Annotated in this window: 52 protein-coding genes and 1 pseudogene (1 of these 53 cut by a window edge); 19 read left to right on the top strand and 34 right to left on the bottom strand. The window is 62.8% G+C overall.

Annotated features, from left to right (window positions below; all coding sequences use genetic code 11):
- Positions 1-134: 134 nt before the first annotated feature.
- The gene (locus tag IM725_RS03610) at positions 135-494 is read right to left on the bottom strand and encodes a hypothetical protein (protein WP_193779210.1); all 360 of its coding nucleotides are present in this window, start codon (positions 492-494) and stop codon (positions 135-137) included.
- Positions 495-789: 295 nt separating this feature from the next.
- Between IM725_RS03610 and IM725_RS03615 the strand changes: the two genes are divergently transcribed.
- The gene (locus tag IM725_RS03615; RefSeq protein ID WP_193779211.1) at positions 790-1773 is read left to right on the top strand and encodes an integron integrase; all 984 of its coding nucleotides are present in this window, start codon (positions 790-792) and stop codon (positions 1771-1773) included.
- Positions 1774-1839: 66 nt separating this feature from the next.
- Here IM725_RS03615 and IM725_RS20300 read toward each other — a convergent pair whose 3' ends face one another.
- The gene (locus IM725_RS20300; protein ID WP_227753555.1) at positions 1840-2022 is read right to left on the bottom strand and encodes a hypothetical protein; all 183 of its coding nucleotides are present in this window, start codon (positions 2020-2022) and stop codon (positions 1840-1842) included.
- Positions 2023-2032: 10 nt separating this feature from the next.
- Between IM725_RS20300 and IM725_RS03620 the strand changes: the two genes are divergently transcribed.
- Positions 2033-2608, top strand: a complete 576-nt coding sequence (locus IM725_RS03620; RefSeq protein WP_265334983.1) for a DUF3800 domain-containing protein — start codon at positions 2033-2035, stop codon at positions 2606-2608.
- Between the two features lie 322 nt (positions 2609-2930).
- On the opposite strand, the gene IM725_RS03625 is transcribed toward IM725_RS03620, so the two are convergent.
- From IM725_RS03625 to IM725_RS03635, 3 genes are all read right to left on the bottom strand, one after another.
- A complete protein-coding gene (locus IM725_RS03625) occupies positions 2931-3620 on the bottom strand; it encodes an Abi-alpha family protein (RefSeq protein WP_193779213.1) in 690 nt (229 codons plus the stop codon).
- Between the two features lie 9 nt (positions 3621-3629).
- A complete protein-coding gene (locus IM725_RS03630) occupies positions 3630-3962 on the bottom strand; it encodes a hypothetical protein (RefSeq protein ID WP_193779214.1) in 333 nt (110 codons plus the stop codon).
- 757 nt (positions 3963-4719) lie between these two features.
- A complete protein-coding gene (locus tag IM725_RS03635; RefSeq protein ID WP_193779215.1) occupies positions 4720-4938 on the bottom strand; it encodes a helix-turn-helix domain-containing protein in 219 nt (72 codons plus the stop codon).
- 150 nt (positions 4939-5088) lie between these two features.
- Between IM725_RS03635 and IM725_RS03640 the strand changes: the two genes are divergently transcribed.
- The 7 genes from IM725_RS03640 to IM725_RS03670 all read left to right on the top strand — a co-directional run bounded on the left by IM725_RS03640 (position 5089) and on the right by IM725_RS03670 (position 9223).
- Positions 5089-5328 carry a hypothetical protein gene (locus tag IM725_RS03640; RefSeq protein ID WP_193779216.1) on the top strand — a complete coding sequence of 80 codons (240 nt, stop codon included), beginning with the start codon at positions 5089-5091 and terminating at the stop codon, positions 5326-5328.
- The gene (locus IM725_RS03645; RefSeq protein WP_193779217.1) at positions 5321-6655 is read left to right on the top strand and encodes an Arm DNA-binding domain-containing protein; all 1335 of its coding nucleotides are present in this window, start codon (positions 5321-5323) and stop codon (positions 6653-6655) included. The genes IM725_RS03640 and IM725_RS03645 overlap by 8 nt, the downstream gene beginning before the upstream one ends.
- Before the next feature lie 75 nt (positions 6656-6730).
- Positions 6731-7018: a hypothetical protein gene (locus IM725_RS03650; RefSeq protein WP_193779218.1), complete on the top strand. Its 288-nt coding sequence runs from the start codon at positions 6731-6733 to the stop codon at positions 7016-7018.
- 17 nt (positions 7019-7035) lie between these two features.
- The gene (locus IM725_RS03655; RefSeq protein WP_193779219.1) at positions 7036-7803 is read left to right on the top strand and encodes a hypothetical protein; all 768 of its coding nucleotides are present in this window, start codon (positions 7036-7038) and stop codon (positions 7801-7803) included.
- Between the two features lie 477 nt (positions 7804-8280).
- Positions 8281-8433 (top strand): hypothetical protein, encoded by a 153-nt coding sequence (locus IM725_RS03660; RefSeq protein ID WP_193779220.1) that lies wholly within the window; start codon positions 8281-8283, stop codon positions 8431-8433.
- Positions 8434-8486: 53 nt separating this feature from the next.
- Positions 8487-8870, top strand: coding sequence for a hypothetical protein (locus IM725_RS03665; RefSeq protein ID WP_193779221.1), 384 nt, complete (start codon positions 8487-8489; stop codon positions 8868-8870).
- 71 nt (positions 8871-8941) lie between these two features.
- Complete coding sequence (locus tag IM725_RS03670; protein ID WP_193779222.1) at positions 8942-9223, top strand: hypothetical protein; 282 nt, start codon at positions 8942-8944, stop codon at positions 9221-9223.
- Positions 9224-9414: 191 nt separating this feature from the next.
- Here the strand turns inward: IM725_RS03670 and IM725_RS03675 are convergent, their stop codons facing one another.
- Positions 9415-9861, bottom strand: a complete 447-nt coding sequence (locus IM725_RS03675) for a helix-turn-helix domain-containing protein (protein ID WP_193779223.1) — start codon at positions 9859-9861, stop codon at positions 9415-9417.
- 1375 nt (positions 9862-11236) lie between these two features.
- Complete coding sequence (locus tag IM725_RS03680; RefSeq protein WP_193779224.1) at positions 11237-11425, bottom strand: hypothetical protein; 189 nt, start codon at positions 11423-11425, stop codon at positions 11237-11239.
- Positions 11426-11883: 458 nt separating this feature from the next.
- On the opposite strand from IM725_RS03680, the gene IM725_RS03685 reads away from it, so the two are divergent.
- The 3 genes from IM725_RS03685 to IM725_RS03695 all read left to right on the top strand — a co-directional run bounded on the left by IM725_RS03685 (position 11884) and on the right by IM725_RS03695 (position 16130).
- Positions 11884-13254, top strand: coding sequence for a PsiF family protein (locus IM725_RS03685; RefSeq protein WP_193779225.1), 1371 nt, complete (start codon positions 11884-11886; stop codon positions 13252-13254).
- Between the two features lie 608 nt (positions 13255-13862).
- Positions 13863-14240, top strand: coding sequence for a hypothetical protein (locus tag IM725_RS03690; protein ID WP_193779226.1), 378 nt, complete (start codon positions 13863-13865; stop codon positions 14238-14240).
- 1194 nt (positions 14241-15434) lie between these two features.
- Entirely contained in the window at positions 15435-16130 is a 696-nt protein-coding gene (locus IM725_RS03695) for an aldolase (protein ID WP_193779227.1), read from the top strand.
- Positions 16131-16332: 202 nt separating this feature from the next.
- Here IM725_RS03695 and IM725_RS03700 read toward each other — a convergent pair whose 3' ends face one another.
- The 5 genes from IM725_RS03700 to IM725_RS03720 all read right to left on the bottom strand — a co-directional run bounded on the left by IM725_RS03700 (position 16333) and on the right by IM725_RS03720 (position 22539).
- Positions 16333-17304 (bottom strand): YncE family protein, encoded by a 972-nt coding sequence (locus tag IM725_RS03700; protein WP_193779228.1) that lies wholly within the window; start codon positions 17302-17304, stop codon positions 16333-16335.
- Between the two features lie 94 nt (positions 17305-17398).
- Complete coding sequence (locus IM725_RS03705; RefSeq protein WP_193779229.1) at positions 17399-19999, bottom strand: TonB-dependent receptor; 2601 nt, start codon at positions 19997-19999, stop codon at positions 17399-17401.
- A gap of 146 nt (positions 20000-20145) precedes the next feature.
- Positions 20146-20808: a transporter gene (locus IM725_RS03710; RefSeq protein WP_193779230.1), complete on the bottom strand. Its 663-nt coding sequence runs from the start codon at positions 20806-20808 to the stop codon at positions 20146-20148.
- Positions 20809-21070: 262 nt separating this feature from the next.
- Positions 21071-21877 carry a COG4705 family protein gene (locus IM725_RS03715; protein ID WP_193779231.1) on the bottom strand — a complete coding sequence of 269 codons (807 nt, stop codon included), beginning with the start codon at positions 21875-21877 and terminating at the stop codon, positions 21071-21073.
- Positions 21878-22218: 341 nt separating this feature from the next.
- Positions 22219-22539 carry a hypothetical protein gene (locus IM725_RS03720; RefSeq protein ID WP_193779232.1) on the bottom strand — a complete coding sequence of 107 codons (321 nt, stop codon included), beginning with the start codon at positions 22537-22539 and terminating at the stop codon, positions 22219-22221.
- A gap of 550 nt (positions 22540-23089) precedes the next feature.
- Between IM725_RS03720 and IM725_RS03725 the strand changes: the two genes are divergently transcribed.
- Complete coding sequence (locus tag IM725_RS03725; protein WP_193779233.1) at positions 23090-23320, top strand: hypothetical protein; 231 nt, start codon at positions 23090-23092, stop codon at positions 23318-23320.
- 162 nt (positions 23321-23482) lie between these two features.
- Positions 23483-23713, top strand: a pseudogene (locus IM725_RS03730) (tyrosine-type recombinase/integrase); the annotation flags it as partial.
- Between the two features lie 224 nt (positions 23714-23937).
- Here the strand turns inward: IM725_RS03730 and IM725_RS03735 are convergent.
- From IM725_RS03735 to IM725_RS03775, 9 genes are all read right to left on the bottom strand, one after another.
- Positions 23938-24630 (bottom strand): response regulator, encoded by a 693-nt coding sequence (locus tag IM725_RS03735; RefSeq protein ID WP_193779234.1) that lies wholly within the window; start codon positions 24628-24630, stop codon positions 23938-23940.
- Positions 24631-24633: 3 nt separating this feature from the next.
- Positions 24634-27330 carry a DUF4118 domain-containing protein gene (locus IM725_RS03740; RefSeq protein ID WP_193779235.1) on the bottom strand — a complete coding sequence of 899 codons (2697 nt, stop codon included), beginning with the start codon at positions 27328-27330 and terminating at the stop codon, positions 24634-24636.
- Positions 27327-27908: a potassium-transporting ATPase subunit KdpC gene (gene kdpC / locus IM725_RS03745; RefSeq protein WP_193779236.1), complete on the bottom strand. Its 582-nt coding sequence runs from the start codon at positions 27906-27908 to the stop codon at positions 27327-27329. Before kdpC ends, IM725_RS03740 begins: the two co-directional genes overlap by 4 nt.
- 11 nt (positions 27909-27919) lie before the next feature.
- Entirely contained in the window at positions 27920-29980 is a 2061-nt protein-coding gene (kdpB, locus tag IM725_RS03750) for a potassium-transporting ATPase subunit KdpB (protein ID WP_227753551.1), read from the bottom strand.
- 112 nt (positions 29981-30092) lie between these two features.
- Positions 30093-31889, bottom strand: coding sequence for a potassium-transporting ATPase subunit KdpA (kdpA, locus tag IM725_RS03755; protein WP_193779238.1), 1797 nt, complete (start codon positions 31887-31889; stop codon positions 30093-30095).
- Complete coding sequence (locus tag IM725_RS03760; protein ID WP_193779239.1) at positions 31886-31984, bottom strand: potassium-transporting ATPase subunit F; 99 nt, start codon at positions 31982-31984, stop codon at positions 31886-31888. Before IM725_RS03760 ends, kdpA begins: the two co-directional genes overlap by 4 nt.
- Positions 31981-32220: a hypothetical protein gene (locus IM725_RS03765; RefSeq protein WP_193779240.1), complete on the bottom strand. Its 240-nt coding sequence runs from the start codon at positions 32218-32220 to the stop codon at positions 31981-31983. Before IM725_RS03765 ends, IM725_RS03760 begins: the two co-directional genes overlap by 4 nt.
- 1075 nt (positions 32221-33295) lie before the next feature.
- Positions 33296-34465, bottom strand: coding sequence for an OmpA family protein (locus IM725_RS03770; RefSeq protein WP_193779241.1), 1170 nt, complete (start codon positions 34463-34465; stop codon positions 33296-33298).
- A gap of 33 nt (positions 34466-34498) precedes the next feature.
- Complete coding sequence (locus IM725_RS03775) at positions 34499-35443, bottom strand: ice-binding family protein (RefSeq protein WP_193779242.1); 945 nt, start codon at positions 35441-35443, stop codon at positions 34499-34501.
- Between the two features lie 483 nt (positions 35444-35926).
- On the opposite strand from IM725_RS03775, the gene IM725_RS03780 reads away from it, so the two are divergent.
- Positions 35927-36412 carry a hypothetical protein gene (locus IM725_RS03780; RefSeq protein WP_193779243.1) on the top strand — a complete coding sequence of 162 codons (486 nt, stop codon included), beginning with the start codon at positions 35927-35929 and terminating at the stop codon, positions 36410-36412.
- On the opposite strand, the gene IM725_RS03785 is transcribed toward IM725_RS03780, so the two are convergent.
- The 5 genes from IM725_RS03785 to IM725_RS03805 all read right to left on the bottom strand — a co-directional run bounded on the left by IM725_RS03785 (position 36409) and on the right by IM725_RS03805 (position 41181).
- Positions 36409-38742 (bottom strand): fimbria/pilus outer membrane usher protein, encoded by a 2334-nt coding sequence (locus IM725_RS03785; RefSeq protein ID WP_193779244.1) that lies wholly within the window; start codon positions 38740-38742, stop codon positions 36409-36411. The genes IM725_RS03780 and IM725_RS03785 overlap by 4 nt on opposite strands.
- Positions 38743-38845: 103 nt before the next feature.
- Positions 38846-39607: a fimbrial biogenesis chaperone gene (locus tag IM725_RS03790; RefSeq protein ID WP_193779245.1), complete on the bottom strand. Its 762-nt coding sequence runs from the start codon at positions 39605-39607 to the stop codon at positions 38846-38848.
- A 45-nt stretch (positions 39608-39652) separates the two neighbouring features.
- Positions 39653-40153: a spore coat protein U domain-containing protein gene (locus IM725_RS03795; RefSeq protein ID WP_193779246.1), complete on the bottom strand. Its 501-nt coding sequence runs from the start codon at positions 40151-40153 to the stop codon at positions 39653-39655.
- 31 nt (positions 40154-40184) lie between these two features.
- Complete coding sequence (locus IM725_RS03800; protein ID WP_193779247.1) at positions 40185-40652, bottom strand: spore coat protein U domain-containing protein; 468 nt, start codon at positions 40650-40652, stop codon at positions 40185-40187.
- A 61-nt stretch (positions 40653-40713) separates the two neighbouring features.
- Positions 40714-41181: a spore coat protein U domain-containing protein gene (locus tag IM725_RS03805; RefSeq protein WP_193779248.1), complete on the bottom strand. Its 468-nt coding sequence runs from the start codon at positions 41179-41181 to the stop codon at positions 40714-40716.
- A gap of 175 nt (positions 41182-41356) precedes the next feature.
- Here IM725_RS03805 and IM725_RS03810 point away from each other — a divergent pair, with 175 nt between their 5' ends.
- Together IM725_RS03810 and IM725_RS03815 are read left to right on the top strand one after the other, a co-directional pair.
- Positions 41357-41962: a YdeI/OmpD-associated family protein gene (locus IM725_RS03810; protein WP_193779249.1), complete on the top strand. Its 606-nt coding sequence runs from the start codon at positions 41357-41359 to the stop codon at positions 41960-41962.
- Between the two features lie 418 nt (positions 41963-42380).
- Complete coding sequence (locus IM725_RS03815; protein ID WP_407692499.1) at positions 42381-42776, top strand: tyrosine-type recombinase/integrase; 396 nt, start codon at positions 42381-42383, stop codon at positions 42774-42776.
- Here the strand turns inward: IM725_RS03815 and istB are convergent.
- A complete protein-coding gene (gene istB, locus IM725_RS03820) occupies positions 42762-43568 on the bottom strand; it encodes an IS21-like element helper ATPase IstB (RefSeq protein ID WP_193779250.1) in 807 nt (268 codons plus the stop codon). The two genes, IM725_RS03815 and istB, sit on opposite strands and share 15 nt — an antisense overlap.
- Positions 43558-45123 carry an IS21 family transposase gene (gene istA, locus IM725_RS03825; protein WP_193779251.1) on the bottom strand — a complete coding sequence of 522 codons (1566 nt, stop codon included), beginning with the start codon at positions 45121-45123 and terminating at the stop codon, positions 43558-43560. Before istA ends, istB begins: the two co-directional genes overlap by 11 nt.
- Positions 45124-45253: 130 nt before the next feature.
- Here istA and IM725_RS03830 point away from each other — a divergent pair, with 130 nt between their 5' ends.
- Together IM725_RS03830 and IM725_RS03835 are read left to right on the top strand one after the other, a co-directional pair.
- The gene (locus tag IM725_RS03830) at positions 45254-49012 is read left to right on the top strand and encodes a hypothetical protein (RefSeq protein WP_193779252.1); all 3759 of its coding nucleotides are present in this window, start codon (positions 45254-45256) and stop codon (positions 49010-49012) included.
- Positions 49013-49026: 14 nt separating this feature from the next.
- A complete protein-coding gene (locus tag IM725_RS03835; RefSeq protein ID WP_193779253.1) occupies positions 49027-49908 on the top strand; it encodes a hypothetical protein in 882 nt (293 codons plus the stop codon).
- Positions 49909-50132: 224 nt separating this feature from the next.
- Here IM725_RS03835 and IM725_RS03840 read toward each other — a convergent pair whose 3' ends face one another.
- The 6 genes from IM725_RS03840 to IM725_RS03865 all read right to left on the bottom strand — a co-directional run.
- Positions 50133-51650, bottom strand: a complete 1518-nt coding sequence (locus IM725_RS03840; protein WP_193779254.1) for a sugar ABC transporter ATP-binding protein — start codon at positions 51648-51650, stop codon at positions 50133-50135.
- Positions 51647-52738 (bottom strand): SMP-30/gluconolactonase/LRE family protein, encoded by a 1092-nt coding sequence (locus IM725_RS03845; RefSeq protein WP_193779255.1) that lies wholly within the window; start codon positions 52736-52738, stop codon positions 51647-51649. Before IM725_RS03845 ends, IM725_RS03840 begins: the two co-directional genes overlap by 4 nt.
- Entirely contained in the window at positions 52738-54942 is a 2205-nt protein-coding gene (locus IM725_RS03850; protein ID WP_193779256.1) for an ABC transporter permease, read from the bottom strand. Before IM725_RS03850 ends, IM725_RS03845 begins: the two co-directional genes overlap by 1 nt.
- A gap of 64 nt (positions 54943-55006) precedes the next feature.
- The gene (locus IM725_RS03855; RefSeq protein ID WP_193779257.1) at positions 55007-56020 is read right to left on the bottom strand and encodes a sugar ABC transporter substrate-binding protein; all 1014 of its coding nucleotides are present in this window, start codon (positions 56018-56020) and stop codon (positions 55007-55009) included.
- Positions 56021-56107: 87 nt separating this feature from the next.
- On the bottom strand, positions 56108-57088 hold the full coding sequence (locus IM725_RS03860) for an ABC transporter permease (RefSeq protein WP_227753545.1): 981 nt from the start codon (positions 57086-57088) through the stop codon (positions 56108-56110).
- Between the two features lie 20 nt (positions 57089-57108).
- Positions 57109-57469, bottom strand: partial view of an AMP-binding protein gene (locus IM725_RS03865; RefSeq protein ID WP_193779258.1) — the 3' portion only. 1931 nt of this gene lie beyond the right edge of the window; the window shows 361 of its 2292 coding nt (coding positions 1932-2292); the start codon falls outside the window, past its right edge; its stop codon occupies positions 57109-57111.

The raw sequence follows: 57469 nt of genomic DNA on the forward strand, positions 1-57469 counted from the left end.
CACGCGGAACCCATGACGGCACGGGCTCAAGCAGCCCACCACTGATGCCGGATATACGACCGCAGGCGTTTACCTCAAAGGCCAACTACAGTGATCAGAACCTTGTCGTTGGGGAGGAGTCCATATAGGACCTGTTAGGGCTCATTGCGCGCTCGCCTCACCTTGCGGACTCCTGTGAACAATATCAGCGCCCCGAGCATCGTTGCAGCAGAGCCGAAGCCCTCGATTGACCAAAAGAAATTTGGGCTGCTAACTCTGAGCACCACCACCGCCCCGCGTTTGGTGACGAACCAGGCCTGATCTTCGATGAAACCACGGATGGTCGGGTATCCAAACATACATGTCAGGAAGGCTCCGAAGAACGCCTCAAACATGGCGTCGAGAACCGCCTTTCGTGACGGCGCACGGCAGAACGGTGTCGCGGCTGCATACGCCAGAAACGCGACGCAAACTGCGACGATCAGGCCTAGTGTGAACGGCGACAAACTTTCCAAAATGAGCTCTAACGTAATTTAGACCGCAGGCGCGAACCAGTTATCCCGCAGCTGCGGGATAACCTGGAAGTCTCGTTGCACGTAAGTGCTTGATGCGATGGCATTTCTCTGCCTCCCCTGTCGGCGCGAGGTCTTACTATTCCACAGCTGTTATCCCGCATCCAGCGTTTTCGACAGGCGGCGGATAACCGTGCGGGATAACCACATCGAATCGGCCTCTGAGCGCCCTGCTCGATCTCTGCTGCAGAGGGGAAACCATGCCTTATACTGTACGCACATACAGTATAAACGCAGCATGGAAACCCGCACTGCTCAAGGCGCCCCTCGACTGCTCGACCAGGTCCGGGAGCGAGCACGGTATCTGCACTACAGCCTGAGCACCGAGAAGGCTTACGTGTACTGGATCCGCATGTTCGTGCGCTGGAGCGGCATGCGCCACCCAAGGGAGATTGGCTCCAAGGAGGTGGAAGCGTTCCTGACCATGCTCAGCAACCAGCGGCGCGTGTCCTCGTCAACGCACAAGCAGGCGCTCAGTGCCATCGTCTTTCTCTACAAGGAGGTCATGGGCATGGAACTGGGGTGGCTACAGGATCTGCAGCGACCGGCCTATACGAGGCGCATCCCCACTGTGCTGACGAGGGACGAGGTTCGAGCCCTCCTGGACGCCATGGACGGGCCCATCGGCCTAGTTGCGCGGCTGCTTTACGGCATCGGCATGCGGCTGATGGAAGGCATGCGCCTGCGCGTCAAGGACGTTGACTTTGACAGGAACGTGATCATCGTGCGGGAAGCGAAGGGCAACAAGGACCGGGTGGTCATGCTGCCAAAGTCCCTCGCGCAGGCGCTGCAAGACCAGATCACTTCGGCGCGGCGCGTCTGGGAGGCGGATCGCAAGGCAAACAGTCCAGGCGTGGAGGTCCCCCACGCACTCGAAGCCAAGTACCCCAAGGTGGGGCAGACCTGGGGCTGGTTCTGGGTTTTCCCGTCCCCGACGCTCGCCACCGATCTCCGAACTGGAATCGTTCGGCGTCACCACCTGTACGAGGAGCGCCTGCAGCGCGCGCTCAAAGCCGCCGTGGTCAAGGCGAACATTCACAAGCAGGTGTCAGCTCACACGCTTAGGCACAGCTTTGCGACTCACCTGCTGCAGGCAGGCACGGATATTCGGACGGTGCAGGAGCTACTTGGCCACAGCGACGTGAGCACGACCATGATCTACACACATGTCTTGAAGGTAGCCGCCGGCGGAACGAGCAGCCCGCTTGATGCGCTCTGCTGAGTTCCGCGGTAAACGCGTGAACGGCGGCAATGGTACCGCGGGCGTTCATGTCGCCGATCACGCTGTTCAACATTTTCCGGTCTGGGTGTTCAGCTCACACCGGAATCGCCGTTCAAGAGCGGCCGAAAAATGCAGCGCAAGCGCGTCGGCTGCCGCAAGTCGAGGTGCTAGATGCGTCGCTTCGTGTTCGCAGACGAGGCTGGTGATTTCAAATTTTTCTCGCAAGAGAAACGCCAGCAGGTACTTCATCGTCTGTGCGATGAAGATGGACAACTGCGAACTCGGCCACGACCTCTTGCGGTTGCGACGAGATTTGCTCTGGGACAACGTCCCGATCCCAGATTATTTCCACGCCACCAAAGACACGCCGTATGTCCGCGACCGGGTGTACGAGGTTCTAAATCAGCACGACTTCGAAATCTATGCGCAGATATTAGAGAAGTCCAAGGCTCAAAGACAGATCAGAGAATCTCAGCACCGCTTTTACAAGCACGCCTGGTATTACCTGTTTCGGCACACCATGCGCCGCATCATACCGAGGCTGGATGACCAGCTGATGGTCACTACGGCCTCCATCGGGGTGAAGAAAGGGCAGGCTGACTTTTCGGACGCGATCCGGGATGTCTTGGAGCAGACCCAGAAAATCGACGCTGGCTCATGGAGGGCATCGTTTTGCTCGTCTGCTTCTGACCCACTTCTTCAGGCAGCGGACTATTGCACCTGGGCAATTCAACGTAAGTGGGAACGGGGCGATGAGCGGGCGTACGACCGTGTTCGCCAGAAGATCAAGTACGAGTTCGACCTCTGGGGACGAGGCGACAAGCACTACTACTAGACGAAGGTGGGTGCGGCCCCGTAACCGTCAGCTATCTAGAGGAAGCGCCCCGGGGCTTTTATCACCGACCGGGACCGCACCAACACGGGGTAGAGCATGCCACACGCTTGCTAAGCGTCAAGCGGTACCGGCCCTACGAGCGCCAGAGCATCGGATTCCACACAGCGAGCTGGCACACAACCCCGATGCCCAGAAAGATCTAGCGCAGCTGCACGATGCGAAATAAACCTTCGGCCGAGCCTGCTTCGTCTTAAGCGCTCAGCGCCCGAAGAGTTTCGCAATCTGCTGGACATCGCTCAAACGGAAGCAATCGCCAACAGCTTCATGTCGCTTGGCGTAGCGTGCACGCCCGCACGAAGGATCGGCCCAGCATCGTCGGCAGAACCTTGTAGAAATGCTCGCCGCCGCCCCAAGATGTACTCAGACGCAGACAGCCAAGGCGAGCCAAATTTCCGAGGGCGACACAGATTTCCTCACTGGGAGTAACGCCCCTCTCTTCCCTTGTCGCATCAGGCACGACGGCCTCTGCGGAATTGGGTAGACCCGCAGTGTAAGCGCCGTTGTGCTGGGTCGCCTCAAACGGGAGTGCATAGATCACTTCTAAGATCCGCGCCTCTACGGGGGTGAGCTGGCTCAGAATCTCAATGTGCGCTCTCTGCACGTCCGGGCCCAAAGCATCGGCGGCGTTCACAAGAAGTTTCGCCCACTCGTCCTGAAGGTAGTCGTCCTCCTCCAAAACCGCAGCTTGGATCAGCGGCAACGCATTCTTAAGAGGTATGACTCGAGTCGGTTCGTTCGACCCTATTTCTTTCAAAAAGTCTTTTGCCCTGGCAATGAAGCGTTGTTGGCGCTCCCATCGCATGTACTTAAGCCGGTCAGTCCAGATTGCCGAAGCAACCTCCAGCGGGGCATGCAGGTACTGCGCTAGGAATCCGCCAGCCTCCCTCGCTGCATCGATTCCTTTAGCGGCCGCCTTTGCGATCTCTTGTACTGCCTTCGCCTCATCTGTCATGCCCGAACCTCAGTTGTGCATGTCGTACACGTCACTGTCGACGATCATCTTGAATGACCCGCCTCGGCTGAGAACCAGGGCTTTCGGCCTGTAGCCGTAGTGGTAGCCATAGCCTGTGCAAGTGAGAGCCTCGTTCCCCTCAAAGATGATCACCCGGCCGTACTCACATCCCTCAAAGCTGTCCCCATGCTTGCCGTTGCTGTCCTGATAACCAACGATGTCGAGGACCGCGACGATTGTGTACCCAACATACTGCTGGAGTTGGCTCGCGACGTCTGCGCTGACAAGCGTGGATGTGATGCAAAGAGCGCCGCCGATAGCGAGCGCAGCGAGTTTTCTCATGGGCTTTCCCTTTTCCGCTCGCATCATGGGAGAAGGCCGACCGAGATGTCAAACCCATTGCCCTGGCACTAGCCCTAGTTCCTACCCTGCGCCTTCGATGGGCACCTTCAATGCCGCGCTGATCCTTTCCGCTCCTGGCGCACCGTGCGATCGCGCAGCGCCCGCGGGCGTGACGGGCGTGAGCTGACGACAGGTGCGAGGCACGCTCTCGCACGGCTTCCGAGGCGAGTACGCACCCGTGCTTCTCGCGGGACCTACAGGAGGGCTGAGCGGATGACAGCAATTGCCTTTGGAGCGATCTGTGCGCTCATTGCATGTTCCACGCACGCCAGCGAGCAGACCACCGTGTGCTCCAAAGAAGGCAACGGCAAAGCCTACAGGTGCAGGCGAAACTGATGTCTGGCTAGGAGCTCAACACAGCGACGCACTCACTCCAGTACACCGGCTTCGCGAAGTACGTGGTGATGTTCTGGCAACCACACGAGCCGTCAATCATCGAACTGGACTACCCAGTGCTTTCCGTGTTCGGCGCAGAAGGGAACCTTCCATGGCGACCATGAAACCGGCGATGGCAAGGAACATGCTCACCAATCCCGCCGCGCTCCCCTGACGCGCCAAGAATTCTTAGAGAGATCAGCCAGACCAAGGTGTCCGGCGCTTGCTCTCTGATCTTCCGCAGCGTCTCTTCTGCAGAATCAGCTGAGACTCGCCGCGACTGTGGAAATCAAACCCCGCACGCGGCGGAACAGGGGCTTGTTCAAGGACTAGAAGTCGTCCCGTCGAGCCATTCAAACAGGTCTCCTACCCCCACCCCAAAGTACCTGCACAGCGCATCGACAGCCTCTAGGTCCACTCTATTCGCCGTCTCTTGGTACAGCAGCGTAATCGTGTTCCGGTGCAGGCCGGTGTCGCGCGCCACATCGCTGATCTTCAGCTTTCTCTCCCCCATGAGGCGGGACAAGTGGCACTTGATCACAACATGCTCCGTGTCTTTTTTTCACTCAAGATGACAAAAAGCACTTGACGATGCTATTTATCACTCCATAATGTCATTCAAGATGACAAAAAAGCCCGCTGCGTGAGCTTTTTGAATCCTGATTGTCCCACCAACGCAAAGGAGTGACCAGTGGCGTCCTGCACCTATCTGACGACCGACGAGCTCTCGGCTCGAATCAAGTACGACAGCCGGACCATCCGGGAGCGCATGAAAGATAGCGTCCTGATCGAGGGGCGCCACTACATCCGCCCCTTCGGCGGCCGCAAAACCCTCTATATCTGGGAGCACATCGAGGTGGACATGGCCCTCGCTTCCGCGGCGGGTCCAGATGCAATTCCGATGGCCGGAGGAGGGGCGCTCCATGGGTAGTATTCGCGCTCTCTCGAGCAAGGGGACTCTGTTCATGGACTTTCGGTTCCAAGGACAACGTCTCCGGGAGTACACCCTCCTCGCCGACACCCCCGCGAATCGCAAGCGCCTGCAGAAGGTGCTCGATCGCGTCGAGACCGAGATCGCGCTTGGTGCCTTCGACTACGCCAAGACCTTCGGCAAACCCCTGCCCCAACGCGAAACCGACGAAGACCGAACCGAACCGGCTCCGTCCCAACCGGCGAGTGCGACAGCCGGCCGCCCTACCCCGCCCATGGCCGAATTCGCCAACCTGTGGTTCGCAGAGAACGAGATCCAGTGGCGCCGCAGCTATCGCATCACCCAGCGCGGCGCACTGGACAAGTATGTGATCCCCTTTTTCGGCAACCGGCCGGTGGGCGAGATCACGAGGGCGGACGTGCTAGCCTTCCGAGGCTATCTCGCCAAGGCGCCCGCGCGCGGCGAGGACTCGACGCTGTCCAATCGCCGCATCAACGCGGTGATGAAGCCGCTGCGCCAGATCCTCAACGAGGCGGCTGACCGCTTCGAGTTCCAGACCGCCTTTCGCAACATCAAGCCGCTCAAGAACAAGCGCAGCGACGTCCAGCCGTTCAGCCTGGCGGAGGTACAGCTCATCCTGGCCCGGGCGCGAGAGGACTACCGGGCGTACTTCACCGTGCGGTTCTTCACCGGCATGCGCACGGGAGAGGTCCATGGCCTCAAGTGGAAATACATCGACTTCGAGCGGCGCCTGATCCTGGTTCGCGAATCCATCGTTCTGGGCGAAGAGGACGAACTCAAGACCGAGGACAGCCAGCGCGACATCCAGATGACCCAGGTGGTCTACGAGGCGCTTCGCCTGCAGGCCAAGAGCACCCGCAAGATTTCCGACTACGTGTTCTGCAACCAGGCAGGGAACCCCCTGGACAACAAGAACTTCAACAACCGGGTCTGGCGGCCGCTCCTGCGCCACCTGGGGCTGGCCCATCGCCGGCCGTACCAGATGCGGCACACCACGGCGACGCTGTGGCTCGCCTCCGGCGAGGCGCCGGAGTGGATCGCCCGTCAGTTGGGCCACACGACGACCGAGATGCTCTTTCGCACCTACAGCCGCTTCGTGCCCAACCTCACCCGCCAGGACGGATCCGCATTCGACCGGCTTCTCACGCAGAGCTTTGCAGGCCGTCTGCCCGAGGCCCCGGTGCTCCTGCCGGACGAGGCACCGTCGACCACGGATTCGGTTGACGACTGCGATGACGGCGCGCCTGCCACTCCTCCCGGCCAGCCCCCGCCCTGGCACCCATACGCTGCGATCAGCCTGAACTGATCTTCTCCTCGCCCCGCGAAATTCGCCGGTTTTGACCGGTGCGGGGTTCTGTCGCCCAAATTTTCAGGAAACCCCATGACCAGCAAGAAAGCTCCCAACACCAAGACGCCGTCCAACGCCTCGAAGCCCCGCTCCCGTTCGACCAAGCCGGCACAGCTCGCGCCGCAGCCCGAAACCGTGCAGCGCTACAGCTGCACCTTCATCTGCGTCATGGGCTTTCCCGAAGCCACCAAAGACGCCCTTGGTCCTGAAATTCTCAAGAAGATGACCGAGGAGCTCAACAAGCTCGACCTGCATATGACGCTGCAGGACGAAGCCTGGGTCATCAATCTGTCGAGCCAAATCCTCGCAACGTCGTTCTGACTCGCTGGAGCAAGCACATGAAACCGCATTCCCAACCGTCCCAGGGCACTTCCTCGAATTTTGGAACACCCCACCCGCTTCATCGCGCTATCCAAACGGTCGCCTCGCCGGACGCGCTCACGCCTGATTTCTTCCAGAGCAAGCCGTCAGCAACGAACCAAGCAGCGCCCGTGCCGCGACCTGATTGGCGTCACGCCCCGCGGGGTACGACTCCCTCTCCGCTGCAACGGCTTCTCGGCCGGCCAGTCGTCCTGCGTTCAGAACTGACCCAGCGCGACTACGACCGACTGCGCACGCATGCCATGCGCATGGTTCCCCAGATCGGCTGCGAAGACCTGGACGCGCTATTCATGGACCTGATTGCCGATGAAGACGTGCTGTGGGCACTATTCCGCCCCACGCCAAAGACAGTGTTCTCAATGGGGCGCACGGAGATCGTGCAGTACCTGCCATTCGACCGAGCGATCAAGGCAGCAGGGCGTGCACAGAAGTCAGGTGTTCTCCACCCTCATGAGCGCGCCGCAGCTTGGGTGGTGGGCTTCGCGTGGGCTATCGGTGCCTTTGCCGCTGCGTGCCCCTGCCTGAAGGAATCCAGGACGTCCGCTACGCTACGGGCGGCGCTGCTCGCAGAACCGCTCAAACAGCCGCGGCGGCGCAACTCGCCACTGGCGAGCACTCTGGGCGCTGCTCTCGGCTGCGAAGGCGGCGACGAGTGCGATCCCGGCCAAGTCTCCCGCATTGCCGCTGCGGCCAGGACGGCAAACCTCGACTCCCGTATGCGCTGAGCGCTGACCGAAAAGCGTCGCAGAAGATATGGCAGGGCTCGACGAGGTCCCAAACGGCACTTCCATGCCGTTTGGCGCCACGCGTGTACGGGCATGAGCGTCATAGGATGCCACAGCACCAGCAAAGTCTTGAGACGAAACAAGCAACCCCACGAGGGAGAGGTCCATGAACCAGACACTATTTACTGCATGGCACTCACATGTCAGCCCAGAGGGCGGCCACATCCTGTTCGCCTATGTGACCTGGGCAGCGAACGACGTTCACATGCCTGAGAAGTCGCACTCGAACGTTCACATGGGCTGGGCCGAAGTGGCCCGGATAGCCCCGGGGGTGCCTCGAAATTAGGAACCGAGCAGCTATGGGGCACCCCTTTGTTGGAGCGCATTGAGCAATGCTAACGCGATGGAAGCTACATCTCCGCTACTGCGAAGCTCCTGCTCAATCTCGGCTCGCTGGACAGCACTCCAGAGCCGGAAATGAACTTCGAGAGGCTTTATCAGCAGCGACGTCAACGCGAGGTGGAGGAAATGCTGAAGAAAGGCATCGCCCTGAGTGTTGCAGTGGGACTGCTCGTCGGCCTCATCGCCGTTCTCTGGGACTCATTCCTGCGCACGACGCTACTTCGGTGAATTGGCGCCACGTGGGCGCCCTTACTTCTCACCCAACTGAATTGGAGGACCACATGAACCAAAAGCGGATATCTGAGCCCGGCCGCCCGCTCGACACGCCGCGCGGCAACCTCTTCGATCGGGTCATGACGGTAACCTTGATGGTGTTGGTCGCCATCTTGCTGGCGGAGCTTGTTCTCTCTGGCTTGGTCGCGAAGCGCATTTCGGCCGGGCATGTGCGCAGCGTGACGCTTGGGGGATACGCGCCCAAGGCTTTGGTGGAGACGGAGACTGGGTTTTACCCGCTCTACGGCGCCCCTCGCTTTGAGCGCGGAGCACCTGTTGTTCTCGAGTTGCGTCGCAACGGCGACTGGATGCTCTGCGGGCCAGACGAGAGCAGTTGTTTCCCCACCAGCGACACCGAGTGGAAGCAGGCATCAGCTGGAAGTGGCAGTTGAATGGCCAGGAAGCGCGTAGCGCGTGCAGAAGCCCTACGCCTTCAAATCAAAACCATGGACAACATATGACCATGAAAATTCACACGGCCTCGTGCTACTACGCGGCCACGGGCGAAGGCGCCACTCTTTTCGCCTATATCGCGTGGGCGTCGGACGAGCAGGAGATGCGCGAGAAGTTGAAGTCAGACGTACACGAGTTTTGGGCTATGACTTCTGAAGTCCAGGAGGGAGTGGTACGCAACGAGGTCACACGCATGCTGTGGCCCGAAGAAATGCTCAGGAGGATCGAGGACTTCGCACAAGACTGCGCGATGGTAGTTGCGCGCAATGAAGTTCACTTCAATATGAGCTGAGTCGATCTGATATGACTCTGATGTTGTCTGACGAGCGCGCAGGGAACCGGCATAGAGCTTCTGTCATATTCGGACCTGGCAGCGATACCGATCTGGTGAATTAGTGCATGGGCGACTTGCTCGCAGTAACCGATCACATCGAAGATTACCGGACACTTACTGTCGAGAATCCGGATCAAACTGAAACGCTTTTATGCGGAGGCGGCTTCGAGCGCCGCAACCACCTCGCGCCGTCCCATTTTGCGTAGCTTGTCGATAGCGGGCATGTGTGAAGCGCGCGGCCTTGTGCTTCCCGCCTCCCATTTGTAAATCGTCAGAGGACTCACTCCGATGAGTGTGGCCGCATTTGCAGCTGACAATCCCAGGCGTTTGCGGTGTGAGACCAGTCCGGACGGTCGGAAGCGCAGCGGCTGTCCTTTTTGCTCGCGCTCTGCCGACGCTACTGCAGCTCCGCTACGCCCCAATGCGCGTGCCTGTTGGGCGAGTTGGCGTTTGAGCGTTGCCACGTCTTGATTTAACTCCCGAACTCGCGATTTGTATGTGGCCAGTGCTTTTCTAAGAGGTTCAACTTCTTGGCGCGCCTCCTTGCGCGCAAGGCGCCGGATCTCGGAATGAATTGTTGCCGTAAGTGTGCTCATAGAGGACATTGTTGCACGAGCACGTGTAACGCGAAGGTGACGTGGGAGCATGTCGTAATAAGTCAGCTCCTTTCCATCAAATGCCGAAGTGCATAAGCGGACGACAAAACGGCAGTGCGAGGGCTTTCCGCAAGCGGGCCCAGCGACTCATTCAAGCGCGGGCAGCACCGCCACCGGCGGTTTTTCTACTCTAGACTTTACGCGTGTCTTCCTCATTAGAGCGCCGAGAGGCATCAGGGAAACGGATTCCTTCCTACTCATCTATCCTTGTGAATAAAATTCAAAAATGCAGGCGAGGTGGGCAGCAACTTATGACGACCAAGCTCGATGGCGTCTATGCTGTTTTGAGTTCGTCCCTGAGGCTGAGCATCGAATGGCGATCGTAGACTTTATCCATGGAGCGTACACAACAGCAAACCTACACAATGTCAGATTTGAAGTTCTTCGACCTGAGATCGCTAAGCGTCAATATGACACCCAAACATTTATTCACGTATGGTCGCTATCGACTCGATTGTGATGCAATCGCTCAAGGCGACCACTTTCATGCACGATGCGCGGTCTTCGATCAGCGCGGGACACACTTGGCCGAGCGCGAGTTCATTGGCGAGCCCTGCAAAACTGAATCTGAGGCCGTCGAACGCGCAAGAGCCTTTGGAATAAGGTGGGTGGAGGCTCACACCTAACCAGTGCTCGGACGGCATAGACATGCCGACTCAGTTTGATGCTTGAGGCGGACTATCGGCGCCTCGTTTGGCCTATGAAGCTTACAGGCAACGCAAACTCTCAAAGTACCGACGCGTCGGGGCCGGAAGGGCCGAGGCGGCGGTTTGGTCGCACAGGCCTTACACAGTGAAGACCCGGGAGTCCTCGCCCCGGGCCTGTTATCGTCACCCAGCCACCTTAAATTTATTTGCGCGCTCAGCCGCCAGCGTTTCGGCACCCGCCTTAGAACCCGCCTGGCGGGTTCCTGTAGGACGCACGCCCCTTGCAGAGTTTAAAGACAAAGGTTTGGATGGGGCATCCGGATGAGCTCGCACGGCCGCGCGGACCAGCGCCCCCCCCTACTTTCAAGGGCGCGACACTCGTATCTGACAGTAACACTGCACACGCAGGGCTCTTGTGGTGCACCATCAGCCGCAATGCCTGATTTGCTGCCGCCGCGATCACTTCATTCAAAACGGATTTTCTCAGCTGGTCTCTGCCGAAAAGTGAATACAGGGCTTTCTGATCGAGAAAAACTGCCTGTTGCGTGTGAGCATCAGCCAAGTGCCTCATACGCTGAACTATGACTTTGGTACTTGGGTACGATGAGGGGTTTTTATGGGGCATCCATCCAGAGGCCAAGAGAGGTATGAGCGAAGATTCGAAGGATTCAGCGCAATCGAAGCGTGGCAATTATCGCGACCAACGCAGCCGCAGCAACGATGATCCATGCCCAAGACTGAAGGCGTGCATTGCGCTCCTGGAGATCCTCGTGGTCGTCAAGGATCAAAGGCACTGGACCTGTTGGCTGAGGGAATGTCGATTTAAACTGGATTGAATCTTCGCTTTCTTTCTGCATGGTCGTGATGTTCCCGATACTTCGATTGCCAACGGTCTAACTCTGTACCAGAAGGTGGCCCCCTTCCTCGCCTGGGCCTGCCCTGGCAGTTACCAGCGGATGGCCTGGGCACAGAGCCCATCTCTGCGGCATGTCTCAGAAGTTTCACTCAGAAATGCGAGTGTTGCAACCGAATGCTTCGCGCACTGGCATGTGGCACCCAAGGTAATGAGGGCACCACGTTCATCCGCGACAATTCATATGTAAATTTAGCGCACATTGCATGCGCTAAATATGGCCCGCTACCGCGACAGAAAGCACGGCAGCTCGCGCCCAAGCGAGCAAATTAACCCCTTCCGCGGTAATGCGTATCGCGGTCTGTGAGTTGTCACGCGGCGCTTACCAACCCGACCGAATCCCGCCCATCAATCGGCCTAACCTTCCTTAGTCGCGCCGCTCCGGGCGGCTGGAGGTTCCAGATGCTCAAGCTCGAATGGATCGCCTTGTCGACGGCCGCTCTCTCATCGTGTGGCGGAGGCGATGGGGCTGGCGTACCTCAGGTTGCCGAAGGCGCATTGCAGGCGACGGAATCGGTCGCCCACGCGCCCGCGGCGCAGACCGCCGCCGGTGCCCCAACCACGCCAACCCTTCAGGAGGGGCCTGTCACGGTCGCCAATTCGACCCGCGCTGGTGATCAGGCGCTGCGCGGCGTCGGTGCAACGGCAGACGGCGGTTACGTCCTGGTGTGGCTCTCCGACGCGGGGCCGCTGATGATGCAGGCCTACAACGACAAAGGCACGAAGACAGGTGCCGAAACCGCGATCGTGATCGATGTGTCAGCACGGGCACCCGATGCCGCCGCGCAGGCCATTCAGCAGGCATCCGCCGCCGTTTTGGATGACGGCTCGGTGGTTGTCCTTTACCGGGTGTCCCGCGACGTCGACGCCGGAACGGGCCAGACCAGGAGCGCAACCGGAGCGTATGTTCAGCATGTCGATCGTCACGGCATGTCATTGGGAGCGGCTCAACAGGTCGACGTCATCGCGGACCTCGGGGGTAAGAGTCCCTTCCTGGGTCGACCGTCGGTGCTCGCCCTGACGTCGGATGGTGGCTTTGTTGTGGCATGGACTGTCACGCACTACTCGAGCATCTTCAGCTCGCTGTCGACGCTGTACCTTCGCTGGTTCGACAAGAACGCACGCCCCGTAGGTGCGCCCGCGCAAGTTGGCGACTTCCCTGAACTCGCTTTCAGCCTCCAGCCGGACGAGCGCGGCGGCTTCGCGCTCACGATCGTGCGCACGGACAACTTCTACCGACGTGAAGCCGAAGTGGAGGCCTGGAGCGCGGCGCATTCCTTTGTCGAGATCGTCCCTCCCACGCTGCGCTCCATCGTCCTCATGCCCTTGGCCGGCGGCTACGTACTCTTCGAAGGCGACAGCACTGGCGCATCCGGGCAGCTGCTCAACGCCCAGGGCACCGCAACGATGGCGGCGACGCCGCTTCCGTCGCTGCCGGCGGCAGCGACCGAACTCGCGGACGGCACTTACCTCACCTTGCGACGCGCGGGGAACGGCGCTTTTGCCGTCGAATGGTTCGCATCAGACATGTCGGCCATCGGTACACCGGCAATGCTGGACAGCCGCGGCGTCTTGCCCCAGCTCGCCACTCTTTCCGAGCCGGAGATCGTCTCCGCATGGACAGGCCAGAGTGCCAAGACCGGAACGGACATCTACACCCAGCGCTTCGATGCGATCGCGACGACGATTAGAAAGGCCTGCTTGGCGAGTGCCCGACAGCAACATCTCACCGGGGAGGTGCGCAAGGCGTTCATGACGGCGTGCGATCGTTGAGAAGGCGCGTTCCATTGTGCCAGCCATACGGTTCAGGCCGCGACGGCGGGCATCGAGGAGGTCGAACGGTTTTTTCCGCTGGCTTCCTTTCCCCTCTTCCCGGACGGCAGGGAGCGGCTGCCGAGCTGGCATATATGAGCGCTGCGCAGGCGCCCGACACAGCAAAAGCTGCGGGTAAAGCTGGCTTAAGTGATCAGCTGTGCCCTTGCCTTACCGACCTAGTCAGCCCGCGCCGCCACAGTCCTAGATAGTGAGGGAGATCAAGCTGTACTGGTGGTGGATGCCGCCGCTTTTCCCGGGCGGGCGACACCGACTATCAACCTGGCACATGACAGAGGAGGAAGGCGCCGAATACGGCCTCACCGAAAGGGATGAGAGCAGTCTCAGGGTCGACCTCAAGGATGAGCAAGCCGAGCCCAACCGGCAAGTGGTAAAGCCAAGTTGATCTGTCACAGGACTTGAAGCACCAGCAGAAAGAGCCTCCTGGCGGGTTTGCGTAGGGGCACGAACTGACGCCGTGCGAATGGCCATCTGCACAGGTCTGGTTTGGATACTCGCCTTTAGCTCTACACTACTCCTAGCTTTCGATCCCTGGCTATCAGTGAGCCATGATTTTCAACCTCTCAATCCATCACGGACCTCGGTACCCGATCGTTATTGGGACGGGGCCTGGGTCGCTTGCGGATCTTTGCGCGGCCTGCAACTTCGCAGCTGAAGCTGGGCTGCGCACTGGCCGCAACTATCTGGTTGTGGACTTCCTCGCGGTGGACATTTCGTTGAGCGACGTGGAGAGAAAGACACTTGGCCAGCACTCGGCCCAGCAGTTCGTCCATCTTTCAAAGGTTGCACTGGTCATGCAGCCCGAGTTCTGGAATGGGGTTGCTGAAGCCACCGCTCGAGAGGCAGGCTTGGATATACGCATCTTCCATACCCTTGAAACTGCTACGACCTGGTTGAATGCGGACCCAGGCGCAACTTCGCGGTGAGCGTCGACCGCGCAAGAGAAGCTTCCGACCGAGGCCGGGCTCTCCAAAAGAGGGCGCACAGCCTGGTGACCTGAGGCTGAGCAGTTGGAATCACACCAGGTGAGCGAGCGAGTTCACAAAATGCTGACACCCGAAATGTGGCTCAGCAGATAAAGTGGCTTGCATTCATGACAAGTCGACCAACAAATGCACCTGCCGCAGGTGCTCTGGCCTCCCAGGGACACACGGGAGAAGGGGCGGACAGCGCACTCGAACGACTGGTTCAGTTAAGAGAAGCAGCGGACCTCGAGCAGAGGCCCAACGCACCTGACTCACCCGATGCTCGGGATCATCCCGACCCAGATTGAGTCGAAAGGACCAGATATGACCGTCCCATCCAAGGTCTCGCAGCCGCGTCGGCTGCTGCGGCCGTACTCTTACCCTATGGAGGGGTAGTGCCGAGGTGGATCACGCCTCGACAATGAGGGGCCACAACTCTCGGACTCGGCCTGCTGATCGACACCGGGCTCTTCTTCAGAATAAGGTCGCGCATCGAGATTCAACCGCGTCCACTAGAACGTAGCATCCAGGCTCAGCCGTCACGAAGTGCGTGAAGATGCGCAGTGTTCAGTCGGCTCCAGATAGCGCGACAAGGCCCGGTGAATGCATCGTGGAGTTCACTTTACCGAATCAATGGCGGTAGCTGAGCGACCCATTCCTCAATCATTTCGACCACAGTGAGCCCCCGCAAGGCAGCGTGCGCCTTAAGCGTGCGATGTAGCTCCTCGCGTATGTCAGCGTCGGACACGTGAACCAGCGCGTTTCCCAGTTATGCGTGAAGACGGAGGATCAGGGATTGCACTCGTGGGCGTCGCGGAAGCCTTGCTCATTCGATCCTATCCAAACAGCTAATATTTGCTTGAAATGTGACTCAAAGCATAATCTGCCACCTTTGGTGGATTCTTGCTCATCTAAGGACAAAAAAGAGGATCTGCGTCACACTGACCGGATCAGCGGCGACTGACTTAGGTGTTCATCGCGTTGAGAGGGGTTCAACGAAGGTCCACGCCTCGTCGCAGCACCTGCTCTGCAAGCGCCTAAACGAACTTGTGCCCGCACTGATTCAGCTCGAGAAGACGAGTCTTACTTCCACTCAAGAGTCAAGGTATCTTCTCAGGATCTAAAACCGCCGCCTTCATTAACCGCAGACTCTTCATGGACCACCACTCACTTCGCGACGACCTCGCGCTTGCATTGCGGGCCGCAGACTGGCATGGACTCTCTGAGGGTGTCTGCAACCATTTCAGCGTAGCTGTGGACCGCGACAGGTTTCTTCTCAACCCGCGCGGTCTGCATTGGAGCGAGATCCACGCCGATGACATTCTGCTCGTCGACGGCAAAGGTCAGGTTCTTGAAGGCCGACATCGAGCGGAGCCGACAGCCCTGTTCATTCACGCGGCGGTTCACCAGATCGCGGGCCACATGGTCGTGCTGCACACGCACATGCCCTATGCAACGTCGCTCACGCTAACGGATGCCGGTGCCATCGACCCCCTACTAAGCCAAAATGCCCTGCGATTCCATGAACGCATCTCTGTCGATCGCCGATACAACGGATTAGCGCTCGATCTGGCCGAAGGTCAGCGCATCGCTCATGCAATGAAGGACCGAGACGTCGCGTTTCTTGGAAACCACGGCGTGATCGTCGGGGGTTCAACTATTGCTTACGCCTACGACGACCTGTACTACCTGGAGCGAGCGGCGCAGCACGAAGTCCTCGCACGAAGTTCGGGTCTCAAGCTTGCCTCTATTGCGGATCATGATCTGGCCCGGCGCACAGCCGCACAGATACAGTCCGAGCGGGAACAGTCCGATCTGTTTTTTGAAGCGCTTCGACGACTCGTACCTTGATTTTCGGTTCCTCGAAGTGATTCGTCTTCCGTTGGTCAGCAGCAGTAAGACTGGCGGATTGGGTATGCGTGGGTTGCCATCCGCCAGCTCTCACCCGAAGCGGACATCACTTGAGGTGGATCCTAAGATTTACACCGCCCTAAGCTTCATCCTTTGAGAAGGCGAAATCGCGGATAGGTATGCCGCGTGTCAGGCCTGTGACTTAGCGGGGACTCGATATAACCAGCAGCTTAAAGGTGTCCGGGACGGCTGCCGGTCGCTTCAAATGGTCCTTGTCGCCCGGCTCCTTGAAGTCCGCCGTAGGTGAGTACAGCTCGTGCAGCTCCGGATCCGCAACGATCGTTCGCGCACCCTGCGCGCTGGGGGTCGTGACTCCCACGAATTGGCCGGGAGGGCCTTCTTTGACCACGGTCAGCGTCCCATCAAGTCCATTTGGGCTGTAGGCAAAACCATCCATCCACGCGGCACCGTCCGCGCCTTTCCCGATCGGGACCTGCCCCATCACGACACCCCGCGACGGATCGCTAATTACCATGATCGCGTTCCGGCACACGCTGTACAGGCGCTCCTGAGGATCCATGGCGAGGCCGCTGGGTTCGTCGCAGGGCGCCAGGCTGTAGTGGCTGGTGATGCTCATCGATCGCGTGTCCAACACTGCCATCTGGGCCGTGTCTTCGATGTTGAAATACACCTGACCCTTGCCATTTGCCACGGCGAACTCCGGAACGCCGCCAGCCGGAATCGAGGCCGCAAGAACCTTCAGCGTCACCGCGTCCACCGCCGTCACGTCGTTGGACTTGCCGTTGAACGTGAAGACCCGCTGGGTGAGGCTGTCATAGATGATGGCGTCAGGTTTCTTCCCCACCTTGACGGTCTCCAGCAGCTGGCCCGTGGTCATATCGAACACGCCCATCGAGTCCGAGGAGCCGTTGCTCGTGAACACGCGGTTGAGATCCGGGGCCGGCGCCGCACCATGAACACCCGGGGTCGGTGAGAGCTGGAGCACCGGCTGGTGGGTCCGGGCGTCGATGACCTCAACGCGATCCATATGCGCCACGTAGACGCGATGCGCACGCGTGTCCGCGGTCACATAGTCCCACCGCGTCGCGCCAGGAATCGGGATCTCCTGCGTCAGCTGGGGGGCAGCATGCCCCACCGCCGACGATGCAAGCAATGCACAAGCAAGGGTGACTCTATTAAACATCATTGATCTTCCAAAAGGCGACCGTTCGCAGACCGCAAGCTCGATTGTGGACTCTGATCCCAGCTCAGAGGGAGACGTTCAGCCCGATCTGGTAGGTGGGGCCGTAGAACTCGCGCTGGATGGGCTTGATGGCGCTGCCTTCGGAAAACCGCAGCGGCGTGTTGGTCAGGTTCTTGCCGCTCAGGAAGATGGAAACGGTCTTGCTGATGGCGTACGAGGCCCCGATGTCGAGCGACAGGCGAGGCTCGGAGAAGACGTCTGTGCTGCTGTCGCCGCCGACAGCCCACAGGTTACGCGAGAGGTAGTAGGCAGCGACCCTCAGGTTGACCCCGTTGCGCTCGTAGAAGACCGCTGCGTTGAGCGTGTGGCGCGAGGTCGACGGAAGCGTCGAGGACTCGCCGGGACGGATCTCGAACTTGGAGTCCACGAAGGTGTAGTTTAGGTCGGTGCCCAGACCGCCCCAGAAGCCAGGGAGCTGCTTGTAGCGCTGCTCGTAGTTGAATTCAACACCACGGGCATGCGCATGGCTGCTGTTCGAATAGGAGATGACGTGCGCCACACCAACGAAACCAGCGAACAACCCGTTGTTGGGGAAGGTCTGGTTCGTCACGCTGTTGACGATGTAGTTCTTGAACTCCTTGTCGAACAAGCCCAGCGAAAGGATACCCGCATCGGGCAGGTACTTCTCGATCGCCACGTCGAATGCGTTTGACGTGATCGGCTTGAGGTCGGGATTTCCCTGGGAAACGAAGCCCGAGGACGGGTTGATGTTCAACGACGGGGTCACCTGATTGAACCCGGGCCGCGCAATCGCTGTGGAGTAGGCTGCCCGCAGGTAGGTCGACGGCTGCAATTCGTAGCGGCCCTGGAGGCTGGGGAAGAAGTTCGTGTAGTTCACGTCCTTCGCCACAGGGGAAATGAACGCGTTTCCGGAGGCATCCACGCCCTTGGCGTTGGCAGCGTAGTGGGCGTGCGTGGTTTCGACGCGCAGTCCCCCCAGCACACTCCACGGCCCCTGACTCATCTGGTACTGCCCGTACCCCGCATAGACGCTCTCCCGGGCCGTCAGTTGCTGGAGCGCGGCGTTGGTCGCATTGCTGGAGGAAATGGTCTGGTCGCCGGCGAACAGGTTCTGCAGCAGGCCAGGGGTCATCTGCGGTCCGTTGTTGTACTGACCGTCATAGAAGTTGACGTTGCCACCACTCGAGGCAGAGGTGAGCGGCAGCGCAGGCAGCCCACTGTACGAATAGGGCTGGCCCACCGCAGTGCGAATGCGCGCGCGAGCGCTGAGGCCGGTCTTGATCGACTCGTCTTCAACGTCGAATAGCTTCATCGGTGTCGTGAAGTTCAGCGCAGCAGAGTTCTCCTGGTCGTGGATGGTCTGCGTGCTGTTCTGGAACTTCACCAGGGTGTAGTTGGCCGGATTCAGGTAATCCACGCCATTGGAAACAGTGAATCGCGGCGTGTTGCCGGCGCCGGAATTTGCGTAGCTGATCGTGCCCGTGGCTGGCGTGTAATTGAAGTCCGAGTTGTAGTCGTAGAGCTTGTCGTACGAACCGCGCGTGTGCCCGACCCGATAGTCCAGCTCCTGGTCGCCCCAGGTGTTCCGCCCACCCAGTACAAACACCTTGTTGTTGATCCGCTCCTTTTCGTCGCGCAGGGTCTTGTCGAATCCGTTGGCCGTCAGACCATCGGTGAACACACCGTTGGAGAGCGTGGGGTTCCCGTCCGGAGTGACGGTCAAGCGGTTGCGCAGCACCGTCTCCGTGTAACCGGCGTCGAAGGCGCGAACATAGTACGACTGGGTGGCGTCCGGCTGGTAGCCAAGGTCGAAACCCAGCCCGTGCCGCTTCCGGTTGTACTGGTAGTAGCGCTGGTCCCAGCCGGCGCTGGCCAGTGAAGGGTGCACACCGTCATCCAGGTAGCTGGGCTCAACATCGTCGATGCCGCGCTTGTCGCCGTAGTAGGTCGCGGTCACGACCACCGTGAACGGGCGATCGGAATAGCCGGCCACGCCGCCGCCCGAAGAGCCGACACCGAAGCGGCCGCCGGCGGACAGCGAAATGTCCTGGATCGAAGTGCCTCGCAGAGGTTCGTACCCGGTGCCCAGGCGTGCATCAAAGAACGGCTTTCCGTTCAGGGGCGCGGTCTTGGGCGTGATTTCGATCGTGCCGCCCAGGGCCTCCGCATCCTGCTCGGGCTTGTTGGTCTTCGTCACGGTGATGGCACCGACCAGCCCGGTCGGAATCGCATCGAGTGCGACGGCACGCCCACCACCAAAGGGTGAGGCGTTATTGGAAGGCGGCAGTCTCAGGCCGCCGAAGGTGGTGCTGTTCAGGTCCGCGTCGAGCCCGCGGATGTTGATGTAGCGGCCCTCTCCGGTATCAGTTTCCAGAGAAATCCCCGGGATGCGGCGAACCGATTCCGCGATGTTGACGTCGGGAAGCTTGCGCATCTGCTCGACCGTCATCACGTTGATCAGGTTCGGTGCTTCCTCCTGAGCCAGGCGCGCCGTGCCCTCGGTGGTGCGTTGAGCTTCAATCACCACCGCATTGAGCGCGGTGGTGGGGCGTGCAGCCGTGGACGCGTCCTGTGCGAAGACCGGAACAGCGTAGGCCTGGGCGATCAGCAGCGGGAGAATCGCCTTGCGGAATGAGGAGGACATGGCGTCAGGTCGGGTTGTTACAAAACCCGCGAGGCTATGGGCGCTCTATGACTCGACCGTGACGACTGAAAGGCTTGTGACCCTCCAGGGACACGGGCTGGCGGTCATACGTCTTTCACATCGGGGGCGCATGGCGCCACAGCCGCCTACAGCTCCAGCTGGCAGGCGGTATAGAAGGAGAACCGGTTGGCGGCGACACCCTGAATCCCGCGGCCAACGGAGATGAGCAGATTCCGCCCTTCCGTCAGCTTGATGGTTGCCCCGACGTTGAATCCGCTAGTGGACGGCGCATCGCTCGCCATCGGGCTGCGGTGAAAGATCTCCCCACCCAGGCTCAAGGCGTCGCCGAAAGAGCGCTGGACGAGCGCTCCGAAGTACCAGCTGCTGCGGGCGGTCGCTGCCCGATTCACGAGATACCCGACGCCGGCGTCCCAGGTCCAGGCGCCAGATGTCTTCTGGACCCAGAGCGGAAGCAACAGTTGCGCGCGTCCATTGCCAAGCCCGCGAGCGGCATCACCCGTCGGCAGGAAAGCCGTTGGGTAGATCGCAGCCATCCACCCCTCTTCTGGGCGATTGAGGAACCTGTACTTCACGCCCAGTTCAGCGTCACCCAGGCCGGCCTGCGAACCCGCGCCCGATGCACTGGAAAACGCCAAGGGAATAGCGATGTGGCACTGCGTTTCGGCCGCACAGCCGTAATTCACGTCTGCTGAGAGGGCCCCCGCCCGGCCCTGGTCGGCACGCGTTCCCTGAGCTGACAGATTCACTTCAGTATGGAAGCGATCCACCGGCTGCGGATCGTCTGTCAAGAATGGCGGACCTGCGAGTGAGACTGTGCTGCACCACGCGATCACAGCGAGCACCGCTGACTTTCCGGCAGTCCTCAAGGAGGAACGCCGCCGAGGGCTCGCAAGTTTCCACATTTACTGCTTCTGCTTCTTATCGCGTCATCGAGCGAGGGGCGAAGCGGCCAAGCGGCCGAAGCGCTTCACCCCGCGAAACCAAGCGACGCTCTTGAGCTTATGCAAGGGATGCTCGAAGCAGGCGGCGCATCATCCCACCGAACCGGATTCAGCCTGGGGCACCCTTGGTGGCAGGTCTTTGGGGAAACATCCAAACACAGCCCGTCATGAAGAGCAGCAGAGCCGCAGATGCGTACAAACGACTGAGATGCAGTCCCCCCTGCGATACAGGCTTATCCAGGAGGTCACCCAAGGTCGCACCCAGCGGGCGGGTAAGAATGAACGCCGACCAAAAAAGCGCGGTGCGCGAGATGCGAGTCCAGAAGTAAAGCATAGCGACAACCACCAGGCCTGCACCGAAGACCAGTGCGGCGATCTCGAACCCAAGACCCAATCCGCCCAGATCTTCGTCGGCCGACCAGTCCCCCAGCGCGGTGCCCAGCGTTTGAGAAAACAAGATGGTGACCCAGTAGAACCATTCCGCTTTCGGCGTTGTGATGCTCTGAACCGACACTGTTCGCTCGGACGCGTACCAGGCGCCAAGGCTCAAGGCCAGCAAGGCGGCCACGAGAGCGACGCCCCCTGGATAGCCAAGGCCGAGTGTGCGGTCCGCGAAATCAGCGACGGTGGTGCCCAATGTCGTGGTGCCGACGATCGTTGCCCAGTACAAGACCGGCTGGAATCGGTCGGACCTGACTTGGGCGGCCACGAGCGCAACGAAAATCGCGGTGAAGATCGCGCACCCGACGAGGTAGCCCAGGTTCAGCGACATCGTGACCCAGTCGCCACCCGTCTCGCCCAAGGTGGTCGCCGCGACCTTGACGATCCAGAAGCCCAAGGTGACCGCAGGCACCTTACTCACAGCCGACTGAATTTCTGATTGATGTTCCGTCACGCGAGCTGATTCATAAGACATAAGCTAGCCCTTTCTTGTCGGGATCATACGGAGCTAATCACGCGGCTGTGTGTAGGTCCACGAGTCGTCCGGGCATCGCTGCCAGTTGCAGAGCAGAGTGTTGCTCGATCGAAGCAAGGACCGTCGGACGTCAAAAGGACTCCTCAGTTTCCGACGCGGGAAGCAACTCGTGGATTCGCATTCGTACGTTCCCCGCCCGGTCAGACCCGGCGCGGGTTTCAATTTCAATCAGCATCTCGTCGGCTACGACCAGCATAGAGTCGCGGTCTCGCGCGTTCCGCAACAGCTCCCGAAACCGCTCGGCCACAACGGGCACACGTGCGAACGTGCGCTCGCAAACATCAAAGAGGTACATACGCACTCCAGCTAGCGATCGTCTGCTCACAGGTCGGTCCAATAGGTACCCGCGTTGCTGACTCGACGCTTGAGATTGCAGATTCAGCAACTTGTAGAGCTTCTTGCCGCACCTCAACCTGCTCCAGGTAGCCCGCAGCTAGCAGCCGATCGATCAGCTCGCGTGATCCTGCCCCCAGAGCCGCCTCGATCTCGGTAACGGTCTTCTCGCCGACCACGAAGAACAGCACGGCACGCTCTCGCAGGGAAAGAGCACGAGAGCCCGGAAGCAGTTCCTCGTGCCCAAGGATGCTCTTCTTCAGTTGCATACGGGCATCCCAGGGTGAACAGCTTCGGCTGGGCAACGGCGCATGCATCGTACTGCGGCTTGCCGCACATCCAGCTCCACTTGCTGCGCGATTTCGTGACTGAGTTCGCTGAGAAGCACTGCGGGCAATCGCAGCGGAAGTCCCAGCCGCTGCTGAATGCGAAGCCGAAGATAGGCCTTGGAAGATGCTGGAAAGCTTCGCTTCGCAACATGGGACGGCCACTTGGCCAAAAGGCGTCGCAAGGCACCCGTCAGCACCAAGTAATCAGTTTCGTATTGTTCCGGCCGAGCGGCTCGCCCGACCTTCCATAGGAAAAAATTGAGCATCGTTGTTGCGCTTTAGAGCTGCGGAATGTGCATGGCTAACGTGACGCTCCTGTGAAGATTCAGCCTGTATTCGGACACTGCTTGCGGACGTTGATGGCGGCGGCGCGGGCGTATGCCGCTATGGCGCGCCGCCGCCGAAGCGGGCGCAGCATGCCCCCGGAGCACGCCACAAACCCCGCACCGAGCTGAATCGTTTGGATGCGCTGCAGTCGCCGGTGTCGGTGATGCGCTTCGAACGCGAGAGCGCGGGCGAGCTGCTGCACTTGGAGACCAAGCGCTTGGACCACACCAAGGGCGGGGGCACCGCATCACCGGCCAGGGCGCACCGAACCCGCGGCGTTGGCTGGGAAACTGTTCACCTGGCGATCGACTACTTCCCTCGCGTCGCGCTAGCAGCCATCAAGCCCGACGAGAGCGAGGCCGCCTGCGTGCAGCTCCTACGCGCAGACGTGTGAATGAACTCCCGGCGATTCCGATTCCCTAGTCGGTCACCCATCCGGGATTGAACCGTTCTTCCGGTCTTTGCGTCCACTTCACCCACCGAAACAATGACCCGGCACGCCGGTGGGTTGTGGAACAGCTCATTCGACGGAACAGAGGTCCCGCCGCCACCGATCAGGCAGTACGCCCGAATCCTCGGGCACTGGGTCCACGAGCTCGGCCTGGACCGCGCTGAGTACGGTACACACTCAATGCGCAGTACAAAGGCGACTCTGATCTACCGTCGAACCAAGAATCTGCGCGCGGTTCAATTGCTTCTCGGGCACTCCAAGCTGGAGTCGACGGTAAGGTACCTCGGGATCGAGGTCGACGATGCTCTGGAAATCTCTGAGCAGACCGAGATCTGATCGACGGGGCGGATGCCCCTACAGGTGAACGGGGCGGCGAATCACGCACGACTGCTGTGAGGTCCTGAGCCAACCTCACACTCTCGGATAGAAGCTGCTCGATGCAGAGGGTTCGAGAACGTTCCGACGGTTGCTAAACGTGGGAAAGCATGCGCTTTAATCAAAGTCTCGGCTGCCTGCTGCGGGTGCCATCGAAAACGACATCGCTGAACGCTCTGCTTTACCTAGTCTGCAATCAGTCGATACCCGATCGCGGTTTCAGTCAGCAGGTGCCTGGGTTTCGCGGGGTCGGCTTCGAGCTTCGACCTGAGATGCCCCATGTAGATGCGCACGTAATGCGTCTGCTCGGCATGTGGCCCTCCCCACACCTGTTGCAGCAGTTGCCGATGGGTGAGCACGCGTCCTGCATTAGCCACCAAGATGGACAGCAGCCTGTATTCGATGGGTGTGAGATGGACATCCTGGCCACCGCGCCGGACGATGCGCGCCTCCCTGTCGATCTCTACGTCACCAAACCGGAAGGATCCCGCCGCCTCCATCTCGAGGCCCGCCCGCGGACGCCGCAGGTTTGCGCGAACCCGCGCCAGCATTTCGCCCACGCCGAATGGCTTGGTGAGGTAATCGTCGGCCCCCGCATCCAGGGCGTCGATCTTGTCCTGCTCACCGGCCCTGGCTGAAAGCACAATGAGGGGAACCGACGACCTGCCGCGAACCTGACGAATCAGTTCGATGCCGTCACCGTCCGGCAAGCCAAGATCGACCAGGAGCAAATTCACCTCGTGGGATTCGACGGCGCGGGCTCCCTCCTGCAAGGTGCCTGCCTCTTCCACACGCCAGCCTTCGGCTTCCAAGGCTGTGCGCACGAAGCGGCGGATACCCGGGTCGTCTTCAACGATGACGGCAAGATTGGCTCGCATGGGTCACTCAGGCATGGCGGGCGGCGGCCGCCGCGGCAACGTGACGATGAACTGGGCCCCGCCGCCGGATGCATTCCGGGCCGAGATCGAGCCCTTGTGCGCATCGATCACGGCCTTCGTGATGGCAAGGCCCAAGCCGACGCCGTGGGTCGATGACTCGTTCTGGCCGCGCTTGAACTTGTCGAAGAGCTCCCCCTCATGGCCCGCCAGCTGGCCCGGCAAGCCTGCCCCATGGTCGCGCACCTTGAGCACCAGGCTGTGAGCGGTCGCATGGGCCTCGAGCTCGACGGGGGGCTGCCCATACTTCGCGGCGTTCTCCAGCAAGTTCACGATCACACGCTCCAGGAGCGCTGCGTCGAATTCCACGAGGGGCAGATCCGGGGGGATGCTGACAATGACATCGGCCTGCGGCAGTAGATGCTCCACGGCGCGGAGCGATGAGCCGACGACTTCCTCCACGGAACCCCACTCCAGGCGCAGGTTGACGGCGCCGCTCTGCAGCCGGGCCATGTCCAGGAGATTGCTCACCATCGTATTGAGGTCTCGTGCCCGCCCGGAGACGGCCGCCGCGGCCGCCGCCTGCGCTTCGGAGAGCGGCGGCTGTGAGTGCAGCAGCGACTCCGCGATGCCGATCAACGCAGTCAGCGGCGTCCGCACGTCATGGGAAATGGCCGCCAGCAGCGCGTTGCGCAGCCGCTCGGACTCCATCTCGACCAGGGCCTTCTGCGCGATGTCGACATAGTGCACGCGTTCCAGGGCAATGGCGACCTGCCGGGCCAGGGTGTCGAGCTGCTTCTTCTGGTCAGGCGCCAGCAGGGCTGCCGGATCAGCCGGCTTGAGCGCAAGCACGCCCCGCACACGTATCGGCGCCTTCAGCGGCGCATAGTGCCAGCTCTGGGCACCCAGCGTGGATGTCGCATAGCCCGCGGGCTGTCCGTTGTTGAAGCACCAGTCCGCCACGCTGGGGTCGAACTGTTCCGGAAACTTCTCTGGCAGCGCGAGGCGATCGTGCGCGTCGCTCACCATCACGACGGCACGGCCGCCGAACTGGCGCTGCACCGCAGCCTCACCCAATGCAACCACCTGCTCCACCAGGAGCGCTGCCGAGAGATCCCGCGTCAGTTCGAAGAGAAGCTGGGCACGGCGCTCGCGCGTGCGCGACACCTGGACCTGGAATTGAAGTCCCGCGGTGAGCTGCCCGATCAGGAGCCCCACGATCAGCATCACGACGAATGTCACGATGTACTGGGCATCCGAAACAGCAAAGGTGAACCGCGGGGGCACGAAGAAGAAGTCGAACGCGGCAACGCTCAGGACCGCCGACAGGCCGGCCGCACCGCTGCCAAACCGGTACGCCACCGCCACCATACCCAGCAGGAACAGCATCACGATGTTGGTCAGCTCCAGGAATGGCGCCAGTAAGGTGGCCACCGCCGTGATGGCCACGCACGCAGCTGCCGCCCAGGCGAACCCCGGCAAGGCCGCGCGCCAGCGCCCGGCCTGGTCGCCTTCGATGTCTTGCCTCTGGACGACGGCGCCCAGCTTTCGCACGCGCTGGGTCTGGCTCACCAGGACAAGGTCCAGGCCGGGCGCGAGTTCGGCGATGCGGGAAGGGGTCGGCCGCGCGGCCCAGGATCGCCAGGAAGGCCGCGGCCGGCTCCTTCCCACGACCAGGATGGCGCAGTTGATCTGCTGCGCATGTTCGACCAGGGCAGTGGCCGGGTCATCACCTGCGATTACCTCGGTGGTGGCCCCCAGGTCCTCCGCCAGCTTCAGCACGGCGAGCAGCCGGTCCTGCCGGTGCTGGGGAAACTTGCGCAAGCCCAGTGTCTCCACATGCACCGCATGCCAGCGCACATTCAGCTGGTTCGCCAGCCGTGCGGCGGTTCGCACGGTCTGGTCTGCGCCCTCGCCGGGCCCGATGCAGGCCAAGATGGCGCCGGACGTGTTCCACGACGGCAGGCTCCTCGACTGCTCCACACGCCAGCTGCGAACATCCTCCTCGACATGCTCCGCGGTGCGCCGCAGCGCCATCTCACGCAAGGCGATGAGATTGCCCTTGCGGAAGAAGTTCTGGGCGGCGCGTTCCGCCTGTTGGGGCAGGTAGACCTTACCGGCCTTCAGCCGTTGCAGCAGTTCATCCGGCGTGACGTCGACCAGGATGACTTCATCGGCATCGTCGAGCACCGCGTCGGGCACCGTCTCATTCACCCGGATCCCGGTGATTGCACCCACCGTGCCATTCAGGCTCTCCAGATGCTGCACATTCAGGGTGGACCAGACGTCGATGCCGGCATCCAGCAGCTCCCGGACGTCCTGCCAGCGCTTGGGATGCCTGGAGCCCGGCACATTGGAATGCGCAAGTTCATCCACGAGCAGGATCTCCGGCTTGCGTGCAAGCGCGGCATCGAGGTCGAACTCCGGGATGGCGCGGTCGTGATAGGCCAGCTGCCGTCGCGGCAGTTGCGGCAGGCCCTCCACCAGCTGCGCCGTTTCACCCCGGCCATGTGTCTCCACCAGGCCGACGACCACATCGTGTCCGGCGCCGAGCGCACGCTGTGCGGCAGCCAGCATGGCAAAGGTCTTGCCCACCCCCGCGTTGGCACCAAAGTAGATCCGCAGCTGCCCCTGCCTCGCGCGGCCCTCTTCCCGCCGGAGCTGCTCCAGCAATTCGTCGGGATCCGGGCGTGTGTCGCTCACTGCATCGCATCCAGTGCAAGGTTCAGGCGCAGCACGTTCACGCGCGGCTCACCCAGGAAACCCATGAGGAGTCCCTCGGTGTTGGCATCCACGATCGCCTGGACGCGGGCCGGTGGCAGGCCCCGGGCCCTGGCGACACGACGGACCTGGTAGTTCGCGGCTGCCACGCTGATGTGGGGATCCAGCCCGCTGCCGGAAGCCGTCACCAGGTCGATCGGGACGGGCGCCGTATTCCCCGGGTCTGCGGCGCGCAGCGCTTCAACGCGCCCTTTCACGGCATCCGCGAGCGCCGGGTTGGCAGGGCCGAGGTTCGAGCCGCCGGACGAGCCGCCGTTGTAGGGTTGCGGCGAAGTGGCTGACGGCCGGCTCCAGAAATGCTTCGGATCGCTGAAGGATTGCCCGATCAGCTCCGAGCCGATCACCCGGCCGTCCTTGCCTGCGATGAGGCTGCCGTGGGATTCCCTGGGAAAGAGCGCCTGCGCCGCACCTGTGACCACCAGAGGGTAAAGCACACCGGTGACCAGGGCCAGTACGGCAAAGAGCAGCACCAGGGGACGAATCTCGGACTTGATGTTCATGACGATTCCCTTCAGACCATGCCCGTTGCTGCCAGCACCAGGTCGATCGCCTTGATGCCGATGAACGGGACGACGATGCCTCCCACGCCGTAGATGGCGAGGTTGCGCCTCAGGAGGCTCGCCGCGCCGATGGCACGGTAGCGAACGCCCCGCAGCGCCAGCGGGATGAGCGCGAAGATCACCAGCGCATTGAAGATGACGGCGGAGAGGATGGCCGACTGGGGGCTCGCCAGGTGCATGACGTTGAGCTGCGAGAGCTGCGGATAGGTCGTGACAAAAATCGCCGGGATGATCGCGAAGTACTTGGCGATGTCGTTGGCAATGGAGAAGGTCGTGAGCGAGCCGCGCGTCATCAGCAGCGCCTTGCCCGTCTCGACGACTTCGAGCAGCTTGGTCGGGTCGGAATCGAGGTCGACCATGTTGGCGGCCTCCTTGGCCGCCTGGGTACCGCTGTTCATCGCCACCGCCACGTCGGCCTGCGCCAGCGCAGGCGCGTCGTTCGTGCCGTCACCGGTCATCGCCACCAGGCGTCCCTGCGCCTGGTATTCACGGATCAGCTTGAGCTTCGCTTCGGGGGTCGCTTCCGCCAGGAAGTCGTCGACGCCCGCTTCCGCTGCGATCGCCGCAGCCGTGAGCTTGTTGTCACCCGTCACCATGATGGTCTTGATCCCCATGCGGCGCAGTTCTGCGAACCTGTCGCGAATGCCGCTCTTGACCACGTCCTTGAGCTCCACGGCGCCCAGCACCGTATGCCCTTCGCAGACCACCAGGGGTGTGCTGCCGCGGCGCGCGATCTCGTCCGCCACCCGGGCCACCTCGGCCGGCATGGCGCCACCTTGGGCTTCCACATGCCTGCGGATGGCGTCAACCGCGCCCTTTCGAAGCACCCGGGGCATGGCAGCGTGCTGCGGGATGTCCACGCCGCTCATGCGGGTCTGTGCCGAGAATGGAATGAACACGGCGTCCTCGATGGAGCCCAGCGCCACGTCCATGCGCCGCGCCAGCTCCACGATGCTTCGGCCCTCGGGCGTCTCGTCCGGCAGTGAAGCGGCCATCGCCACCCGGGCGAGGTCCTCCTCAGGCACACCCGGTGCGGCATGGAAGCTGGAGGCCTGGCGATTCCCGAACGTGATGGTGCCGGTCTTGTCCAGCAGCATCACGTCGACATCGCCCGCCGCTTCCACCGCCCGTCCCGAGGTGGCGATCACGTTGGCCTGCATCATCCGGCTCATGCCGGCCACCCCGATCGCCGACAACAAGCCGCCGATGGTGGTCGGGATCAGGCACACCAGCAATGCGATCAAGGCGGTGATGGTGACCACGGTGCCGGATTTCATGGCGTCGACCGCGTACATGGAGTACGGCAGCAGGGTGACGGTGACGAGCAGGAAGACGATGGTGAGCGCCACCAGCAGGATGGTCAGCGCAATCTCGTTCGGCGTCTTCTTGCGCTTGGCGCCCTCCACCATGCTGATCATGCGGTCGAGAAAGGATTCACCAGGATTGACGCTCACGCGCGCCACCAGCCAGTCGGACAGCACCCGCGTGCCGCCCGTCACCGAGGAGAAGTCACCGCCTGCTTCACGCACCACGGGTGCGGATTCGCCCGCGATCGCGCTCTCGTCCACGGCCGCAACGCCCTCGATGACCTCCCCGTCCAGGGGAATGAAGTCGTGGGCCTCCACCAGCACGACATCGCCCTTTCGAAGCTCGGAGGCATGGCAGGGCAGCCACTTCAACCCGTGGTAACGCACCGCCTGCTTCGCCTCGAAGCGCTTTGCCCAGGTGTCCTTCTTCAGGCTGCGAAGGCTGGCCGCCTGGGCCTTGCTTCGGCCTTCGGCGAGGGCTTCGGCAAAGTTCGCGAACAAGACGGTGAACCAGAGCCAGATGGCCACGCTCAAGGTGAACCAGGCGGGTGCATCACCGCCGCCCTGCAGCGACTGGGCCCAGAGCAGCGTCGTGACGATGCTGCCGATGTAGACCACGAACATGACGGGATTCGCGAGCTGGACACCGGGCTTGAGCTTGGTGATGCTGGCCAGCAGGGCCGGCTTCACGAGCGCCGGGTCCATGAGCCGCAGCTGGCGTTCCTGGTTCCTGAGGATGGCGGCCACATGGGCGTCCCCGGGCTGTGCGGAAGCCGGCGCGCCGGCAAGGGAGTCGTTGTTGTTCATGATGGGGCCCTCACTTTCCGCCGTACAGCATCAGGTGTTCCGCACCCGGGCCCAGGGCCAGGGCAGGCACGTAGTTCAGCAGCCCGATCAGGGCGACACAGCCGACCAGCAGCACGACGAACAGCAATCCGTGCGTGGGCATCGTTCCCGGCCCGACAGGAATGCGCTTCTTTGCGGCGAAGGAGCCCGCCATGGCCAGCACCGGGACAATGATCCCGAAGCGCCCGAGCCACATCACGATCGCCAGGGCCGCGTTGTAGAACGGGCTGTTCGCGGACAGCCCGCCGAACGCGCTCCCGTTGTTGTTGGCTGCCGAGCTGAATGCATACAGCACCTCGGAAAAGCCATGCGCCGCGGGGTTCGCGATGCCGGCGCGACCTGCTTCTGTCATGAGGGCGACAGCGGTGCCGACCAGGACAAGGAGTGGCGTCACGAGAATCGCGATCGACGTCATCTTCATCTCGTACGATTCGATCTTCTTGCCCAGGTATTCCGGGGTCCGCCCGATCATCAGCCCGGCAATGAAGACCGCAAGGATGGCGAACACCAGCATGCCGTACAGGCCGGATCCCACGCCGCCGACGACCACCTCGCCGAGCTGGATGTTGACCAGGGGCACCATGCCGCCCAGGGGCATGAAGCTGTCGTGCATGCCATTCACGGCGCCGCAAGACGCATCCGTGGTGATCGTGGCGAAGAGCGCGGTCTGCACAATGCCGAAGCGCGCCTCCTTGCCTTCCATGTTTCCGCCCGGCTGGCCGGGGCTCGCCGCCTGGTCGACCATCAGGCTGGCGAACTGCGGGTTGGCCTGCTGTTCGTAATGGGTTGTCGCGATGTCACCTGCGACAAACATCAGCGCCATGGCAATGAAGACGGCCCAGCCCTGGCGACGATCGCCCACCATGTGGCCGAAGGTGAAGCACAGGGCGGCACCGATCAGGAAGATCGCCAGCATCTGCACGAAATTGGTGAGGGCGCTGGGGTTCTCATAGGGGTGCGCGCTGTTGGCATTGAAGAACCCGCCTCCGTTCGTGCCAAGCATCTTGATCGCAACCTGTGAGGCGACCGGGCCCATCGGCAGGATCTGGACTTGCGTGGACTTGTCCTCGAGGACGATCTCCCCCTTGGCGTCCTTCACCGGCTGCCCGTCCGCCCCGAGCCTGGGCTCCTGGTACCTGACCGGCTCCAGCGTCCTGGCTTCCTGGTAGGCGTCGAGGCTTTGCACCGAGCCTTGCTGTACCTGGACGATGGCGATCACGAACGAGATGGGAAGCAGGATCCACAAGGTGGCCCTGCAAAGGTCGACCCATGCATTGCCCACGGTCGCGGATGAGTGCCGGGCCAGGCCCCGGATCAGGGCGATGGCTACGGCGATGCCGGTGGCGGCCGACAGGAAGTTCTGCACGGTCAGTCCCAGCATCTGCGTGAGATAGCTCATCGAGTTCTCACCGGCATACGCCTGCCAGTTCGTGTTCGTGACGAAACTGATGGCGGTGTTGAAGGACAGGTCGGGCGACAGCCCCTCGAATTTCTGCGGATTCAGCGGCAGCCAGAATTGCAGGCGCTGCAGAAGGTAGAGAAACAGCACACCCAGGCCGTTGAACAGCAGCACGACCATTGCGTAGCGCAGCCAGCTCATTCCCGCGCCGGCATCGATGCCGCACAGGCGGAAGAGGGGCGCCTCCACGCGACGGGTCCACGCCAGCTTTCCCTCCATCACGTTCGCGATGAATCGGCCCAGAGGCAGCGCGAGCGCGACGAGTACGGCCAGGTAGAGACCAAGCAGCATCCAAGCTTCGGATGTCATAGGTCCTCCGCGAACAGCAGGGCCCACAGCAGATAGGCCATGAGTGCCGCCGTGAGAAAGCCGGCGAATCCGTAGATCACATGCGCGGTATTCATGCGCTTCTCACGCCCTTGCGCTGCAGGGCATCGACACCCCACGCCATCGCCACCATCAGCAGCCACAGAGCGGCTGAAGCCATGAGGAAGATTGCGTCCAAGACCGTTTCTCCAAGTGATGAAGCAGGAAGGAAGTCTCGGTGCGATCGCAGAAAAAAGCTGAAAAGATCGCGGTGCGTCCCGCAAAGAAAGCATAAAAATCTGCCGGTTGCGAGACGGCGGGCCGCTTTTTCCAACGAACAATTCGGCTGTGCTTGACCCATGGTTGGGACAGCGAACGGGAGCCTGAGTACTCCTTTCCACGGCCCTGCCGGAGAGGACCTCAAGGACTAGGCTAGCCGGGCCGGCTGGCTGCGTAAAAGTTGCCGCTTGATCTAGGTCGCCCCTGCGGCGTGTTGCTGTAAGGGCTTGGGTGGCGGTTCCGTTTCGATTGCCGCTATAGAGCATGGTGCTTCCAACTTCATGAGGAACTCACCATGCGTAGACCACGTTCAACCTAGACCTTGGGGTGCCTGCTTGTTTAGAAGCCGCCGCTGAAGCCGAAGTAGATGTGGTCACTTCGAACCCGCCTTCAGCTCGCGGACAATGCTTGCGATTTGGAACTTTGCATCGGCGGACCAAGGCGACTTTGATCTAGAAGAGGATCTGTCTGGCCCCAGCCGGGACGGAATTCACTGGGCGACACCAGCAATCCGCGCTGATCACGGGATGTTCCAGAATGGGTCGCGTGCCTTTGGCGTCGCGAGTCCCCTTGTGATTGGCCTACAACCGGTGCACCCAAGCAGCGGCCATTCGAGACAGCGTCGGTCGCAGAGCTGAACGGCCGCTTGGTGCCGGTCAGCGTAAGTACGTCTGCCGGCCACCAGCGTCGGCAATCGCTGCGAAGCAGTCAGTCACGAGGCAAGTAGATCGGGCGTCTGCTTCCGACCTAAAGCGGACACTGTTCGCGGAGCGACTCAGATTTCTTCGCCTTGAGACGCTTCACGTAGCCTTTAGCAGGCCGCGCAGTGCTTTGACCCAGGCGACCGTATGCTATTGAGGTCCGCGTCTAACCCGCGGATATTGATGTAGCGGCTTCTCAGTATCAGAGTCGGACGAAATCTAAGGGATGTGACGAATCGATTCCGCAATGTTGACTTAGGGAAGCTTGCGCATTTGCTCGACCGTCATCAAGTTGATAAGGTTCAGTGCTTCCTCCTGAGCCAGACGCGCTGACCTGGGATATGGCCAAGGCGGTGAGTGTCAGTCCCGCCAGAACGTCGCGGAGATCGTCCGTGTCGCAAATGCAAGCGAGGGCCTTCAGCTCCACTTCTAGCGCGTTCCGTGGATCTCCACATCCACCCGGCGATCGGGCGCCAGACAAGCGATCAGCGCCGGGGTCGGTGCCCTGCCGCGACAATACTGCGCTTCAGTCACTGGATGAGCCTCGCCCTCCCCGCTCACCACGATCTTCTGTGCCGGCACGGCGCCTGTCTGTACCAGATAGTTCCTCACGGCCGCCGCCCGCCGGTATGAGAGCGACGCGTTGTAGCGCGGCGATCCGATTCGGTCCGTGTGGCCAGTCACCTGCACGGTGTCGTATTGGACCTCCTTGAGATCGTTCGCCAGCTTGTCCAGCGATCGCTGGCTAGTCGGCTTCAAGGCCGATTTGTCGAAGTCGAAAAGAGAATCGGCCGATAGGCTGACCCGCGACAGGATCAGGGGTTCCACTGGCACCGTCGGCGGTGGCGGGAGAGTCGCCTGGGGGATCGCCGCAGCAGACAGTGGAATCGGCTTTGGCGACGCGGCAACCGCAGCGACAGGACGCGATGCCGGCGACACACCGAAGTGATAGACCAGCCCGACCGACACCATGTCGACATTGCCGCGGTTGCCCACTGCGTCCTTGATGCGATAGCGCTCACCTTCGAGGCGTACGGCCAGGCGCTCAGTCAGATCGTAGTTCAGGCCAATGCCGTACTTGATGCCGGTCGAACGTTGGCTGGGCGTAGCGCTTGCATAGGGGATGCGTGCAGCACCAGTCGCGCTGAACTGATCGGTGACCCGCGTCGAGGTCACGCCAACGCGCCCGAACGCTGAGAGTTTTTCCATCAGCGGCAGGGTGCCGACAAGGTCGGCATCCCAGCCCTTGACGCGCATCTCGCCGGTCAGAGATCCGGCGGGAGAAGAAGACGCGGTGTAGCCGAACTTCCCCAGGTCAAAGTAGCCGAACTCCAGCCCGAAGTACGGATTGATCTGGTAGCCACCGAACAGCTTGCCCCCGTTGCCGCTGTCCCGATTCTGGATGCCTGTGGTGCCCAGCCCTTCGCCGCCGAGCCCGCTGGTAATGCGTGCATCGTCGATGGTGACGCGTGTTCGACCGAGGCTACCACCGGCATACCAGCCCCCGGAAACCGCAGGCTGTGCGCTTACGGATAGGGGCCCTACGAGTGCGAGTGCAGCCGCGACGAGGACCATCGGTGATTTTGATTTGAACGTCATGAATTTTTCCTTCGTGTCGAGTGCCGAGCTGGATCAGGGAACGTTGATCACGGTGTTGACCATGGTCACGGAGGCATTGAGTGAGAGGATGCGGCCATCGATGGTCGCGAGCGTTGCGTTGCCCGGCGTCGATACGGAGGCCCCCTGCTGGGCGATCAGGGTCCCGACCATGATGCCCCCACCTGCGGCGTTGATGGTCGCGGCACTGCCAACCTGCCAGAACACGTTCTTGGCCTGCGCACCGTTGACCAGGATCACGTTGGCGGGAAAGGCCGCACCGGGGCCACCGACCGTCAGCGTGGACGCCATCTGGAAGACCCATGCCGCATTGGGATCGCCCTGCCCGTCCAGCGTCAGATCACCGCCCTGAATCATGAAGGACCCGGGGGCCGAGGTGTAAGTGCCCGGCGCAAGCGTGAGCCCGGCGAGGTTACCCGTTCCGCCGCCTGCGGCGGGGCCCGGTGGCTTTGCCGCGAGCGCGTTGTAGGCGGCCAGCGCATCGGCACGAGCCTGAAGGGCAGTGGCCGCTGTCGATGCTGTGCCCTCGGTAGGACAGTTGACAGTCGGCGGCGGAGCTGCTGTGAACACGCCAGCCTGAACGCTGCCAATGTTGCTTCCGGTCTCTGTGTAGGTGCAGCCAGGACCTGCGTCATGAAAGCCAGTCACCAAGGTCGAAGCCGCCGTGGTGCCGATGGCGCCGTTGTTGATGACGGTACTGACGCCCTGGTTCGTGATACCTGCGGAGCCACCGAAGGCACCGAAAGGCAGAGCACCACCCAACGCGACGACAGACGACACCGCAGGTGACGCAGGAGTGACACCCGGCGTCGCTGGGGCAAGAGGAGTGTTGAGGGCGGGGTATGCCGAGCCGTCGAAGCCCAGAACGGGATCACGGTCACCACCGCCACAGGCGGCGACCGTGCACAGGAGCAAGGCAGCCGCGAGAGATCGCGCGGCGTGTGAAGAAGAGGGATACATGAAGTCCTTGAGGCAAGAGAACCGGCATCCGCAGAGTTGCGAATGGAGGGGGTGTCCATTGAACGGCACTTGGTCGGCGTTCAGGGCAGAAGGACAGCTTAGGTCAGCGGTTGTGATTCGTCTGTACGCTGGCGCACCGTTGGGGAGATGGATGCCCGTTCACCAGCCAGCTCCCGGAAGGTCACCCCTCGATGAAGAGATCTCATCAAGGCCGCACCGGCACTCACCGCCGGGCGACGCCTGACATCGTTGAGAAATTGCTTCCCGGTTGACCCGGGTTTGACACAGGTCAACTCAACTATCGATGCTGCCTGCAAGCATCCCAGCATCAAGATGTCTTCCGGAGGCTCTTGCGTAGCCTAAGGTTGAATGCGAGGTATGGCGCCTTTTACCTAGCTTCGATAGGCATAAGACCTACACGAGCTGCACCGGCGAAACATAGTCTCTGCATGCGGGCGATCAACCTGCCTGGGGGAGAACGGGATGAAGTCGGATACAAATAGGTTCAGCGAGGCCTCGGCGTACGCGTTAGCAGCAGTCGTCCTGGGCGCGCTGCATGCGCCCCTGCCGGCCCTCGCTGACAGCCTCACGGTCCCGGTGAGCGCAACCATCCTTCCCCACGCAAGCGTGCAAGTGCTGGCCCAGCCGTCCACCGTGGTCCTGACCGCGAAGGATATCGAACGCGGCTATGTCGAACTGCCGTCCCGGCTGCGACTGGCGGTGAAGAACAACACGCCGGGCTACATGCTGGTGTTCGCCGGCGAAGGCGACTTCGTGCGCCAGGTGCGCGTCAGCGGCCTGGGCTCGGACGTTCAGATGGGCGCGGGCGGCGGCGGGGTCACGCTCAGGACCCCGGGCCGCGGCATGAACCAGAGCCTGCTGGACATCGGCTTCCGTCTCGAACTCGCCCAGGGCGTGCAGCAGGGCGTCTACCCCTGGCCGTTCCAGGTGTCCGTCGTTCCGCTCTAGGGCTGGAGCCGGCACACGAAGTCCGGCAGGTCGACGAAGGTCTCCCCGCTCCTGGGGATCACGATCTCGAAGGGGCAGGGCCGCCCCTCCACCATGGCGTTCGCGCGGTAGGTGCCGGGCGCGATGTTCTCCAGGTAGAACTCGCCCTCCCTTCCGGTCTGCAGCTGGACGGACTTTCCACCCGCGAGCAGCGTGAGCGACTGGTACACCAGGGGCACGGTGCCGCTTCCCGCTTCGTACTTCAGGAGACCACTGAAGGCCTGGATCTTCCTCGCCTCGAAATCGATGATCGCACCGCTGCGGGCGGACGGGGACACCGTCCTCGAGGTAGCGGCGATCTCGTAGTCGATGGGCACCGTCTCGGGCGCGATCGAGATCTGGTTGTCGAAATAGGCGTTCAGGTTCGGCACCAGCAGCCGGCCGTGCGCATCGGTCATGCCGATGTCCTGCGCGGCCGCCATCACCTTCACGCCAGGCACTTCGCCGACCCGCACGATCGCGAAGCTGTCGGTCAAGGGACGGCCCAGTGCCGTTTCACCGCCCACGTACGCCACGCTGCCGGCCACAGAAAGCCGCTCGGTCGTGGCGGTCGGGCCCAGCGGAGACCGTGAGGCATCGTACTCCGCGCGCAGAATCACTGCGGGTGCGTTGTACTGGGCCTGGGACAGCAGCGTCGTACTGCTTCCGCTGGCGTCGGCCGAGCGCCCGGCCGTGAGCTGGTAGCCCAGGCCCTCGCCGATCGGCTGGTTCCGCATGAACTGAAGGACTTCGGAATGGCGATCACCGTCCTGGCGGAGGTTGGCATTCGCCGTGTACTGGCGGTCGAAGAAATAGGTCAGGCCAACGAACGCCTCGGTCCGCCGGCTGGTGTCGCGCGTGCGCGTGAGGCTCGCGGTGAGCGACACGCGGCCGGAAACGATGGAACGCGTGTAGGCGATGGACGAGACGCGCTGCGGGGTGAGTGCCAGGAAGGCGACCGAGCCCGAGGGGGCGCTGCTGCGTGCCGGGTCGGTGGCCATCACCGACTGGCTGAGGGTGATGCTGCCGCCTTCCTTCGGCAGGGTATAGCCCAGGCTCGCGTTGCCTTCATACCGGCGGTTGCTCAGCGTAGGCGGCTCGCCCATCACGGCGTAGTTGCCCTGGTCACGCCGCAACGACAAGCCCAGGTTCCAGCGCGCCCCCTGGAAGTTGTAGCCCAGGGAGGTGGCCGAACCCTGCAGGCCCGAAGCTCTGCTGAATGCTGCCGCCAGGTTCGCCACGCCCCAGCGTCCCAGGACCAGCGTCGCCGACGGACCGGCATTCACGAAGCCGGGTGCCCCGTCCGCGCGGACGCCAAGGGTGAGCGCGCGGGTGAAGCCATAGCGGTGGAAAAGTGAAAACGCGGGTTTGCCGTAGCGGTCGCTTTCGAGGCCGTACCGCCGACGGAACGCGCCGAGGTTGTAGCTGTATTCGTGCAAGCCGGCCTGCAACGGGCGGTCGCTGAAGTAGAACGCATAGTCCAGCGTCTGGGTACGGCCGAACGAATCGCGCAGGACCACCTGCACATTGCGCGCGCCGTTGTAGGCCAGGATGTCGGTGAGCTGGAACTGCCCCGGGCTGACGGTTTCGGAGCGGATCTTCTGGCCATCCAGGTAGACCTCGAGCTGGCTGGGCAGCGCCACCTGGCCACTGAGGGTCTGGGTGGGAAACCGCACCAGGTAGGGATTCAGGTCGTACAGCTTGGAGAGGCTCAGGCCGCCCAGGTTCACACCGTTGCCCAACTCGCGCGAAGGGGTGAAGAAGTCGCCCACCACCCACCGGCGAAGGGTGTCGCGTTCGTCCCGCGTCGCGCTCGACATCAGGCGCACGAACCTGTGCCCACCGTCCGGCGACTGGGTCGTCGCGCCGTTACTGACGAACAGGTCGTCGCCCTGCCGCCAGCCGCCTTCCAGGGTGCCCGTCCAGAGCGCCCGCTGAAGTGCGGTGCCGGATTGGGTGTCGAGCGCGTAATTGAGAAATCCGCTGTTCTCGTGCGGCACAAAGCCGCGGCCGGGCCCCGTCGGCGAGCCCAGCGCGCGCACCGGCAGCAGGCGGGGGTCCGCGGTGATGGCGAGCGTCAGCGCGCGGGCGTCGAAGCTGTAGCGAACGCCCTGGATCGACCGCAGCGATACGTAGCGGTCGCCGTTCAGCACGGCGGTGGCGGCGGCGGCCGGCTGGATCCCCAGGGCCTTGAAGTCGTCTTCGCGCACCATAAAATCACCACCCGCGGTCCGGCTGACAAAGCGGTCTCCCTTGTCTTCGCTGTTCACCGTTACGCGCAGCACCATCTCCTCGGGCTGTACCGAGGCCACCGGCGGGCCAGCGGGCGCATCCTGCGCCAGCGCCCCCGGGGGGAGCGTCGCACCCACCGCCAGCGCGACCGCGGCGACAGGACGGAGGGACGAGAGCCAGCGCTTAGGGGCAGTCCGCACGGCTGACATCCAGCTTGCGGACGCGGCTGAGCCTGTCGGTCTTCAGCGTCACCTCGATCGACGCCAGAGCGCGGCAGGTCGCGGCATCCAGTGTCGTGCTGAACGCCTTGGTGGTACCGGCGAGCAGGTAGCGATCGGCCAAGGTCATCGCATAAAGCTCCTTGCCGTCGGCTCCCAGGCCACGGAGATGGATGCCCTCGATGACCTGGTGCCTGTTGCCCGTGTTGTGGGCCGACAGCTTCAGCACGCCCTTGTCCAGGGACGCGACCTGCAGTTCGGCGTCATCCGTCGCCTGCACGGGCGTCACGAAGATCGGCGCTCCGAATCGCAGCAGCAGACTCACCTGCGCGCCGGGGCCTGTGGCTTGCGAGAGAGCGTTCGGCTTCGGCATTTCCTGGATGAAGAGCCGATAGGTTTTTTCGGCTTGCACCACCGGCTTGCGGGCACCGACCCGGATGACGGACTCCTGCCCCGGCTCCACGCTCAGGATCTTGGGAAAGAAGATCAGGTCGTTCGAAGAGGTGTAGCGGTCGGCGCCCTGCGCGTCCTGGGTCCACTCCATGGCGTCCACCTGAAAGCCGATGCTCTCCTGGCTGTCGTTGCGCACGACCAGCGCGCCACTGCGCAGCGTGGCGTTGAGTTCCAGGCGCACGGGCGCCACCGAGAATTCGGACGCCCGAACCGGCGAACTGATCAAGGCCGACACGGTCAGGCCAGCGGCAAGCCAGCCTCGCCATCCTTTCATCCTCATTTCCATCCGACGCAATCTTGAGATGAGCTCAGCGGGACGTCACGGGCTGACCGTGATCATGACGGTGTCGCTGTAATTGCCGGCGGACGCGTTCTGGTAGCTGCCGCCCAGCACGCTCCCGTTGATGATGAGCGTGATCCACTTGTTGTTGCCGGGGGCGGGTTGGCTCGCGGGCAACGTGATGCTGTAAGGAATGAAGTCGGTCCCGTTCGTCATCTGGCGGGAGCCGTTGAAGTTCAATCCGTTGTCCGCACTGAACATCATGGTGACGCCCCTGCAACTGCCGACCTGGTCGGCATGCAGCGTGGCGGCTGCGGCCGGCGCCGTGACCGTGGTGTTGCTGGAAGGATCCAGGGTACCGAAGCTCAGGGCCAGCCCCTTGGCCTCGAACGTGCAGGTCCCGTTCAGCGCGTAGGCCGGTGGCGCGACCAGGCACGCAATCGCCAGGAGCGAGACCGCCGCGGCACGCGCCCCGGGAGTGAGGAGACCCCCGCGCCGTGACGCGCGCAGCAGTAAACCGGCCCCGTCCGGGACAACCATGCGACACATGGGCTCGATCCTGGCGGCAGGATCAGGGCGTGACGGTCAGCGTGACGGTGTCCGCGTACGGGCCAACCGTCTTGTTCTGGTAGTCGGTGGGGGTGATGGTGCCCCCCAGGACCAGGGTCAGGTCCTGGCCCGCGCCAAAGCCCTTGCCCGTGCCCGTGCCACCCGAGGTGAACGCCAGGGTGTATGCCATGGTGTCCGTGGACGCGGTCCCGCTGCCCTGGAGGGTCCGCGCACCGGTGACGGCGTTGGACACGCTCGCGGACGTGCCGGTGGTGCAGCGGTACAGCACGCTGGCCGACGCCGTTGCATTGGCGGTGCCCGAGGGGTCGATGGCCCCGAACGCCAGCACGGGCGTCTGGCCGCTGTTGAACTTGCACACGCCCGTGATGGACGCGGTCACGCTGAGCGACTGCGTATCGGCCAGGGCAGCGCCTGCAGCACAGGCCAGGACCAGGGCCAAGGCGAGTTTTTGGATCGGGAAGGTTGTCATGGAACTACTCATCATCAAGTTGGCGCACATCCGTCAAGGGAGCGCGAGGGTTGAAGAAAACTCAGGGGGTGACAGTCAAGGTGACGTTGTCGGCATAGGGCCCGACCGTCTTGTTCTGGTAATTCGCGGGGGTGATGGTGCCGGCCAGCACCAGGGCGAGGTCCTGGCCGGAACCGAAACCGGTACCGGTGCCGGCATTGCCGGACGTGAACGACAGGGTGTAGCTCATCGAATCGCCGGCCGCGGTGCCGCTTCCGGTCAGGGTCCGGGTGCCAGTGACCGCGGATGACACGGACGCCACTGTCCCCTTGGTGCAGCGGTACAGGACGGTGGTCGACGCGATGGCGTTGGTGGTGCCCGACGGGTCGATAGCCCCAAAGGCAAGCACGGGCGTCTGCCCACTGTTGAATTTGCAGATGGCTGAAACCGATGCGTTGACGCTCATCGATTGCGTGTCCGCTGAGGCGATCCCACAAGCCATGGCTATCCAGGCAACGGCCGAAAGCTGGGAAATACGGAGGTCGACCATCTGGAAAACTGCGTCTTTAGGTGGAAATCGACGGGACCGGCAAAAGGCACGAGGCTTAAGAAAACGCCTTACGATTGCTGAAGGAAACGTCCTGTGATTGCGTCTAAATGTGACATTTTAATCATGATTTGTTTCGCCAGCGAGTCAGTGGCCTGACATCTGCATGGAGCCAGCCATGCAGGACTTCCAACGTATCGAGATCCGAAGCCGGGGCGAGCTGCGGGAATGGCTACAGAAGCATCACCAACGCCGCGAGAGCATCTGGCTGGTCAGCTTCAAGAAGGCGGCGAGGCCAGAACTCCACGTACCCTACGAGGACATCGTCGAGGAGGCCCTGTGTTTCGGTTGGGTCGACAGCCAGCCGCGGAGCCTGGACGCCGAGCGGTCCATGCGCTTGCTGTCGCCCCGGCGCGCTGGAAGCGCGTGGTCGGCGCTGAACAAGCGGCGCGTCGAGGCTCTCATCGCCAGCGGCCGGATGCAGCCTGCGGGCCTGGCCAAGGTGATGGCTGCCCGCGCAGACGGCAGTTGGACCCGCATCGATGGCGTGGAGGCAGGCGCCATCCCCCAGGACCTCGGGAATGCGCTGGAGCGGGTGCCTGCCGCTCAGGCGAACTTCCAGGCCTTTCCTGCGTCGACCCGCAGGGCGATCCTCGAGTGGATTGGCAACGCCAGGCAAGCGGCCACCCGTGAGCGGCGGATCGTCGAGACTGTGGAAAAGGCCAAGGACAACTTGCGCGCCAACCAGTACAGGCAGCCGAAGGGCCGCGGCGGCGCCCGTTGAGCGAGGGCCAAGTTCGCCCGCGCGCCTGGGGTGGGTTCGCTGCGGTGGTGCTCAAGGTACAGCGCAAGCACCGGGGTGAGCGTCAAGGCCGGGAGCGCCCCCCGCGACTGCGTAGCCACCCAGGCGATCAGCACCAGCAGCGCGGCCTGAAACGGCAGCCGCGCGACCAGCAGCGCGTGCGGCAGGGCCGGAAAGTCCTGCGCTTGCTGAAGCATGTACACGTTCGCGGGCGTCACCGCGACGGTGAGCGCGAACAGGCTCCAGGCCGCCCAGGCGCGGGTGGCGCGCAGCAGCAGGCCGGCTGCGCCCAGCAGTTCGAACGCACCGCTCACCAGCACCGCCGTCCGCGGCCAAGGCATCCAGGGCGGGACGATGGGACAGCGACGTCCCGCCGTTAAGCCTGGCGGAGGTACAGCTCATCCTGGCCTGCGCACGGGAGGACTACCGGGCGTACTTCACCGTGCGCTTCTTCACCGGCATGCGGACGGGAGAGGTCCATGGCCTGAAGTGGAAATACATCGGCTTCGAGCGGCGCCTGACCCTGGTTCGCGAATCCATCGTTCCGGGAGACGAGGACGAACTCAAGTCCGAAGACAGCCAGCGCGACATCCAGATGACCCAGGTGGTCTACGAGGCGCTTCGCTTGCAGGCCAAGAGCACCCGCAAGATTTCCGACTACGTGTTCTGCAACCTGGCAGGGAGACGCGCACCAGTTCTGGGCTGTGGTGTTGATTTCCATGGAATCCTGACCCGGCATTTCCATCGAAAATTGACCCACCCTCTTTGCGAGCCTGGTGGCTCACGTTGTGGATAAGTTCTTGGTCCTCTCCTTCTTTTTAGGTTGATCTGTCTGAACGGACTGAGCTGAGCTGTGCTTGAAGCGGAAGCTGTCGTTTCCGGTTTCCAGGATGTGACAGTGGTGCGTGAGTCGGTCTAATAGCGCCGTCGTCATCTTCGCATCCCCGAACACACTTGCCCACTCGCTGAAGCTGAGGTTCGTGGTGATCACGACACTTGTGCGCTCGTACAGCTTGGACAATAGATGGAATAAGAGCGCCCCGCCCGAGACGCTGAAGGGCAAGTAGCCCAGCTCGTCCAGGACCACCATGTCGGCGTACATCAGCCGATGGGCAATTTGCCCGGGGTTGCCGCTGGCCTTCTCCTGCTCCAGGGCGTTAACCAGTTCGACGGTGGAGAAGAATCTCACGCGTCGGTGATGGTGCTCGATGGCTTGCACGCCCAGCGCCGTGGCGATGTGGGTCTTGCCCGTGCCCGGCCCGCCCACGAGCACCACGTTCTGTGCATCCTCGAGGAAGTCGCAGCGGTGCAACTGCCGCACCAAGGCTTCGTTGACCTCGCTGTGTGCGAAGTCAAAGCCAGCGAGGTCCCGGTAGGCCGGAAAGCGTGCCAGCTTGAGCTGGTAGGCCACGGAGCGCACTTCGCGCTCGGCGGTCTCGGCCTTGAGCAGTTGAGAGAGCATCGGCTGGACCGCCTCGAAGGCGGGTGAGCCTTGCTCGGCGAGTTCTGCCACGGCGTGGGCCATGCCGTGCATCTTGAGTTCGCGAAGCATGATCACGATGGCCGCGCTGGCTGGGTCATGACGCATGGCGCACCTCCTGCAGGCTGGGCGAGCCCTGCGCGCTCGCACGCCCGCGCAGGGCGTCGTAGCGCAGCACATTGGCCTGGGGCTCGTTCACGAGGCGCAGCGCTTGCGGCGCCGTGACCGCAGTGGGGGCCACCGGCTTGCCGTCCAGCAATCGATGCAGCACGTTGAGCACATGGGTCTTGCTGGCCACGCCTGCCTCCAGCGCCAACTCGACTGCCGTCAGCACCGCCTGTTCGTCGTGGTGCAGCACGAGCGATAGGATCTCCACCATCTCCCTGTCGCCTCCTGGCTGCTTGAGCAGCACTCCCTGTAATTGGCGAAAGGCCTTTGGCAGCTCGCTGAATGGCGCCCCGTTCCTGAGCGCGCCTGGCTTGCGCTGCAGCACCGCCAGGTAGTGGCGCCAGTCGTATACGGTGTGACCCGCCGTGTTGTGGCTGCGCTCGATGATGCGGTTGTGCTCGCACACGATCTGCCCCTCGGCGGCCACGACCAGGCGGTCGGCGTACACCCTCAGACTCACGGGGCGATTCGCGTAGGAGGCCGGCACGCTGTAGCGGTTGCGCTCGAAGTGCACCAGGCAGGTGGGCGAGACGCGCTTGGTGTGCTCCACGAATCCGTCGAAGGGCCTGGGCACTTGCATGAGCATGGGGCGCTCGTGCGCCCAGGCCGCGGCAATGGTGCCAGGCAACTTGCCGTGGGCGATCTCGTTCCACAGCGCCAGGCAGCGATCCTGCAGCCACGCGTTGAGCTGACCCAGCGTCGCGAATGCCGGCACCGGCTGCCACAGGCGGTGGCGCGCATCACGCACATTCTTTTCCACCTGGCCCTTCTCCCAACCCGAGGCGGGGTTGCAGAACTCGGCGCTGAATAAGTAGTGGCTGACCATGGCGCTGAAGCGCGCGTTGACGTCGCGCTCCTTGCCGCGGCGCACCTTGTCCACCGCCGTCTTCATGTTGTCGTAGATCCCGCGTCCGGGCACACCGCCAAACACCTCGAATGCGCGGTTGTGCGCATCGAACAGCATCTCGTGCGTCTGCAGCGGGTAGGCCCGCACCCAAAACGCACGGCTGTAGCTGAGCTTGAAGTGCGCCACCTGCAGCTTGATGCGCTCGCCAGCGATGACCGCCCAGTCCTCGCTCCAGTCGAACTGGAACGCCTCCCCGGGACCAAATGCCAGGGGCACGAACGTGCCACGGCCCGTGGTCTGCTGAATCTCATGCCGGCGGGCCTGCCAGGCCCGCGCGTATGCCGCCACGCGGTTGTAAGACCCGGCATAGCCCAGCGCCACCAGATCGGTGTGCATCTGCTTGAGGGTGCGCCGCTGTTTGCGGGACCGTGATGCCTCGCTCTTGAGCCAGGCCGAGAGTTTCTCGGCGTAGGGGTCGAGCTTGCTGGGGCTCACGCGCTTGGCGTAGCGCGGCTCGGCCGCGTCCGCTCTCAGGTACTTCTTAATGGTGTTGCGAGACAGGCCCGTGCGCCGGGCTATCTCGCGGATGGACAGTTGCTCGCGCAAGGCCCAACGCCTGATGACACTCAGTGTCGCCACGTCAATCACTCCTAGTGCTCCTGCCACCAAAAGCAGCAGGTTAGGGTTATTACGTGGGTCAGATTTCGATGGAAATTACCGGGCCAAGTGGGTCACTTCTGGATGGAAATCAACACTTTTGCCGATACCCGCAGTGCTCATGGAGTACCTTGAAGTTCACACGAACCTTCAGCAGTCTAAGACATTGGGCGAACTGTTGCGGATTCCATCGGTAGCTGCGGAGTTCAAGATCTGGATGTCCCAATACGATGCCCTCCTCAAAAAATTGGGTGACGTCACCTATAAAGCATGGGCATCCCGATACTGCTATTCGCTTCCGGGTCTCGTTCTTGAACTGACTAAGAGCGACGTCGTAGCGAGCATCCTCACCAACGACTTTGCCCTTTGTCCTGCGGCGACGCTGCACTACACGTGGATACACGCCGAAAAAATAAAGAACACGGCAGAAGCGTTGTACCGCGAACTGGGGTGGGGGCCGCCTGTGGGCCTGCCCTACGATTACGTAGGGGCCGGAGCACCCGGCATTCCTGGTCCGAGCCGATTCGCCGCAGGATGGACCCAGCTCACATCTGAGGTCGAACACTGGGCGGAGAAACTTCAGAATGCTGAAAGACCAGAGGAGGTGGCACTTGCCTGGAACCAACTGTGCGAGCGAAATGCGCTGCTTCTCTGCACACTGATTGCTCACCGCTGCCAGCGGCTGGAGAGGTTGACATTTGGCGCCTTGTCCGCGCACCCTGACTTTGTCTATGTTGACGACAAGAGCACGCTGGAAGGATCAGCACGACTTGTCCCTCTCACGACTCTGAGCAGGCACCAAATTGAATGGCACCTTGCATGTTGTCGAATATTCGCAGAGAAGGCAGCGACCTTCGAAGGAAAAAACTCCACCTTCAAAACCTACTTGAGTGACGGTCTACCTGCAGAAAGGAGCGCATTCTGGAACGTCAGGTGGCACGCAAGCGAAGAAAGGTTCCGACGTTCTTCACTGCGCAAGGGCAGCTTGGATGATCTGGCCTCAACAGCTTGGGATGAGCACTCAAACGTGGGACGCAAGTTTTGGGTGACAACCTTTATCGAGACGGGCGCAGACCGCTTTTTGTTGCGCATGTTGACCGGCCACAACCGCCAAGGACATGAACACCAAGAGCGTCTACAAACCCAAATTCCTGCCGCCGCACTCCACGCGCTGAGAGCGATTCTTGAGGCTCAGACCCACGCCCTTCAATTGAAGCCAGCGGACCTCAAGAAACTTCCCCCGTGCTTGGCCCATCAGCCCTTTCCACTACCTCGCGTCGTTTGGAGCCAACGCGAGGTGATACCTCAAGGTATCGCTGCGCCTGCAGACTTGTCACCGCGCTTTTTGACGGGCCTTTCTCTCACCGACAGTGTTCGAGGCAAATTGCTCTCAGGGAGTGGTCCAGATAATGTTTGCGCCCGTTTGGTCCTTGTTCTTCTAGTGAACGAGGGCATCACGAACCCGCAGGTCCTACGGAATTCGCTTCGCCCCGAAAAGAATGCCTTCAGAGAGGGGGCGGAGACGAATATCCTCCATGTGACACTCGGGAAAAACAAAATCGCGATACCGCTCCAACCCTTGACTCAGATTGCGATCAAGCACTGGGAGAAGCTGAAGGAAGAAGAGCAGCGTCCGTTTAGGGACGTTGCCGAGGTGATCTCTGAATGGATCAAAGCTGAGTTTCCGGGATTTTCCTGGCCGAAGGACGCTGAGTGCTTCAGGCTGCTTTGCCGCTCGGTGGACTGTTGGCTTGCCCACAATCTGCCCCCGGCGCTGAACACGATGGCCGGACGTTCGCACGAAGTCGCCGCGCTGCATAAGGAATCCCTACTGCGACTCATCGGTTCGGATCCTCTTACCCAGGCGTGCGAATTTACTTTTGCGTATCCGTCACCACCGCCTCAGCCCAAGTACTCAAGCCTTTCCGACGTCACAAAAGCGGTGCATGCCTGCGGCGACAAGAAGAAAGCCCTCGGGGGTGAAATCACGAGGGCCAGGGCGCTTTTAAAGCAACTCAAGGAACTGACTCCTTCGAGTCCGGGATCACCAGCGGCTGCAGTGGCAGCATGGGCGACACGGGAGGCAGAAAAAGCGATTGAGCGTCAGGGTTTCATAGAGATGAGCTCACTGAGCACTTACCTCAGCAACCTGAACAAGGCATTGACGTCAATTTCCGCAGATGAAGACTTGCGTTACTGGGACGACAACTGCTGGAGCGCCTTTGAGGCTCCTCTGCACGATACCACTGGGCTTGAGAAACCTGAACAAACCTTGCTCGAAAGGAGAACGGCTTTACAACGCTTCGCGCGAGCATTATCAGAATGCCCAGAGTATTCCGTCCCACATAAGCTGCTGGGAGGGCAGCGACGCGACAAGACTCCATCGCTGACCTCAGCAGCCGCCGTCTGGGTCGACCCACGCGACTATGAGCTTGCCCGCGAACTACTGAAAGTATGGCTTGACGGGCGAGGCGCCTTGCTCGCGCGGTGCCTGACGTTCCTGACCTGCTTGGAGGAACACCCGCTGCGCCGGGGCGAACTGTCCACTCTGTCAATTCACTGTCTCACCGCAGGGCGGGACGTTCTGGTGATCTCCCCCACTGGCTTCAACAACCTCAAAACCGTTTCAGCGAAGCGAATTCTCCCTGCGGGCGAATCACTTGCCAGCAGTGTCCTTGCGACAAGTCGCCTTACTGAGGGGATCGCCCCCAACGCAAAGCACCTGTTTCTTGAGCACAACGACGAGGCAGGTTCGTCGGAACCCGTTGCAACGTTCGTGCTGATGGTCCTGTCAACCGTCATTGGCGACGCTCGGCTTGTACTGCACTCAACGCGGGGATCTGCAGTATCGAGACGCTTGTTCCCAGGATGGAACTTAGCCTTCACGAAGTTCATGCAGGGCGAAATCGACGCCCAGCAACTAACCCCTGTGTTTCAGTATGACGCCGAACGATGGCTGCATGCGGCGTCGGCGGCAGCGTATGCAGGTCATTCGAGTCGCAGGCCAATTGAGGACGCTTACTTCTCTAGCTGGACCGCAGTGAGGTTGCTTGCATTGGGCTCAGCGCTGAGAACTTCTGCTCCTAGGGGATGGATCCTGGCGGCACTTGATGTGACGCCCGAAGCCCTGCGACAGGCGAAGTCCAGAGCCGGCAAAGCAAAGGAGGAGTTTTCTGAGTGGCTGTGGGTGCACCAAAGATTTCTGAAGGCACACATCCCTCCGTATCCGACGCCGCAAAAGGAGTACCCAGCACTGACTGAACAGCCAAAGGTGCTGCGTCATGCAGCGTCGGTCGAGGCACGTATTCGGTACGTTTGTAGGCGGTATTACCAAATGGACCAGGAACTGGCCGCCGCAATCGAAAAGCTGACTTCGGTTGAAGCGCATGGGCTCGAACCTGCTGTTGCCGCAATTGCAGCTCAAGCACTTTCCCGCAGGGTAAAGGCAACTCACGGGGAGCGCGGTCGGCAAGCGGACCTGCAGTATCTCGTATCTGGTGTTAGCGAGCTGTGGATCGGGATGCTCAGACAGATGGATACCCAACTTTTGTTCGCGTTCAAGTCTCTTTTGATTCGCGAAGACCTTCGGATTCGCGACGTTGACGAGGTCGCCAGCCTGATCCTGAAGGTCAATCGTCTTCTGCCGCCGGGGCTGAGCCTGCTGGTGACCTTCGGGGCACGACATTACAAGCCAGACCTGCAAGTTCGACTCAATGCTGCAGGAGTGCGTGTAAGCGCTCCGGCGAGGGACTTGGGGTCGCAGCCGGAAGTTTCCGTGATTCGTGCCGCCCGAAGCACTGACGTTGATCGAGCACGCCTCACGGCACTGGCGCGCGTTCTTACTTCAAGCTTTCTTGCGATTCAGGAGCTCAAGAAATGACAAAGTCCAGGATCATGACCCATGAAGAGGCGAGTGCAGCCGCGCGTAAGGGGGATGGCATTCCCGTGGCTGTCCTCTCGATACACGACAGTGTTCTGCGAGAGGTCGAGTCGCGGTACCTGACCGAGAAATATGCGACCGTGGAAGATGTGCGCAAGGCTCTCCATCAAGTCGTGGTCAGTCGTGGGAGCTTAGCGGATCCACGCAGTCCAGCGAGCTGGGTCGCAGTGCTGCCCGTCGAAGATGTCCGAAGGTTGATTATTCAAGCTGTCGTGGTCGCACATCCGAGAGCCCAGCAGTCTCTCCCGGACAAACTAATCAAAGCTGAAGGGAAGCTGCAGCAGGACAGGATTGCAGCAGCCTCGAAAGTTGCGTTCGAGGTCCAGAAGGCATGTGAGGCCGGTGCAACGTTGGAGGCCGTTCGAGACATCATCGCGAAAGCACCAGATCCAGCATCTGCCGAGAAGTACTTGAAGAGCCTTCGTCCCGGCGCGCCCGCAGTTCTCCTGGACAGCGGCGCACTCCCTGACACTTCTGGAAAGCGCTTACCAACCACGCTCCCCTCATCGCAACCTCACACCTTGGAGGTTCTGGTGAACTCCGTGAACAGAATTGACGGAAGTGCGGATGTCACTGTACAGCGCGTCGTCAACGGGTCCGACATTTTTCGTGAAGGTCGAACGTACCTCGTGAAGTGCCCCAGTGAATCCTTTGTGAGAGCACTGCTGGCCGCGCAACTGATCGATAAGGAGATCACGATTCGAGTTCGTGGCAGCCTTCCGATCGTGGCCGATCGAGGGCAGCCGGACGTGCAGTTGCAGCACATTGAAGAGGGGGCAGAATGGGTTAAGCGGGCGATTACTCAGCTTGGGCAACTTCAACTCGAGCTGGTCTGACCTCTGATTCGGCATTGCCACGGCTGCATTGACGGTACTAGAGCTCCGACCACCAGCGACCGGCTCCAGATTCCCATGTTCCTGGCATGCGGCACGTAATTCAACGACTACGCATTGGACACTCGTCACGATCAGATCGCTGCACCGTCTTGACTAATTAGGGTGTGGCGTCGAAGCGATCCGAATTTGCCCGAGGGCTCCGACGCCGCCCCGTTGCACTGCCATCAATGGATTGCGGCATACATGATGGACTCCTGCGTGGCCTCCTGGGCCGAGAACTCGACCACCACCTTGCCCTGCTTGGCCACCAGGATGCGGTCGGACAGGGCCATGATCTCCGGCAGGTAGGACGAGATCACGACCACGGCCTTGCCCGCGTCGGCCAGCCGGCCGATCTCGGCGTGGATCTCGGCGATCGCACCGACGTCGACGCCACGCGTTGGCTCGTCGAAGATGATCAGGTCCGGCTCCTGCACCAGCGATTTCGCGATCACGACCTTCTGCTGGTTGCCGCCCGACAGCTCGATGACCTTCACATCGCGGCTGATGGCGCGCACGTTGAGCAGGCGGATCCACTTCTCGCCCAGGGCCCCGGCGATCCTGCGCTGCACCGGCCCCCACATCGAATCGGCCTTGGCCATCGCGCCCATGTAGACGTTGTCGCTGATGGACATGGTCTCGAAGAAGCCCTCGATCTTGCGGTCCTCGGTGATGTAGGCGATGCCGTCGGCCACCGCCTGCCGGGGCACCCGGTAGCGCACCGGCCGGCCGCGCAGCAGCACCTCGCCGCCGTGGAAGAAGTCGCGCTTGATCAGGCCCGACACGACCTTGAAGGTCTCGGTGCGGCCGGCCCCGACGAGGCCGAACACCCCCGTCACCTGGCCGGTGAAGACCGAAAGCGAGTTGTTCTTCACCATGGAGGCCATGCGCAGGTTGCGCACCTGCAGCACGCACTCGCCTTGCGGCCGCATGCCGGCCTTCTTCTGGCCGTACAGGGTCTGCGACAGGTCGCGCCCGACCATGGCCTGCACGATGCGCGCCCGGTCGAAGTTCTGCTTCAGGTCGGTCACCACGTGCTTGCCGTCCCGCATCACGGTGATGCGGTCCGCCAGCAGCAGCGCCTCCTCCAGCGCGTGCGAGATGAAGATGACCGAGACCCCGCGCTGCTTCAGGTTGAAGACCAGGTCGAAGAAGTATTTCTTCTCCTCCGGCGTGAGGCTGGCGGTCGGCTCGTCGAAGATGATGATGCGGGCCTTGTGCAGCACCGCCCGCGCGATCTCCACCATCTGCTTCTTGGCCGCGCCCAGCGCGCTCACCGTGGTGGTGGGGTCGACGTCGAAGTTCAGCGACTGCAGGAACTGCTGCGCCGCGATGTAGATGCCGCGCAGCCGGTTGAAGAACTTCTCCTGGCCCAGGAACAGGTTCTGCGCCACCGTCATCGTGGGCACCAGGCTGGTCTCCTGGAAGACCATCGCGATGCCCTGGTCGCGCGCCTGCAGCGGTGTTTCCAGGTCGACCTCGCGGCCCTCCACCAGCATGCGGCCGGCGCTCAGGCGCACCACGCCCGCCATGATCTTGGTGAGCGTGGACTTGCCGGCGCCGTTCTCGCCCAGCAGCGCATGGATCTCGCCCTGCGCGAGCTGGAAGTCCACGCCATCGACCGCGGGCACGCCGCCGTATTTCTTGGTCGCCTCGCGCAGCTCCAGGATCACCGGGGCGGGGTTTGTCGTCGCTTGCGTCATGCGGCCTCCCCCGCTTCGGATCCCAGGTCCAGCCGCAGCAGCCGGCCGGCCCCCTGCGACACCGCGTAGAGCGCGGAGCCCACCTGGGCCACCGCGCTGATGCCGTGGTGGCGGCCGTCGACCTGGCTGTGCAGCGACCGCGTGATGCGACCGTCCGGCGCCAGGCGCAGCACCAGCCCGTAGGAGCGCGGCGGCGCCCAGGGCTTGAGCACGCCCATCTGCTTCACGCCGGCGCCCTGCAGCGGCTCCAGGAAGCTGTGCCCCGAGGACAGCGCCGGCGCGATCCAGTAGCGCGGGTCGACCTCGGCCAGCATGCGGCGCCGGTAGGCGTGCTCCCGCAGCACGAATTCGACCAACTGCGAGCGGCAGACGAAGCAGCTCACCCAGGCACCGCCGCCGGGCGCGGGCGCGAGCCGCGACGGGTAGCCCACCAGTTCAGCGCTCACGGCGCCAGCGGTTTCGCGCACCCGGTGCGCCCAGGATTCGCTGAACCAGACGCGGCCGTCGACCTCGGCCGCGCCGAAGGCATGGGCCAGCCGGTCGGCCAGCACCTCGGCGCCGCCGGTGCCGGGCGTCCAGCGCAGCACGCGGCCGCTGCGGCCGAGCGACATGAGGTCCTGGCACCAGTCGGCGGGCCCGTACCGGCGCGAGCCTTCCGTGGCCAGCAAGCGGCCCTGGCTGTCCCAGGCCAGCGCGTTCACGCCCACCAGCGCACCGCCACCGGCCTGCGCCAGGCGGGCCACCTCGGTCCAGGCCGTGCCCTGCGGCACCAGCACCTGGACCGATCGCCCCTCCACCGCGATCGCGAGCCTGCCGTCATGGCCCAGGGCGAGCGCGGTGAGCGGGGCCTCGGCCTCCAGCAGCGGCTGCAAGGCCTGGCCGTCCCATTCGAGCACGCGCGGGCCGGCGGCGACGAGGATGCGCCGCCCATCGCTCGCCAGGTCACACAGCCCGGCCTGCGCGGCCAGCACCTGGGCCTCGTCCAGCGCCCGGTTGGGCTTGAGCGCGCCGTCCATGACGGGCACGGTGATGGCCGCATGGCCGCGGCCCAGGACCTGGTCGGCCCATTGGCGAAAGAGGCTGAGCATCAGGCCGTCCTCCAGCGGGTTTCGTATTGGGAGAAGCCGGTGTCGGCCTCCGGCAGCTTGTAGCGGCCGATGCGGTTGTTGGAGATGCCGCCCAGGTACAGGTAGCCCCGGTGCTCGCGCATCGAGGTGATCATGGGATGGTTCTCGCCGCCCAGGTCCCACAGGGTTTCCAGCACCTCGCCGGCCTCGTTGAACTTGAGCACGCAGCCGGTGTTGATGTTGGGGAACAGCCACTCGTCGACGGGCACGCGCTTGGCCATGCGGCGGCGGAAGCCCGGCATGCGCATGGCCAGGTCGTAGGCGGGCGCGCGCATGCCCACCAGGGCCAGCCAGTAGTTGCCGTCGGAGGCGAGGTTGATGTTGTCGGGGTAGCCGGGCAGGTTGTCGATCACCATCGCCACCTGGCCCTTGCGCGGGCCGTCGAACCAGTAGCGCTTGATGCAGCAGCCCCAGGTTTCGGCGAAGAGGATGGACTGGCGGTCGCTCGCGATACAGATGCCGTTCGGGAACTTCAGCCCGCGCAGCACGGTGCGGGTGCTCTTGTCGCGCGGGTCCCAGCAGACGATGCGGCCGTTGCCACGCGCTTCCAGGCCGTCCACCGGCCACTCGTGCATCTCGTAGCGCACCGTGGCCTCGCTGAAGAACACCCGGCCGTCGTCGGCGATGTCCAGGTCGTCGGCCAGGCGCAGGCGGCTGTCGTCGTTGATGGAGGACCAGCTGCGGTTGGTCTCGTCGGTGGCGAGCGAGACCTGGCCCGCGGGGTCGACCTTGTACAGGCCCATGCCACCCACGCAGACCAGCAGGTTCCAGTCGCGGTCGAAGGCCATGCCCAGCGGCTGGCCGCCGATGTGCGCGAAGACCTCCATGCGTTCGTAGTCGGGCGCGAAGAAGCGGATGATGTCGCCGTGGCGCGAGCCGGCATAGAGGTTGTCGTCGCGGTCGAGGATCACGTCCTCCGGCGCCTCGATGCGGCCCAGGCCGATCAGGCTCACGTCGCGCAGGCGGTTGTTCACGGCCCAGGGCCCGGCGCTGCCGGCGCTGCAGTCGGGCGCGGGCGGGAGCCGGTGGTAGGTGGGGCTCACGTACACCTTGCTGATGATGCGGTTGCGGTTCTTCAGCCAGCGCACGTCCACCGCCGCGGCGACGATGAGGATGCCCGCCAGCACCATGCGGATCACGCCGCCGGAAGCCGACATGGAAGTGAGCCCGTTGGTGATCAGCAGCACGAGCAGCGTGCCCACCATGGCCTTGGCCACCGAGCCGCGGCCGCCGCCCAGGCTGATGCCGCCCAGCACCGCGGCGGTGAGCACCAGCACCTCCATGCCGACGCCGATGTCGGCGCCGGCCGTGGCCAGGCGCGAGGCGAAGAAGCAGCCGCCCACCGCCGTCAGCACGCCGCTGGCGACGTAGCACAGCGCGACGGTGCGGCGCACCGCGATGCCGCTGTTGTAGGCCGAGCGGCGCGAGCCGCCGATGGCGAGGATGTGCCAGCCCGCGCGCAGCCGGGTCAGCACGATGTGGCCGCCGATGGCCGCCGCGGCGTACACCCAGGCCACCGTGGGCAGCGCCAGGAAGCTGCCGTTGCCCAGGAAATCCCAGACCTTGGAATCGGGCACGCTGCCGGCGATGGCGGTCGACCAGGAGAGGCTGAGGATTTCGTAGGCCGAGCGGAAGATGATGAGCGTGATCAGCGTGGTGAGGAAGGCGCGCAGGCGCAGGTAGCCGATCAGGATGCCGTTGACGGCGCCCAGCGCCGCGCCGAACAGCAGGGTGCAGGCGACGGCCGCGGCCACCTGCCACTGCAGCACGTGCATCAGCATCAGCGCGCAGAAATTGGTGAGGGCGAACATGGAGCCGACCGACAGGTCGATTCCGCCCACGATCATGACCAGGCCCAGCCCGAGCACGACGAAGCCGACCTCGCCCGCCTGGCGCAGGGTGTCGGAGAGCACCACCTCGCTGTAGAAGTTGGGCACCACCCGCCCCGAGGCGAACACCACCAGCAGGAGCAGCAGCACCGGCACGGCGGTCTCGGTCCAGCGCTTGGACAGGATTTCGCCCACCCAGTGGTCCGGCCACAGCCGGTAGCGCCAGCGCGTGAGGACTTCGCCGAACGCCGGCGGCGCGGGCCGGGGCGGCAGCGATGCGGCGCTGGCGGCGGGGCCGCCTTCCGTGAAGCGCGCCGGGGCGACGGGGTCGTGCATCTGGATCCCTTGCAGCGAGGTTGGACAGGCGGGCGGGCTGCGCGCAGCCCGCCCGCGGCACGCGTTACTTGGCCGCCGCCAGCTTCCAGCAGGTCCCCTCGGCCCCGGCGTTCGCCTTGGTGATCGGGATCAGGTTGGTGTAGATGTTCTGCCGTGCGGCGCCCGCCTTCATGCCGCCCTGCAGCAGCCACTTGATCATGGCCGCCATGTTGCTGGCCTGGGTCGGCACGTCGTAGCTCAGGTCCAGGTCGATGCCACCGGCCTTGACCTGGTCGCAGGCGCCGCGCTGCTCGCCGCCGCCGGAGGTCGCGAGGAACACCTTGCCGGTCAGGCCCGCCTCCTTGATGGCGGCGGCCGTGCCGATGTCCATGCCGTCCCAGAAGCCGACGATGCCGCACAGGTCCGGATGCTGCTTGAGCACGGTCTGCGTCAGGGCCTTGGCCTTGGCCGCGTCCCAGTCGGCGGCCTGGTTGCTGACCACCTTCACCTCGGGGTGCTTGGCCAGCACGTTCTCCACGCCCTTGAGGGTGTAGGCGCTGGCGGCCGCGGTGGGCGCGCCCTGCACGATCGCGATCTTGTTGCTCTTGCCCTTGCAGGCGTCGACCACGGCCTGCGTGTCGCGCTCGCCGATGTCCACCCAGTCGGCGCCGACGAACACGGTGGACGGCTGGGCCGAACGCATGTTGATCTGCACCACGTAGATGCCTTCGTCCTCGGCCTTCTTGATCAGCTTGGCGTAGGTCTGCACGTCCGGGTTGTGGATGACGATGACGGCCGGCTTCTCGGCGATCAGCGAGGTGAAGGCCTGGGCCCCGGCGTTGGTGTTCCAGTTCGGGTCGCGCGCGACGACCTTGACGCCACTGGGCTCCAGCTCCTTCTTCAGGCCCTGGTACCAGCCCTGCGCCAGGTCGAAGCCCATGGCGACCGGGATGTAGCCGACCACCTTGCCCTGCAGCGCCTTCTGGTAGCCCAGGCGGAAGGGTTCGTCCAGGCCCTTGCTCTGGGCCGCCGCGCCCGCCGCGGCCAGCACGAAGGCCAGGCCGGTGAGCGTGGCCTTCCAGCAGTTCGAGAATCTCATGCGTTGTCTCCTCTTCACAGGTTTGGATGGGTTACGCCATGGGGCCGGGCGTATCGGCGTTGCGGGGCGGGCCGCGGCGGGCGGGCATCAGATGTCCCCCTGCTGCGCGGTTTCCTCGTTGCGGGGATTGAGGACGGAGTCGATCAGGATGGCCACCAGGAGCACGGTGCCCTTGATGATGTTCTGCACCGAATACGACATGTCCAGGATGGTCATGCCGTTGAGCATGGTGCCGATCAGCAGCGTGCCGATGATCACGTTGCTCACGCCGCCCCGGCCACCGGTCAGCCCGATGCCGCCCAGCACCACCACCAGCACCACGTCGTAGACCATGGTGGAGTTGTAGACCCGGGTCGGCATGCTGCTGACCGAGGCGGCCATCACCACGCCGGCGAACAGGCCGATGAGCGAGGCCAGCACATACTCGAACACCATCAGCGGCCGCGTCGGCAGCCCGGTGGCGCGGGCGCTCATGGGGTTGTCGCCCATGGCGTAGATCGCGGCGCCGGCACGCACCCGGCGCAGCAGCACGGCCATCACCGCCGAGGCCAGCGCGAACATCACCACCGGCATGGGCACGCCGGCGATGCCGCCGCGGCCGAACCAGGCGATGGCGTCCAGCGACTGCGGCCATTGCACCACCTCGAGCTGGAAGATGAAGGCCTGGCCCAGGCCGGCCAGGAACAGGCCGGAGGCCAGGGTGGCGAACAGCGAGGGCACCTCGGCATAGGCGATCAGCCAGCCGTTGAACAGGCCGAAGGCCAGCGACAGGCCCAGGCTGAGCGCGGCCGCGGTGGCCAGGTCGTGGCCGCCCTGCATGGTCTGCAGCAGCAGGCCGGAGGGCACGGCCAGCGAGGCGATCATGGAGATGTCGATCCCGCGGCCGATGACCACCACCGCCATCCCCATGCCCAGGATGCCGAGGATGGCCACGTTCTGCACCATGGTCAGCAGGTTGTCTGCCTTGGCGAAGCCGGGCAGGAACAGGGCGAAGCCGGTGAACAGCAGCAGGAACAGGCCGAACACGATGGTCTGCTGGCTGGCGCGGACTTTGGGGATGCGGGGCATGCGGTGGATCTCCTGTCGAGTCACATCAGGGCCGCGTGCAGCGACTGGCGCAGCTCGCGCTTGACGATCTTGCCGTTCAGGTTGCGCGGCAGCGGCGCGGTGTCGATGGTCCAGGTCTCCGGCACCGCGTAGTCGGCAATGCGGCCGGTACAGAAGGCCTGCAGGGCCTTGGCCTGGGTGTGCTCGTCGAGCGCGGTCACGGTGACGAATGCGTGCACGCGCTCGCCCAGCACCGAGCAGGGCACGCCCACCAGGGCGGCCTCCAGCACCGCCGGATGCTCGCTCAGCACGTTCTCGACGGTGGCGCAGAACACCTTGTAGCCGCCGCGGTTGATGACGTCCTTCTTGCGATCCAGGATGCGCACATAGCCCTGCGCGTCG

This window comes from Ramlibacter aquaticus (assembly GCF_015159745.1).
Taxonomy (GTDB): Bacteria; Pseudomonadota; Gammaproteobacteria; order Burkholderiales; family Burkholderiaceae_C; genus Ramlibacter; species Ramlibacter aquaticus.

Bases quoted from the DNA above. Each gene is read 5' to 3' on its own strand.
- IM725_RS03835 (WP_193779253.1), top strand. From the start codon at position 49,027: ATGACCCATGAAGAGGCGAGTGCAGCCGCGCGTAAGGGGGATGGCATT.
- IM725_RS03620 (WP_265334983.1), top strand. From the start codon at position 2,033: ATGAAGATGGACAACTGCGAACTCGGCCACGACCTCTTGCGGTTGCGA.
- IM725_RS03760 (WP_193779239.1), bottom strand. From the start codon at position 31,984: ATGAATACCGCGCATGTGATCTACGGATTCGCCGGCTTTCTCACGGCG.
- IM725_RS03615 (WP_193779211.1), top strand. From the start codon at position 790: ATGGAAACCCGCACTGCTCAAGGCGCCCCTCGACTGCTCGACCAGGTC.
- IM725_RS03680 (WP_193779224.1), bottom strand. From the start codon at position 11,425: ATGCAGAAAGAAAGCGAAGATTCAATCCAGTTTAAATCGACATTCCCT.
- IM725_RS03725 (WP_193779233.1), top strand. From the start codon at position 23,090: ATGCGCTTCGAACGCGAGAGCGCGGGCGAGCTGCTGCACTTGGAGACC.
- IM725_RS03705 (WP_193779229.1), bottom strand. From the start codon at position 19,999: ATGTCCTCCTCATTCCGCAAGGCGATTCTCCCGCTGCTGATCGCCCAG.
- IM725_RS03855 (WP_193779257.1), bottom strand. From the start codon at position 56,020: ATGAGATTCTCGAACTGCTGGAAGGCCACGCTCACCGGCCTGGCCTTC.
- kdpB (WP_227753551.1), bottom strand. From the start codon at position 29,980: ATGGACCCGGCGCTCGTGAAGCCGGCCCTGCTGGCCAGCATCACCAAG.
- IM725_RS03630 (WP_193779214.1), bottom strand. From the start codon at position 3,962: ATGAGAAAACTCGCTGCGCTCGCTATCGGCGGCGCTCTTTGCATCACA.
- IM725_RS03795 (WP_193779246.1), bottom strand. From the start codon at position 40,153: ATGGTTGTCCCGGACGGGGCCGGTTTACTGCTGCGCGCGTCACGGCGC.
- IM725_RS03690 (WP_193779226.1), top strand. From the start codon at position 13,863: ATGATTTTCAACCTCTCAATCCATCACGGACCTCGGTACCCGATCGTT.
- IM725_RS03720 (WP_193779232.1), bottom strand. From the start codon at position 22,539: ATGCAACTGAAGAAGAGCATCCTTGGGCACGAGGAACTGCTTCCGGGC.
- istB (WP_193779250.1), bottom strand. From the start codon at position 43,568: ATGCGTCATGACCCAGCCAGCGCGGCCATCGTGATCATGCTTCGCGAA.
- IM725_RS20300 (WP_227753555.1), bottom strand. From the start codon at position 2,022: ATGAAGTACCTGCTGGCGTTTCTCTTGCGAGAAAAATTTGAAATCACC.
- kdpC (WP_193779236.1), bottom strand. From the start codon at position 27,908: ATGAACATCAAGTCCGAGATTCGTCCCCTGGTGCTGCTCTTTGCCGTA.
- IM725_RS03670 (WP_193779222.1), top strand. From the start codon at position 8,942: ATGAAAATTCACACGGCCTCGTGCTACTACGCGGCCACGGGCGAAGGC.
- IM725_RS03625 (WP_193779213.1), bottom strand. From the start codon at position 3,620: ATGACAGATGAGGCGAAGGCAGTACAAGAGATCGCAAAGGCGGCCGCT.
- IM725_RS03695 (WP_193779227.1), top strand. From the start codon at position 15,435: ATGGACCACCACTCACTTCGCGACGACCTCGCGCTTGCATTGCGGGCC.
- IM725_RS03775 (WP_193779242.1), bottom strand. From the start codon at position 35,443: ATGTATCCCTCTTCTTCACACGCCGCGCGATCTCTCGCGGCTGCCTTG.
- IM725_RS03780 (WP_193779243.1), top strand. From the start codon at position 35,927: ATGAAGTCGGATACAAATAGGTTCAGCGAGGCCTCGGCGTACGCGTTA.
- IM725_RS03675 (WP_193779223.1), bottom strand. From the start codon at position 9,861: ATGAGCACACTTACGGCAACAATTCATTCCGAGATCCGGCGCCTTGCG.
- IM725_RS03845 (WP_193779255.1), bottom strand. From the start codon at position 52,738: ATGCTCAGCCTCTTTCGCCAATGGGCCGACCAGGTCCTGGGCCGCGGC.
- IM725_RS03735 (WP_193779234.1), bottom strand. From the start codon at position 24,630: ATGCGAGCCAATCTTGCCGTCATCGTTGAAGACGACCCGGGTATCCGC.
- IM725_RS03860 (WP_227753545.1), bottom strand. From the start codon at position 57,088: ATGCCCCGCATCCCCAAAGTCCGCGCCAGCCAGCAGACCATCGTGTTC.
- IM725_RS03800 (WP_193779247.1), bottom strand. From the start codon at position 40,652: ATGACAACCTTCCCGATCCAAAAACTCGCCTTGGCCCTGGTCCTGGCC.
- IM725_RS03650 (WP_193779218.1), top strand. From the start codon at position 6,731: ATGACCAGCAAGAAAGCTCCCAACACCAAGACGCCGTCCAACGCCTCG.
- IM725_RS03645 (WP_193779217.1), top strand. From the start codon at position 5,321: ATGGGTAGTATTCGCGCTCTCTCGAGCAAGGGGACTCTGTTCATGGAC.
- kdpA (WP_193779238.1), bottom strand. From the start codon at position 31,889: ATGACATCCGAAGCTTGGATGCTGCTTGGTCTCTACCTGGCCGTACTC.
- IM725_RS03805 (WP_193779248.1), bottom strand. From the start codon at position 41,181: ATGGTCGACCTCCGTATTTCCCAGCTTTCGGCCGTTGCCTGGATAGCC.
- IM725_RS03790 (WP_193779245.1), bottom strand. From the start codon at position 39,607: ATGAAAGGATGGCGAGGCTGGCTTGCCGCTGGCCTGACCGTGTCGGCC.
- IM725_RS03830 (WP_193779252.1), top strand. From the start codon at position 45,254: ATGGAGTACCTTGAAGTTCACACGAACCTTCAGCAGTCTAAGACATTG.
- IM725_RS03840 (WP_193779254.1), bottom strand. From the start codon at position 51,650: ATGACGCAAGCGACGACAAACCCCGCCCCGGTGATCCTGGAGCTGCGC.
- IM725_RS03685 (WP_193779225.1), top strand. From the start codon at position 11,884: ATGCTCAAGCTCGAATGGATCGCCTTGTCGACGGCCGCTCTCTCATCG.
- IM725_RS03850 (WP_193779256.1), bottom strand. From the start codon at position 54,942: ATGCACGACCCCGTCGCCCCGGCGCGCTTCACGGAAGGCGGCCCCGCC.
- IM725_RS03655 (WP_193779219.1), top strand. From the start codon at position 7,036: ATGAAACCGCATTCCCAACCGTCCCAGGGCACTTCCTCGAATTTTGGA.
- IM725_RS03770 (WP_193779241.1), bottom strand. From the start codon at position 34,465: ATGACGTTCAAATCAAAATCACCGATGGTCCTCGTCGCGGCTGCACTC.
- IM725_RS03665 (WP_193779221.1), top strand. From the start codon at position 8,487: ATGAACCAAAAGCGGATATCTGAGCCCGGCCGCCCGCTCGACACGCCG.
- IM725_RS03810 (WP_193779249.1), top strand. From the start codon at position 41,357: ATGCAGGACTTCCAACGTATCGAGATCCGAAGCCGGGGCGAGCTGCGG.
- IM725_RS03660 (WP_193779220.1), top strand. From the start codon at position 8,281: ATGAACTTCGAGAGGCTTTATCAGCAGCGACGTCAACGCGAGGTGGAG.
- IM725_RS03715 (WP_193779231.1), bottom strand. From the start codon at position 21,877: ATGTCTTATGAATCAGCTCGCGTGACGGAACATCAATCAGAAATTCAG.